This is a genomic window from Roseofilum sp. SBFL (assembly GCF_017746885.1).
Taxonomy (GTDB): Bacteria; Cyanobacteriota; Cyanobacteriia; order Cyanobacteriales; family Desertifilaceae; genus Roseofilum.
Genome location: NZ_JAGHZH010000143.1, coordinates 1 through 49,168 on the forward strand (window position 1 = coordinate 1; position 49,168 = coordinate 49,168).

At 44.1% G+C, this 49,168-nt stretch carries 39 protein-coding genes, 1 tRNA gene and 3 pseudogenes; 24 read left to right on the forward strand and 19 right to left on the reverse strand.

Annotation, left to right across the window (positions count from 1 at the left end; translation table 11 throughout):
• Positions 1 to 406: 406 nt before the first annotated feature.
• From J7545_RS14905 to J7545_RS14930, 6 genes are all read right to left on the reverse strand, one after another.
• Positions 407 to 480, reverse strand: a tRNA-Pro gene (locus J7545_RS14905).
• Between the two features lie 36 nt (positions 481 to 516).
• Positions 517 to 873 carry a DUF1818 family protein gene (locus J7545_RS14910; protein ID WP_318701159.1) on the reverse strand — a complete coding sequence of 119 codons (357 nt, stop codon included), beginning with the start codon at positions 871 to 873 and terminating at the stop codon, positions 517 to 519.
• Positions 866 to 1,345: a hypothetical protein gene (locus J7545_RS14915; protein ID WP_318701160.1), complete on the reverse strand. Its 480-nt coding sequence runs from the start codon at positions 1,343 to 1,345 to the stop codon at positions 866 to 868. Before J7545_RS14915 ends, J7545_RS14910 begins: the two co-directional genes overlap by 8 nt.
• Positions 1,342 to 1,569 (reverse strand): DNA-directed RNA polymerase subunit omega, encoded by a 228-nt coding sequence (locus J7545_RS14920; RefSeq protein ID WP_271944325.1) that lies wholly within the window; start codon positions 1,567 to 1,569, stop codon positions 1,342 to 1,344. Before J7545_RS14920 ends, J7545_RS14915 begins: the two co-directional genes overlap by 4 nt.
• Positions 1,570 to 1,620: 51 nt before the next feature.
• A complete protein-coding gene (locus J7545_RS14925; protein WP_318701162.1) occupies positions 1,621 to 3,120 on the reverse strand; it encodes a diguanylate cyclase domain-containing protein in 1,500 nt (499 codons plus the stop codon).
• Between the two features lie 299 nt (positions 3,121 to 3,419).
• Entirely contained in the window at positions 3,420 to 4,934 is a 1,515-nt protein-coding gene (locus J7545_RS14930; RefSeq protein WP_318701163.1) for a TolC family protein, read from the reverse strand.
• Between the two features lie 771 nt (positions 4,935 to 5,705).
• Between J7545_RS14930 and J7545_RS14935 the strand changes: the two genes are divergently transcribed.
• From J7545_RS14935 to J7545_RS14945, 3 genes are all read left to right on the forward strand, one after another.
• The gene (locus J7545_RS14935) at positions 5,706 to 7,577 is read left to right on the forward strand and encodes an EAL domain-containing protein (RefSeq protein WP_318701164.1); all 1,872 of its coding nucleotides are present in this window, start codon (positions 5,706 to 5,708) and stop codon (positions 7,575 to 7,577) included.
• A gap of 3 nt (positions 7,578 to 7,580) precedes the next feature.
• Complete coding sequence (locus tag J7545_RS14940) at positions 7,581 to 8,885, forward strand: response regulator (protein WP_318701165.1); 1,305 nt, start codon at positions 7,581 to 7,583, stop codon at positions 8,883 to 8,885.
• Between the two features lie 224 nt (positions 8,886 to 9,109).
• The gene (locus J7545_RS14945) at positions 9,110 to 10,300 is read left to right on the forward strand and encodes a lipid-A-disaccharide synthase-related protein (RefSeq protein WP_318701166.1); all 1,191 of its coding nucleotides are present in this window, start codon (positions 9,110 to 9,112) and stop codon (positions 10,298 to 10,300) included.
• 47 nt (positions 10,301 to 10,347) lie between these two features.
• On the opposite strand, the gene J7545_RS14950 is transcribed toward J7545_RS14945, so the two are convergent.
• Together J7545_RS14950 and J7545_RS14955 are read right to left on the reverse strand one after the other, a co-directional pair.
• On the reverse strand, positions 10,348 to 10,554 hold the full coding sequence (locus J7545_RS14950) for a hypothetical protein (protein WP_318701167.1): 207 nt from the start codon (positions 10,552 to 10,554) through the stop codon (positions 10,348 to 10,350).
• Positions 10,555 to 10,602: 48 nt separating this feature from the next.
• Positions 10,603 to 12,600 carry a WD40 repeat domain-containing protein gene (locus J7545_RS14955; protein ID WP_318701168.1) on the reverse strand — a complete coding sequence of 666 codons (1,998 nt, stop codon included), beginning with the start codon at positions 12,598 to 12,600 and terminating at the stop codon, positions 10,603 to 10,605.
• A 107-nt stretch (positions 12,601 to 12,707) separates the two neighbouring features.
• Between J7545_RS14955 and J7545_RS14960 the strand changes: the two genes are divergently transcribed.
• From J7545_RS14960 to J7545_RS15005, 11 genes and pseudogenes are all read left to right on the forward strand, one after another.
• Positions 12,708 to 13,382 (forward strand): hypothetical protein, encoded by a 675-nt coding sequence (locus tag J7545_RS14960; RefSeq protein ID WP_318701170.1) that lies wholly within the window; start codon positions 12,708 to 12,710, stop codon positions 13,380 to 13,382.
• 27 nt (positions 13,383 to 13,409) lie between these two features.
• On the forward strand, positions 13,410 to 14,159 hold the full coding sequence (locus J7545_RS14965; RefSeq protein ID WP_318701171.1) for a hypothetical protein: 750 nt from the start codon (positions 13,410 to 13,412) through the stop codon (positions 14,157 to 14,159).
• Positions 14,160 to 14,209: 50 nt separating this feature from the next.
• Complete coding sequence (locus J7545_RS14970; RefSeq protein WP_318701172.1) at positions 14,210 to 14,401, forward strand: hypothetical protein; 192 nt, start codon at positions 14,210 to 14,212, stop codon at positions 14,399 to 14,401.
• A gap of 5 nt (positions 14,402 to 14,406) precedes the next feature.
• The gene (locus J7545_RS14975; protein WP_318701173.1) at positions 14,407 to 15,387 is read left to right on the forward strand and encodes a hypothetical protein; all 981 of its coding nucleotides are present in this window, start codon (positions 14,407 to 14,409) and stop codon (positions 15,385 to 15,387) included.
• Positions 15,388 to 15,507: 120 nt separating this feature from the next.
• Positions 15,508 to 16,680, forward strand: a complete 1,173-nt coding sequence (locus J7545_RS14980) for a M20 family metallopeptidase (protein ID WP_318701174.1) — start codon at positions 15,508 to 15,510, stop codon at positions 16,678 to 16,680.
• Positions 16,681 to 17,407: 727 nt separating this feature from the next.
• Positions 17,408 to 18,718: pseudogene (locus J7545_RS24110) on the forward strand (cache domain-containing protein); the annotation flags it as partial.
• A 42-nt stretch (positions 18,719 to 18,760) separates the two neighbouring features.
• Positions 18,761 to 19,810, forward strand: coding sequence for an adenylate/guanylate cyclase domain-containing protein (locus tag J7545_RS24115; RefSeq protein WP_413038549.1), 1,050 nt, complete (start codon positions 18,761 to 18,763; stop codon positions 19,808 to 19,810).
• 114 nt (positions 19,811 to 19,924) lie between these two features.
• Positions 19,925 to 21,313: a cache domain-containing protein gene (locus J7545_RS14990; protein WP_318719768.1), complete on the forward strand. Its 1,389-nt coding sequence runs from the start codon at positions 19,925 to 19,927 to the stop codon at positions 21,311 to 21,313.
• Positions 21,314 to 21,521: 208 nt separating this feature from the next.
• Positions 21,522 to 24,854: a PAS domain S-box protein gene (locus tag J7545_RS14995; RefSeq protein ID WP_318701178.1), complete on the forward strand. Its 3,333-nt coding sequence runs from the start codon at positions 21,522 to 21,524 to the stop codon at positions 24,852 to 24,854.
• The gene (locus tag J7545_RS15000) at positions 24,847 to 26,724 is read left to right on the forward strand and encodes an EAL domain-containing protein (RefSeq protein WP_318701179.1); all 1,878 of its coding nucleotides are present in this window, start codon (positions 24,847 to 24,849) and stop codon (positions 26,722 to 26,724) included. Before J7545_RS14995 ends, J7545_RS15000 begins: the two co-directional genes overlap by 8 nt.
• A gap of 86 nt (positions 26,725 to 26,810) precedes the next feature.
• Positions 26,811 to 27,443 carry a transaldolase family protein gene (locus J7545_RS15005; protein WP_318701180.1) on the forward strand — a complete coding sequence of 211 codons (633 nt, stop codon included), beginning with the start codon at positions 26,811 to 26,813 and terminating at the stop codon, positions 27,441 to 27,443.
• 78 nt (positions 27,444 to 27,521) lie between these two features.
• Here J7545_RS15005 and J7545_RS15010 read toward each other — a convergent pair whose 3' ends face one another.
• Entirely contained in the window at positions 27,522 to 28,700 is a 1,179-nt protein-coding gene (locus J7545_RS15010) for a SpoIID/LytB domain-containing protein (protein WP_318701181.1), read from the reverse strand.
• Between the two features lie 190 nt (positions 28,701 to 28,890).
• Between J7545_RS15010 and J7545_RS15015 the strand changes: the two genes are divergently transcribed.
• The 4 genes and pseudogenes from J7545_RS15015 (at position 28,891) to J7545_RS15035 (ending at position 33,335) form a co-directional block, all read left to right on the forward strand.
• The gene (locus J7545_RS15015; protein ID WP_318701182.1) at positions 28,891 to 29,295 is read left to right on the forward strand and encodes a hypothetical protein; all 405 of its coding nucleotides are present in this window, start codon (positions 28,891 to 28,893) and stop codon (positions 29,293 to 29,295) included.
• A 132-nt stretch (positions 29,296 to 29,427) separates the two neighbouring features.
• Positions 29,428 to 30,078: an efflux RND transporter periplasmic adaptor subunit gene (locus J7545_RS15020; protein ID WP_318701183.1), complete on the forward strand. Its 651-nt coding sequence runs from the start codon at positions 29,428 to 29,430 to the stop codon at positions 30,076 to 30,078.
• Between the two features lie 199 nt (positions 30,079 to 30,277).
• Positions 30,278 to 32,912 (forward strand): annotated as a pseudogene (locus J7545_RS15030) (efflux RND transporter permease subunit).
• A gap of 222 nt (positions 32,913 to 33,134) precedes the next feature.
• Positions 33,135 to 33,335, forward strand: a complete 201-nt coding sequence (locus tag J7545_RS15035; protein ID WP_271936349.1) for a DUF2949 domain-containing protein — start codon at positions 33,135 to 33,137, stop codon at positions 33,333 to 33,335.
• 40 nt (positions 33,336 to 33,375) lie between these two features.
• Here the strand turns inward: J7545_RS15035 and pstB are convergent, their stop codons facing one another.
• The 7 genes and pseudogenes from pstB to J7545_RS24120 form a co-directional block, all read right to left on the reverse strand.
• Positions 33,376 to 34,203 (reverse strand): phosphate ABC transporter ATP-binding protein PstB, encoded by an 828-nt coding sequence (gene pstB / locus J7545_RS15040; RefSeq protein WP_318701188.1) that lies wholly within the window; start codon positions 34,201 to 34,203, stop codon positions 33,376 to 33,378.
• Positions 34,197 to 35,135: a phosphate ABC transporter permease PstA gene (gene pstA / locus J7545_RS15045; RefSeq protein WP_318701189.1), complete on the reverse strand. Its 939-nt coding sequence runs from the start codon at positions 35,133 to 35,135 to the stop codon at positions 34,197 to 34,199. Before pstA ends, pstB begins: the two co-directional genes overlap by 7 nt.
• A gap of 23 nt (positions 35,136 to 35,158) precedes the next feature.
• Positions 35,159 to 36,091: a phosphate ABC transporter permease subunit PstC gene (pstC, locus tag J7545_RS15050; protein ID WP_413038550.1), complete on the reverse strand. Its 933-nt coding sequence runs from the start codon at positions 36,089 to 36,091 to the stop codon at positions 35,159 to 35,161.
• Between the two features lie 115 nt (positions 36,092 to 36,206).
• Complete coding sequence (locus tag J7545_RS15055; RefSeq protein WP_318701191.1) at positions 36,207 to 37,109, reverse strand: PstS family phosphate ABC transporter substrate-binding protein; 903 nt, start codon at positions 37,107 to 37,109, stop codon at positions 36,207 to 36,209.
• Between the two features lie 506 nt (positions 37,110 to 37,615).
• Positions 37,616 to 38,629: a M23 family metallopeptidase gene (locus tag J7545_RS15060; protein ID WP_318701192.1), complete on the reverse strand. Its 1,014-nt coding sequence runs from the start codon at positions 38,627 to 38,629 to the stop codon at positions 37,616 to 37,618.
• A 148-nt stretch (positions 38,630 to 38,777) separates the two neighbouring features.
• A complete protein-coding gene (locus J7545_RS15065) occupies positions 38,778 to 40,202 on the reverse strand; it encodes a glycosyltransferase family 2 protein (protein ID WP_318701193.1) in 1,425 nt (474 codons plus the stop codon).
• 123 nt (positions 40,203 to 40,325) lie between these two features.
• Positions 40,326 to 41,315 (reverse strand): annotated as a pseudogene (locus tag J7545_RS24120) (RNA-guided endonuclease InsQ/TnpB family protein); the annotation flags it as partial.
• Between the two features lie 172 nt (positions 41,316 to 41,487).
• Between J7545_RS24120 and ebsA the strand changes: the two are divergent.
• From ebsA to J7545_RS15095, 5 genes are all read left to right on the forward strand, one after another.
• The gene (ebsA, locus tag J7545_RS15075; RefSeq protein WP_271936364.1) at positions 41,488 to 41,871 is read left to right on the forward strand and encodes a type IV pilus biogenesis protein EbsA; all 384 of its coding nucleotides are present in this window, start codon (positions 41,488 to 41,490) and stop codon (positions 41,869 to 41,871) included.
• 35 nt (positions 41,872 to 41,906) lie between these two features.
• Positions 41,907 to 42,974 (forward strand): phosphotransacetylase family protein, encoded by a 1,068-nt coding sequence (locus tag J7545_RS15080; protein ID WP_318719770.1) that lies wholly within the window; start codon positions 41,907 to 41,909, stop codon positions 42,972 to 42,974.
• A gap of 175 nt (positions 42,975 to 43,149) precedes the next feature.
• Complete coding sequence (locus tag J7545_RS15085) at positions 43,150 to 43,653, forward strand: DNA-processing protein DprA (protein ID WP_318701196.1); 504 nt, start codon at positions 43,150 to 43,152, stop codon at positions 43,651 to 43,653.
• Positions 43,654 to 43,672: 19 nt separating this feature from the next.
• The gene (locus J7545_RS15090) at positions 43,673 to 44,086 is read left to right on the forward strand and encodes an MAPEG family protein (RefSeq protein WP_413038551.1); all 414 of its coding nucleotides are present in this window, start codon (positions 43,673 to 43,675) and stop codon (positions 44,084 to 44,086) included.
• A 62-nt stretch (positions 44,087 to 44,148) separates the two neighbouring features.
• Entirely contained in the window at positions 44,149 to 44,643 is a 495-nt protein-coding gene (locus J7545_RS15095) for a YajQ family cyclic di-GMP-binding protein (protein WP_318701199.1), read from the forward strand.
• Positions 44,644 to 44,689: 46 nt separating this feature from the next.
• On the opposite strand, the gene J7545_RS15100 is transcribed toward J7545_RS15095, so the two are convergent.
• The gene (locus tag J7545_RS15100) at positions 44,690 to 45,481 is read right to left on the reverse strand and encodes an OmpA family protein (RefSeq protein WP_318701200.1); all 792 of its coding nucleotides are present in this window, start codon (positions 45,479 to 45,481) and stop codon (positions 44,690 to 44,692) included.
• A gap of 33 nt (positions 45,482 to 45,514) precedes the next feature.
• A complete protein-coding gene (locus tag J7545_RS15105; protein ID WP_318719771.1) occupies positions 45,515 to 45,874 on the reverse strand; it encodes a hypothetical protein in 360 nt (119 codons plus the stop codon).
• Here J7545_RS15105 and J7545_RS15110 point away from each other — a divergent pair.
• Positions 45,873 to 46,568, forward strand: a complete 696-nt coding sequence (locus J7545_RS15110) for a hypothetical protein (RefSeq protein WP_318719772.1) — start codon at positions 45,873 to 45,875, stop codon at positions 46,566 to 46,568. The genes J7545_RS15105 and J7545_RS15110 overlap by 2 nt on opposite strands.
• A 505-nt stretch (positions 46,569 to 47,073) precedes the next feature.
• On the opposite strand, the gene J7545_RS15115 is transcribed toward J7545_RS15110, so the two are convergent.
• Positions 47,074 to 49,011, reverse strand: coding sequence for an adenylate/guanylate cyclase domain-containing protein (locus tag J7545_RS15115; protein WP_318701202.1), 1,938 nt, complete (start codon positions 49,009 to 49,011; stop codon positions 47,074 to 47,076).
• Positions 49,012 to 49,168 lie beyond the last annotated feature (157 nt).

The window sequence follows — 49,168 nt, forward strand, 5'->3', positions numbered from 1 at the left end:
AATATTACTTTTTCCTCATCACTTAGTCCAGTGATTGGGGATATTTTCTGTCGGATCATGCCAGCCCATGGAGTGCCGATGGATATATATCTTCTTTGGCTACCCTAGTTGGGTCTCCAGTTTGGATATATATCTATTTTAGCACACCTTATAGTTCTCTACTTATCCATAGACAATGCTTATGTGATGGCCATGTGATGCTTATGTGATGGTCATGTGATTGGCTTATAGATGAAATTCTATGGCAATGGACTTCTTAATAAGTATTGATTATATAGCTAACCTATTTTTTGCCACTCCATTATGGGGGTGTTATGGTGGTTTTAGGTAGATTTTAGGTAGAGCGCCACTTTTGGGATGAGGAGGTTGTGGGTGAAAAGCCTGCCCATTATTCGTTTCAATACAATCGGAGCGGCGGGATTTGAACCCACGACCCCCACTACCCCAAAGTGGTGCGCTACCAAGCTGCGCTACGCCCCGGTCACAGATCTTTATCGTAACACAGGATTTTGAAAATTAAAACCCCTCTAGCGTATTTAAAGCTTGAATGACTTCTGGAGTCACCGCAGCCGGCCAGGTTCCTTCGGCTCGACGACCCGTATTGAGGATAAAATGGAGGCTAAAGCTGTGGGAATATCCTTCAACTTCCACCCATAAAAAGCTCCCTTCGGCCTCACAGGTGATTTTTTCTTCTTCCATGAGTTCGGGGGCGATTTGCTCTAGGCTATGGATCAATTGTTGTAGGAGACGCTGGAATTCTTGCAGTTCTGTAGCCCTTAGTTCGATCGCCCAATCTGCACCACCAAGCAAAGCGGGATACTCGATCTCTTCCGGTTTCCAGCCGACTCGCCATTGAGAGCCTTGTTTAATCACGGTTGTTTTGGGGATTATAAATGCCAACTAGGACATCAATTAAAGCGTTTCGTTGCGATCTCGTCAAATTTTGGATGGCTTGGCGATCTCCCTCTAATGGATTATCTCTGAGTAAATCTGCACTGGGATAAAGTCCTTCGTACATCACCTCATTAGTGCCCAAATAATCAGCTAGGGTTAATTTCCAATCTAGGCGATATTGGGGCGTGCGACCTTTGACATAGAGATGATAACGAATCAATCTCTCAACTAAGGTATTATCGGGCTTGACTTCTCCATTAAGTTGGCTAACGTAATTATTTTCTAGAGGAAAGTCTGGGAGTTGTTCATACACTAAACGCCACAGATCCCTGGGTCGAATGCGGGACTGGGCAAGAGCCACGGGTGGAGAAACTGACTTTAAGGGCATGAAGGATAAAGCCATCAGCCCTAGTGAACCTAAACCAATGAGAAAAAAACGTCTTTGTTTCATTCACCAATGATTTCGGGTTGGGTTAACTCGTCAGACATTTCAATCACCGCTCGAATGACGGGTTTCATTTTTGGATCGTCAAGGCTATCAAATTCTTCGTAGCGGCGACGTTGGGCGCGATGGGCTACTTGTACGGTAATGCGATAGCGGTTGGATGCGGCATTAATGAGTTCCTCAGCACGACAAATTAATTCTTGGCTGTCTACGGAAGAGCGCTTGAGCATAGGGGGATTTTGAGAAGTTAAGTCAATCTTTTTCTAGTTTACCTGTTCTGGTTAAAAGTCGAGCAGGACGGAGGAATTGGCGACCACAATTTGGTTATGACCGTTGCGTTTGGCTTGGTCAAGAACATAACGAGTGAGTTCGAGTAGAAATTGGGGTTGGGTATCAACATGGGGAACTAAAGCGGCAACTCCGATACTAAGGGTAACGGTGGAAGCAACGGGAGAGGTTTTGTGTTCTAGGTCTAGGTTGATGACGTTGTTTTGAATCATATGGGCGACATGAAAACTTCCTGATAGGTCTGTATGGGGGAGAAGGATAGCAAATTCTTCCGGTCCATACCGAGCGACCAAGTCAGCGGGGCGTTTGAGAGCTTGGCGCACAGCATCGGCCAGAAGTTGCAAACAAAAGTCACCACTGAGGTAACCGTAGGCTTCATTGTAGAGTCTGAAGTAGTCAATATCACAAAAAATTAGTCCGAGTGGCGATCGCTCCCTGGCGAGTCTTCGCCATTCTTTTTGTAGTACTTGGTCGAAACGGCGACGGTTGAAGAGTTGGGTGAGGCTATCGGAAGCAGCCAGTTGTTTGAGTTCTTGATTGGCTTCTTTGAGTTGTTCGTAGAGCTGGGACTGTTGAATGGCGATGCTCAGTTGGCTGCTCAAAGACATGAGCAGTTGGGTTTCCCAGGGTTGCCAGTTTCGAGGCTGATGGCATTGATGGACGATCAGGAGTCCCCAGAGATAGGTATCGCACAGGTTATAGTGATGGGAGGTGATGGGTAAACTGGACTGATCGGATTGAAAGGGGGTATTTTGGATCGGAATAGTTAAGGGGATTCCCAGTTGAATGGGAAAGACTAATTGCGATCGCACCTGAAGTTGACTGAGGTATTTGCGGTCTTTATCTCGGAGTTCAGCCGTTTCTAGATTGTCAATTTGGCTGAATTTTCCTTGTTGATAGAAGGTGACTTGATCTTTAGTATAACACTGTTCAATGGGCTGATCCAGGATAGAATGACAGCTAGAATGGAGTGCTTCAACAACGACTGTACCGCTCCAATCTGGATTAAAATAGTAGATGAAGGCTCGGTCTATGGCCAATAGGGTTTGCACTCGATCGACCGTCGATTGCAGAATTTCTTCTAAGCCGACAGATTGGCGAATAATCTCCATCATCCCTCGCAAGAGGCGATCTCCTTCGGCTTGTTTCTGCTGTTCCTCCTGCTCCTTGTAGAATTGAGTCCTATCTTCAATCAACACTAAGTATTGAGACTTTGGGCGTTCTTCTTCCCAATTAGCCCTCAGTGTCACCTTTAGGTCAACTCCTTCTAAATTACCTTCTCTCTCTACCGATTCATTCTCGATCAATTCTTCTAAATGAACAGAGCTTAAAAACGGGAAAATATCTCTCACATCGACACCGAGCGCTAGGGTCATTTGAGGAAGAATATCACCAATATTGTCATCAGCACCCGTTATTAAGAAGCGATCGTTAACGATCAAATAACTGGCTTTAAATTTCAGGCTTATAATCTGATTGAATAGACGATTCATCGCTGGTTCTCCCTCTCCCATCTCTCCATTCTGAAATCCCTCTTTTCCTAAATTAGGCTTACACTTCAGAACTTTTCGACGGAATCTGATGATTAATTTTTATTAACTAACACTTCAGTGGACATGACGGGTGGAACTAGACAGTTCCATAATTGAGAATAGGGTAAAGTCTAGATTTTTGTCTGTGTGTTTATCCTATCATTTCTCCTGGGGATTGACAATCGCACAGACCTAGATTGAAACGTTAGCACTCCTATTCAGGGAGAGGGGAAAGATTTGCCCTAAGATCCTATGAGAGATTACTCAATTTCCAGGTTTAAATTCCACTGCTTTAGGGTGATTCCCAGACTCCGATCTAACTGAGTTAAGGCATTGAGGTACTCGATTAAAACCCCCAATTCATTTTGTTGGGCTTGGGCTAATTGATTTTGAAAATTAATAATATCAGTTAGCGAGGTATTGTCAAGACCCAGACTGAGCTTCTCTTCTTCTGCTGCTAATTGCTCTGCCACCAATTGAGTCCTAGATCGAGATTGCTGCACCTCTTTCCAGGTCAGTTGAATCTCACGGATCAGATTATTCAAGTCAATATTCAAGCTTGAATAGATTTGACTGAGGGTATTTTCAGCTTTGGTTACATTCACTTGGCTTTGTTGAAAGCGCTGTTCGGGCTGCAAATCTCCCCAGGTTTTACTCAAGGTTAACCCTAGAGTTAGATCAGATCGAGTCTCAACCAAATTACTGGGTTGAAAATTATAATCTGCTTCTAAATCCAAATCCCAACGACGATCATCGGCGGCTTCAATCAAAGTATAGTTGGCAATTTTCTGAGTCAATTTAGCCTGTAAGTAAGTTGGATTATTTTCTATTGCTATGGACACCAACTGTTCAGCTTCTAATATAGGTTGATCTTGGAGTGTGGGGGCTTGAGCAGCGATCGCTAAATCTTGATCGAGTTCTAATAAATTTAACAAGTCTAATCGAGCTTCATCTAGGGCATTTTTAGCATTTAAAACACTCAATTCTTGATTCGCTACATCTGCCGCTCCTTGAATCCGTTCTACTGGAGGGAGTTTTCCTGCTTCAATTAAAGCTTCTGTCACTTCCAGACGACGACGAGAGTTCGCTAGGGTTAATTCGGCAATTTCCAGTTGTTGTTGACGTTGAAAGAGTGTACGGTAACGCAAAATAGAATCAGTAACTCGATCGATCAATGTGGATTTGACTTGTAAAATCTGCACTCGATTGGTTAAGCGTGCCCGCTCAACTGAAGCTTGATTAACTTCGACTCCTGAACGTCGTAATAAGGGTTGTCTCAATTGTAGTTCAACCTGATGATTTAATGCCCTTTGATCTAACGGAGTAGTGGAACCCAATTGTCGCTCTAAACGGCGCACAGTTCTCCAGTCAAGGGTGATTTCAGTACCGATGGGAAACTGAGTGTTCAGGGAGGCACCGATATCTAACCCTTCACTTTGAGTAATAATGGGGCCAGTCGATCCTCGACGAGCATTGAGTAAAATACGAGGGGTAAGATTGGGTTTAAATTTATCTTCAGCAACGGCCAGATCTTGACGTTGAGCAATGCGATCGAGATAGGCATTTTTGACTTCTGTGTTATTTTCAACTACCAGTTGTACAACATCGGCGATCTCCAAGGACAAAGGGACGGGTTCTCTTATCTGTTCAAACTGAACAGTTTGAGCCTCTAAGGGAGTCGCTTGTGCCGGCAAAAAAATGCTCAAACCTATGCTATAAAAGGCTAATAGCCCTCCAGAGATAAGGGATAGACTGACGGATTGGTAATAGCTCATGGCTGGTTTTTAGATCAAAGTTTAACGTTAATTTAATATAAATTTCATTGGGTCCCACAAACGCTGTTAAGAGTCTAGCCAACTAGAGAACTTTCGAGTCAACGACAAACAATAGTGCTACAATCAAGGCGAGTTACTTCTTTCTAGGTTTTCAGTTATGGGAAAAATATAGATTTGTCAGGGAAATTGGGTTTAGAGCAACTTCCTTCCAGAGCGGCTTTTATGTTACAATTATAAACATAAAAAGGGGAATCAACCACCTAAAAAAATAGTAGCTCAAAGGCAACGCACCTTGAAAACCGAAGTTATGCAGTTCTTCTCAGGAAGGCTTGAGAAGAAAAAACTTCAACTATCAAGTACGAGAGGAACTAAGGATTTTAGGTGTTAACTTTACCGAAGGGCATTGGGGAACAGGCTTCTGAAATAGAGGAAACGTCTGAGGAGAGAGAGTCTCTGGTTTAAATACCGCAAGGCATTTAATTTAAGCGAACTCGTTGAATCAGAAATCCAGTCGCAGTAATGTTTGGAGAATCTACTCGGCTTTAGTCAAGTGGAGTATATCAATTAAAGAGTCTTTTCCTTCAACCTCAAAAGCGCTATGCTAATTTACATCTGTTCGTCAGTTGCTGGATCAGTGTATGGGTCAATCTAGGGGGTCTTAATCATCTAGACTTGAGAGGCGATCTCAATCCCTTCAGTTTACAAAGAAGATGTACAGATTGATGGAGCAACCAGTCAGGTATACAAGCGATTGGATCACAATACACAGATATGGTCAACCTAATCAAGACAACCCAATCTGGACTGATTCTCATTGTTGATGATAATACCAACAATCTTAGGGTGCTATTCAACTTACTGAAAAAATCAGGGTTTAGGGTATTAGTGGCGACAGATGGCAAAAATGCCTTAGACAAAGTGAATCAAACCTATCCCGATTTAATCTTACTGGATGTGATGATGCCAGAATTAAGTGGGTTTGAGGTGTGTCGTCAGCTTCAATCGAATCCCAACACCCAGGAGATACCAGTGATTTTTATGACTGCTTTATCCGAAAATGAAGATAAAGTGAAGGGATTAAAACTTGGTGCTGTGGACTACATTACCAAACCTTTCTATCAAGAAGAAGTCTTAAGCCGAATTCAATTACATCTTAAGTTACGCTCTTTAACTCAAAACTTACGAGAAAAAAATAAGCAACTTCATAAAGAAGTCCAAGCCAGACTGTTAGCTGAAACTCAATTAAAACATCTGAATGAAGATTTAGAAACCCGTGTATTAGAGCGCACTGAGCAGCTCTCATCAGCCTTAGAGAAATTACAAGCGAGGGAAGAGCAACTCAGTTATGAAGCTTCTCACGATCATCTAACAGGATTATATAACCGGTTATGGGTTACTCAATATTTATCGACATTGTTAGATGATGTTTCTAGTCATTCTCAGATCAACTATGGAATTTTTTTCCTAGATTTAGGTCATTTTAAGCGAGTCAACGATCATTTGGGACATCGCATTGGAGATCAAGTGTTGAAAGAGGTGGCAGAGCGATTGCTCGGATGTTGGCGAGGACAAGGACAGGTGGCACGTTTAGGTGGGGACAAGTTCTTATTGGTACTGCAAATATGCGAGAATACGGATGTGGAGGCGATCGCTAACCGGATCTTAGAGCATTTGCAATTGCCCATTACCATCGGTCACTATCCCATTTCCCTCCATGCTCGTATCGGAATTATTCCATCCATCCTTGGCTATCGACAAATGACCGACATTCTGCGCGATGCAGATATTGTCATGTCAGAAGCCAAACGAGCTGGGAAAAACGGTTATTCCATCCTTAATCCCCATCTCCAATCTCGTGCCTTAGAACGCATTAAACTCGAAGCTGAATTACCACTTGCCATCCAAAACCATCAATTTGAGTTACATTATCAACCGATTATTGCGCTCGACACTCATCAACTCGTCGGTTTTGAAGCCTTAATTCGCTGGCAACATCCTCAACGGGGACTCATTTCCCCCGGATACTTTATTGACTTAGCTGAAGAAACAGGATGTATTGAAGAATTAGGATTTATTGCACTTACCTTAGCCTGTCAACAACTCCAACAGTGGCACCAACAATTTCCACAGACCCAACATTTGGTCATTAATGTCAATCTCTCTCCTTTGCAATTGCAAAACTTCCATCTTCTCACCACCATTATTACCATCTGTCGTCAACATGAGATTTTACCCCATCAACTCAAACTAGAAGTCACCGAAAGCGCCTTTTTAGAAAATGAAGGAATGCCCACAAAGATTTTACAAGAAATTCATCATCAAGGCATTAAAATTTGTATTGATGATTTCGGCATAGGATACTCCTCCTTAAGTCGTCTCCATTCTTTTCCTGTAAACACGCTAAAAATTGATCGATGCTTTATTTCTCGTCTGGATAGTGCAGAAGGTTTGGCAATTATTCAAACCATCATTTCTTTAGCTCACCATCTTGGTATGGATCTGGTTGCCGAAGGCATCGAAACCGAAGAACAACTCAAAATCGTCAAAGACATAGGGTGCGAATGTGGCCAAGGATTTTTGTTTGCAAAACCTCTAAACCCTGAATCAGCCACTCACTTTATCGAAAATTATAGGATTAATTGACCTATGAACACTTCTTCTAGCGATCAAAAAACCCTGCTGGTTGTTGATGACAATCCCACTAATATCAAAGTTTTATTCAACTTTCTTAAAGAAGAAGGATTTAAGGTATTGGTCGCCAAAGATGGCTTAAATGCCTTAGAAAAACTTGCTTCTATCCAGCCTGATTTAATTTTACTTGATATTATGATGCCTGGAATCGATGGCTTTGAAACTTGCCATCGCATCAAAAAAGACCCCAATCTTAATACCATTCCAATTATTTTTATGACCGCTCTAGCGGATGCGAATAATAAGGTCAAAGGACTCAGTTCTGGAGCCGTTGATTACATCACAAAGCCGTTTCAACAAGAGGAGGTTTTAGCGAGAATTAATCTCCATTTACAGTTACAATCTCTGACTCAAGAACTGGCCAGTGTAAATGCATCATTAGAACAAAAAGTGGAAGAGCGAACCGCAGAACTCAAAACAGCTCAATCTCAATTAGTCTTGACAGAAAAAATGTCGTTGTTAGGTCAACTGGTAGCTGGTATTGTCCATGAAATAAATAATCCGGTCGGGTTTATTGCGGGCAATATTGCGGAAGCAAAAAGCTATGCCCAAGACTTAATTCAAATCATTCAACTGTATCAAGAAAAATATCCTGAACCTGGGGATGAAATTCTTGATGAATTAGACGCAATTGAATTTGACTATTTACAGGAAGATTTTCCCAAATTGCTCAAATCGATGGAAGAAGGAACCAATCGCATTACTTCTATTAGTCAGTCCATGCGTACCTTTTCCCGTGCCGATAGCGATCGGAAAGTTTCTTTTAACTGTCATGATGGAATTGATAGTACCCTTATGATTCTTAGGCATCGCCTGAAAGCGAAAGATTACCGACCAGAAATTAAAATTACTAAAAACTACGGAGAGTTACCCCCTATTGCCTGCTATCCCGGCCAATTGAATCAAGTGTTTATGAATCTGTTAGCGAATGCGATTGATGCCCTAGAAGATTCTAATCAAGGGAAAACTTATGAGGAAATTCAAAATCAGCCGAATGAAATTCTGATTACTACAAGTTGTGATGCCAATAACCATCAAGTCAAAATTGACATCCAAGATAATGGGGCCGGCATGAAACCCGAAATTCAACAGAAAGTCTTTGATTATTTATTTACGACTAAAGGGATTAATAAAGGTACAGGATTAGGATTGGCAATTTCCCGGCAAATTATTGAAGATAAACATCAAGGAACCCTGAAGTTTACGTCTCAACTCGGAGAAGGAACTACTTTTACGCTAGCGCTGCCCGTGAAGAATTGATATAGATTGGCATTTCCTAGGCAAATGATTATTAACACTCAACGCTCTTCAGACAGATTTTTGTCCCAGTTGGGAACTTGCTTTCTAAGTCACTCGTCATGACTGTATGGTTTCTCCTTGGTGACCAGGTGGCGGGAAGGCTTTAGGCAATACCCGCCCTTTTTATGATTTCAAAACAGGCTTCAGAATTTGATACGCTACCAATACTGTCTGAAGCGAATTCTATGCATCACTCATCCCTATTGTTCCTCAGCAATGGCCATGGAGAAGACCTCAATGGCAGTTTAATAGTCAAGGCTTTGCAAGAGTCTTATCCCCAGATAAAGGTTGGGGCTATGCCTTTGGTGGGTGCAGGGGGAGCCTATCGCGGTTTAGGTGTGCCCATTATTGGCCCGACGCGCACCCTTCCCTCTGGCGGAATATGGTATATGAACCCGCTTTATCTGATTAAAGACCTATTTTCAGGTTTGATGGGGTTAACCTGGCGGCAAATTCGCGTGGTTCAGCGCTATAGTCGGCAGTGTGACCTGTTAGTGGCGGTTGGGGATATTGTACCCATTGGTTTAGCCCAGTTAACGGGTCGTCCTTATCTAGCGTTTATTGTCTCAACTTCCAGTTACTATGAGGGTAAGGTTAAGTTACCCTGGTTGACGGCGCAGTGTTTGCGATCGCCGCAATGCCAAAAAATTTATACCCGCGATGCCTATACCGCCACAGATTTGCGGCAACAAGGATTCCCTAACACTACATTTTTGGGTTGTCCCTTTATGGATACCCTCACGCCAACCGGAAAACCCTTAAATCTGCACCCCAATCAACCCATGATTGCCCTCTTACCCGGTAGTCGACTCCCCGAAGCGTTAGAGAACTTGACCCTACAATTGCGCCTGTGTGAAATGCTCTCATCCCAGCAACCCCTACAATTTCAAGCGGCCTTAGTTCCCAATATTCAACAGACGCAATTACAAGCGCTAGCAACTCAAGAAGGCTGGCACTATATCCCCGGAACACTGACCAAAAAACAGACCACAATTCACTATCATTTCGATGCTTTCCCCGACATTCTCCATCAGTGTAATTTGGTGATTGGGATGGCAGGAACTGCTGTAGAACAAGCGGTCGGATTAGGTAAACCCATTGTCCAAATTGCCGGTAAAGGCCCCCAATTTACCTATCGATTTGCTGAAGCCCAAATGCGGCTTTTAGGGCCATCAATTACTACAGTAGGGACGGGGCCAGCGACTCCTGCTATTTTAGCAGAAGCAGCTACAAAAATTCTGCACATTCTTACGGATGAGTCTTATTTAAAAACTTGTATTGAAAACGGTCAAAACCGAATCGGCCCTACAGGAGCCTCCCAGAGATTTTCAGAGGAAATCATGAGGATCATTAGGGTTAAGAATGGTCATTCATAATTGAGCTTTGATTCTCTCTTTGAGCAGGATCGGGGTTTAGGGAAACGCTAAAAGACTCGATCTTCGATCCCTTTCCACCACTCGCCAAGTTTCATTAAATCTTGGTGAATTTCGGTCAATTGTTGCATGTATTCTTCGGGCGCAAGTTCATGGCGACGCTCTTGCAACTTTTTTAACCGCAACTGGAGCAGTAACCAGGGTTTTGAGATGCCATCGGTGGCTTCAATATAGTGGGCTAAAGATTGACTGTTCACGATCGCACACTCCTCAGTAAAAATAAACCTAACCTCTATTATGATCCCCTAGCGCCAAACTTGCTGGGATTTACCCGCGATTAAGTCCCATAGGCGAATGGTTCGATCGCTGCTGCCCGTTGCTACAGTGCGATTATCCGGGTGAATAGAGAGTGCTGAAACTCCTCCAGTATGACCCCTTAAGGTATGCAGTAACTCACCGTTCGCCAGGTTCCAAACCTTGACTTCTCCGGTACTTGACCCGGTAACCAGATATCGGGCATCTTGAGTAATAGCGAGCGATCGCACCTGAGAGCCATTTTTCTGTAGACGACGACTGGTGGGAATCTCCCGCTTTTCCTGCTCAACCAGTCGCAAATCCCACACCCGCACCTGGCCATCCTCTCCTCCTGATGCTAATAATTTACCATCTCTCGTCAGTGCCAACCCGTACACCGCACCCCGATGAGCTGGAAAACTGGAGACTAATTCTAAGCGACTCAAATCCCACAGGTGAATCATGCCATCGGCACTACCAGAGGCTAACCAACGGCGATCGCCACTTAACGTTACCGTATAAATCGTTTTTCTGGGGCCGCCTAGGGTTTTCAACAATGCTCCTGTTTGCAGATCCCATAACTTGACAGTGCGATCGTCTCCTCCACTAACCAAGAGTTGACTATCGGCACTAATGGCCATCCCATACACTCCTCCCCGATGGGCTGTGAGGGTCTCAATTAACCGTCCCGTAACTAAATTCCACAGCTTGATTTTGCCATCAAAACTACCACTGGCAATCACCGGTTGAATAGGACTGATCGCTAAAGACCAAACCGAAGTTTCATGACTGGAAACGGTATGTAGAGGAGATGAATTATCCCGTTCAGTAACGGGCCAAATCTTCACACTTTGATCTAAACTACCACTAATTAATAAATCTCCTGTCCCCGTAAATCCGAGGGCAGAGATCGTATCGCCATGGGGGGTAAAATTGTCGGGAAATAGGCGAGTATCAAGATTCCAGAGATTAACTAAGCTATCGTCTCCCCCACTAATTAAGGAGCGACGATCTGGGGTAAAGGCGATCGCGCTTACTCCCGTTTTATGACCCGAAAAGGTCTGCATTTGAGATCCGGTATCCATATTCCACAACTTCACCGTGCCATCATCGCTACCACTGGCTAAAATATTCCCTGTGGGACTAAACTTGAGGGACAAAACCCCCATACGATGACCGGTTAATAGGGTTTCCACTACTCCCCTAGGCACATTCCAAACGGCGATCGCCTCTTCAAAACCACTACTAGCCAAAACTCGTCCATCTTCACTCAGAGCTAACGCTAAAACCCCACCCGTTGGAGACTCCAAAACCTGTTTTTCCTCACCCGTGTACAGATTCCAAAACCGAATGGTTGCATCTGCACTGCCACTAATTAACGTATGGCCATCAGGAGTAAATGTTAACGCTTGTACCCAATCTTCATGACCCTCTAAAATTCCGATCGCCTTTCCCGTTTCCAGATTCCATAAATGAATGGTCCGATCTAAGCCACCACTGGCTAAAATTCGTCCATCGGGACTCACCGCTAGGGCTAAAATACCATTGCGATGTCCCCTAAACGTGGTAATCTCTTGCCTAGTTTGGGTATTCCACACTTTAATGGTGCGGTCTAAACCCGCACTAACCATTAACTTACCCCGTGGACTCATGGCCAACGCTAACACCGCTTCCGTATGACCTCTGAGCAGTCCACTAGACCGGTTTTCCCACAAATCCCACAGATAAATTTGATTCTCTTCCCCAGCACTGGCGATGAGGCGACCATTGGCACTGACTGCAACGGCTTTCACCGCTCTGGTATGTTCTGATAATTGTTGAGTCGGTGGAATTCCTGGGGGAACACTATGCAGAGGCTGTACGGGTTGGGCAATAAGGCGACCCATCGCTTCGATGTCCGCTAGCTCAAACGCGATCGCCCCATCTGTACCTAATATTCTTCCTGAACCTTGCTCTAGCCCACAGATACTAACTATCCCTAAGATCTTAAATAAGATTAAATATTTCATAACTTGAATATGAATCCCCAAAATTCAGCTTAAAATGGGAAACGGGAACTTAAGGATTACTTTTGAAGTCATTCTATTATAATATATCACTTCAGGAGTCAATAGTCATGAATTATTTTTCCATCGTCATGCAGATGCTACGGGAGCGAAACTCATTCATGGAGGAAATTTACCAAGGCATTAAAATCAAATCTAAAATTACTGGCTTATTCATTTCTAGCTCCATATTTTTTGCTTTTTATGGATTGATCATGGGAGCTTATGGTCATTGGTATCAGTCCTTAGTTTCAGCCATCAAACTGCCTGCTCTATATCTACTCACCTTAATTATTTGTTTCCCTACTCTCTATCTGTTTAATGTCTTATTTGGATCTAAATGCAATCCCGAACAGTACCTCTGTTTACTCATGAGTGCCATGGGATTGATTAGTATTTTGCTCTGTGGTTTTGCTCCCATCACTGTTTTCTTCCTGTTAAGTATCCCCGATTATCACTTTTATCTCCTTCTCAACGTCCTCATTTTAGGAATCACTGGTTTTTTCGGTATCCAGTTCTTTTACGAAGGCATGAAACAATTGATGAAAGCCGACGATATTGGCTATGAAATTCGCCACAAAATCCTTTTAGGCTGGTTATTCTTATATGGTATTATTGGTAGCCAACTGGGTTGGACACTGCGACCGTTCATGGGAACTCCAGGGAAAGCCTTTGAACTCTTCCGTCCCTTAGAAAGTAATTTCTATAGTGCAGTTTTTAGATCTTTTCTTGCCTTGTTTAACTGATTTTATGTATTTTGCGTCAGAATATTTATGAATTCAGACTTAGAAGACCTACGGATATCCGATGAAACCCTGCAAAACATTAGTGGAATTTCCATCCATGATAGTTTCCTTGGAGAATACTATCGAGTTTGGGCGAAAGTCAGTCATCAGGAATCCAATGATGAAAAACGAAATGCCGCTCTCCTGAGATTTTCGGGACTCGAGTTAGGCTTGTTTTTCCTAACTTTAGTGATTGCTTCCGGTACTACTTTACTGACCATCAAAAACTCCTGGAATAGCACTAATCCCAATTACTGGATACCCATCGTCTCCAGCTTGGGGTTATCTGCTTTTTTATTTCTGATTATCAATCTCTACGTTTATTTGAATTCCAAACCTTTAATCTACTTACTTACTCTTTTAAATGAATTAGACAACTACGAACGCATAGTCACCATATTTTACCGTATAGATCAATTGATTACAGATGGCTACATGGATCAAGATAGCGGGAATCGTCATCAAATGGTTGAAGCGCTAAGAATTACTAAAGATAGCTTTATCCATGCCCTAAAAGCAGAACGATTAGTGCGCGAGTATCACCAAGTCAAATTACCCGATGATTTGTTCGATCAATTGGATCGTAATTTGTCTGATTTAATTGATTTTGATATCCAAGGTCAAGAAAGTCATTATGGGCGATTAATTAATGAAACCTTAGAAATTGGCATTAGTGTCCATCGGGAACTCAGAAAACTACAACAGGTCAGTGAAAGCTCTTATAGCGCTTCGCGTTAGGGAATAGGTTCTGGTACATGGGTGAATGAGACCAAGAACACCCTCGGTTAGTGTTTTCTAGAGACCAATTGCCTCAATTACGTCAAAAAGCGAAAACTCCCTATGGTGAAGCTATCCTTACCCAACTCGATCGGGTGCTTCAAGGAACAATTTACTATGATGGTTATGGCCCTAATAGTGGATACCATGGGGCAGGTCATTGTTTCTTATCCATATGGAATGGATTTTACCTCATTATCTAATGCGGATGGTTAATCAGGATAATGGGGTTAAAGTTCCCACATATGGCCGACACCGATTAGGGCCAGATGGGTCATTATTTGCTTTGGGTTTTCCGGTGACTTCCGATCGCTTCCTTCCGGCGCTGGTCTGGTTTTTTGATCGTCATTGGGGATTGGAGGGCGATCGCACTTTTGGCATTCATGAGCATACTCCCCATGATGCGATTTATGCCTTAGTGGGATATCCAGATGATGTCGTAGAGCAGAACCCTGTAGAGATTTTCGACCGAGTGTTGGTGGATGAGCAAAAGCAGTTTTATGTCTTTCGGAATCAATGGCAAGATAAAAATGATGTTATTACCAGTATTTACTTAAAAGGTGAATCGAGAAACACTGGATTTTGGTCATTTCCAGATGCCGGGAGTTTTCGGATTTGGGGATTAGGAGAACAATGGGCGATCGCCGGCCCTAGTGAAGGACGAAGAGAAGATGAAAATGTGGTGATTGTGCCGAATGTCAAGGGAAATCATGGCTCGAAACTCCTCTTTTTTGAGTCTGATCGCAGTGGATCGGGGATCGTGAGTTTGGGCTATAAAAACTGGCTTAGGTCTTTTGCGGTTGATTATACGGGGCGATCGGGTGTCCCCGGATTATTTGCGGTGGTAGACCGATTTGAACAGAGTTTAGTCCCGACGCTCTGGGTCATGCATACCGCAGGAAAGGTAACCCTAGAAAGCCAGGGATTTACGATTACATCCGATTCGGGAGCCACTCTAAACGGTCGGTTTATTCTGCCAGAAGCGGTGAAGTTAACCTATGAAACCACGGAAACGGGGGGTAAAATTCAAGCGTCAGGGTATAACCAGTTTTTTGTCGTGATGACGGTGCAGAAGGAGAATGCACCACCGATTAAAGTTGAGGGACGTGGCTTAAGTGCAGTCGTGCGAGTGGGTGAGCAAAGGCTTCAATTTCAGGGCGATCGCCTCCAACTGCACTCCAATCCCTAAGAAGGTATTTATAAAGTAAACCTTAAGTCAGGAAATCCTGTTATGTAGAAACGTCATCAGGACACTCTAATCTCTTGTTATAGTTTAAGCAAATTGTCTAACGCCCGTTTGTCTTTGACCATGCTCTCTGAAATCCAAGACCTCACTGCTCGCATCGCCCCCCGACTGATTGAAATTCGTCGCCATATCCATGCTCATCCTGAACTAAGCGGCCAAGAACGGCAAACGGCTGCCTACGTTGCTGGGGTACTCTCTTCGGCTGGATTGCATGTTAAAGAAGATGTGGGCAACACGGGGGTGATTGGTGAATTGCCAGGAGCAAAAGCGGGGGCTGGATGTTTGGCCATTCGTACTGACATGGATGCGCTGCCGATTAATGAATGTACGAATTTAGAGTTTGCCTCTCGCCAAACTGGGGTTATGCACGCCTGTGGCCATGATGTGCATACCACGTTAGGGTTAGGCACAGCCATGGTCTTATCTGAGTTGGGCTTATCCTTACCCGGTACGGTACGGTTTATTTTTCAACCAGCGGAGGAAGTTGCCCAAGGAGCGGGCTGGATGGTTGAGGAAGGGGCGATGGAAGATGTAGAAGCTATTTTAGGGGTTCATGTCTATCCAACGATTCCTGCTGGCTCGGTTGGCGTGCGCTATGGGGCATTGACGGCGGCGGCTGATGAGCTAGAATTGGTGATTATGGGGGAATCGGGCCATGGGGCTAGGCCCCATGAGGCTAAAGATGCGATTTGGATTGCGGCTCAGATTATTACTAGCTTGCAACAGGCTATTAGTCGCACTCAAAATCCTTTGCGTCCGGTGGTGTTGTCGTTTGGCCAAATTAGTGGGGGTCGGGCCCATAATGTGATTGCCGATCGGGTGCAGTTAACGGGAACCGTGCGATCGCTCCATCCAGAAACCAGCGCCCAGTTACCCCAGTGGATTGAAGGGATTGTTAAGAGTGTTTGCGAGTGTTATGGTGCGACCTATGAGTTTCGCTATCGTCGCCTGGTTCCTTCGGTACAAAATGATGGAAACGTGACCCAATTAATCGAAACGGCTGCGAAAGAAGCGTTGGGGGGCGATCGCGTCATTAATCTGCTTGAACCGTCTCTCGGTGCTGAAGATTTCTCCCTCTATTTAGATCATGCTCCTGGTAGTATGTTCCGTTTGGGAGTTGGCCATGCTCATAAGACCAATTATCCCCTTCATCATCCTAAATTTGAAGTCGATGAAAGCGCTATTGCTGTTGGTGTGGTTACCTTAGCTTATGCCGCAGCCCTGTATTGGAAATAGGGAATAGGGAATGGGGAATGGGGAATGGGGAATGGGGAATCATTGAGGAAAATCCGTAAAGCGCTTTGCTACAACTTTGATATCGAACAAGCAATCAACTTTTTAGAAGCTCTCTATATAGGCTAGGGCAATTTAAGGACTTATATTGTAAACCTTCCCTGAAGATTGTTCGATACACTGGGAATAGAGTTCTGTAGAATTACTGAATTAGCGAGAAGCTGATTACGGGATTTTACGGAAGCTCGAAATTGAACCGTCTTAGACCCTTTTTGAGCCAGTGATAGAAGTCAGTGGAGTCTCCCAAAAGGATGAGTATGATGATCAATAGTCCTTGGGCCGATCAATAATGTCCACCAAACAACCGATTTCTCTTTCCTTAAAAGGTAATTCAACCTTGTCATTGCGCTTCCTGTTGGTGGTTCCCTTTGTACTGGAATTATGTTTAGTGGTGGGATTGATTGGCTATCTGTCATTTCACAATGGTCAGCAATCGGTGAATCAATTGGCGACTCGTTTGAGTTGGGAAGTCACCCATCGTATTCAAGAACATCTGAAACGGTTTGCCGATACACCCCATTTATTTCTGAAGATGAATGAAGCGGCGATCGCCACTGAACACTTTGACCCCGAAAACTTCGATCTGGCTCTACCCTACTTTTGGCAACAAGTGCAAATCCATCCCTGGGTGCGATCGCTCTACTATAGCAACACCCAAGGCGACTTTATCATGGTCAACCGCGACCCCACCCCCCGCGTTTATCGTCGCGATCGCAATAGCGCCCCATTCCGCAACATCTATCACTTAGACGAGCAAGGAAATCCCACCGATAACCTCATTCGCAGCACCCCATACGATCCCCGTACCCGTCCCTGGTATCAAGCCGCAGTCAAAGCGAAAACTGCCACGTGGTCGCCCATTTATCTCTTTTCCGCTTCCGAGGATTTAGGAATTACCCCCGTTTTACCCCTCTACGACGACCAAGGAACCCTCCAAGGAGTCCTGGGCGTAGATTATACGCTCACCCAGATTAGTGACTTTTTAGCCAGTTTAGACATTAGCGCCACTGGAGAAGCCTTTATTATGGAACGCTCAGGTACACTGGTGGCTAGTTCTGCCCCGGAATTACCCTTTATTGACACCCCAGAAGGTCGTCAACGGATTAAAGCCTCTCAAAGTCAAAATCCCTTAATTCAGAACGCTGCCAGCCAGATCGCCGCCTTAGCATCCCTCCAAGATCATCAAGACCTGATGATGACTTGGCAAGGAGAGCGCTATTTTCTAGATGTGACTACCGTCGGCCATAATATGGAATCTTCAGAAGAGTATTTAAGGGGACTTGATTGGGTGGTTGTGGTGATTATTCCTGAAGGCGATTTTATGTCTCAGATTAACACCAATACCCGTACAACGATCGTCCTCTGTGCAATAGCCTTAATCAGTGCTTTAGGATTGGGTTTACTCATTTGTCGCTGGCTTTCTCGCCCCATTTCCCAACTCAGCCACGGGGTAAAGGCGATTGCCAAAGGAGAAATTGCCCCCAAAATCTACGGGGGACGGATTGAGGAATTAAACCGGCTTGCCCAAGGCTTTAATCAAATGGTCTATCAGCTTAATATCTCCTTCCAAGCTTGGGAAGAAATGAATCAAAACTTAGAAACTCAAGTTCAGGAACGTACCCAAGCCTTGAAAGAAGCCCAAGAGCATTTTCAAACTGCCTTTCGCTTAAGTCCCCATCCGCTCTTTATTAGTGCGATCGCCGATGGCTGCTTATTAGAAGTTAATGATAGCTTTTGTGAAATCTTGGGATACTCCCCAGAAACCCTGATTCACCATCAAGAAACCGAACTTCAATTCTGGGTTAATCCTCAAGAACACCAACGCTTAGTCGAAGCTGTAGAAAACGAAGGAACCTTACGCCATGAGCAAGTCGAACTGCAAAGCGCCTCTGGAGAGATCAAAACCCTCTTATTATCTGCTGAAAAAATTCAATGGAATCGGCATCCTTGTCTTCTCTATGCTGCCTATGATATTAGCGATCGCCGAAAAGCCCTGTTAGCCCTACAGCGTAGTGAAGCTGCCCTGCGCGAACAACAACACTATTTACGCCTGATTTTAGATAATATTCCCCAACAAGTCTTTTGGAAAGATACCGATTGCGTCTTTTTAGGTTGTAATTCTAATTGGTCAGAAGCCGCCGGATTAGAGAGTCCAGAAATCGTCATCGGCAAAACCGATTATGATTTATTACCACGTCATTTGGCTGATGAATTTCGAGCTAAAGACCAGGAAATCATGGCAACCGATACCTCTCAACTGCACATGATTGCCAAAAAAGTCAAACCGGGAAAAGATGGTGAACCCATTTGGCTCGACATTAGCAAGATTCCCATTCATGATGCCAATCAGAAAGTAATTGGCTTATTAGGTGTAATTGATGATATAACCTTACGCAAAAATGCAGAAGATGCTCTACGACTTGAACAAGCTAAATCAGAGAAACTACTCTTAAATATTTTACCCCAACCGATTGCCGACCAACTTAAACAGAATGACCTGAACGAACGCCAAGTCGGGGTCGTCATTGCCGAACAATTTCAATCCGTCACTATCTTATTTGCCGATCTCGTCGGATTTACGCCCCTATCGAGCAATCTACAGGCCCATGAATTGGTTGAATTACTCAATCACATCTTTTCCCAATTTGACCACCTTTGCGAAAAATATAATTTAGAGAAAATTAAAACCATTGGTGATGCCTATATGGTTGCGGGAGGACTCCCCCTACCTCGTCGGGATCATGCCGAAGCGATCGCCAATATGGCCCTAGAGATGCAAAATATTATCCGTCAGTTTCACACCCCCTTTAATCAACCCTTCCAAATTCGTATTGGTATTAATACTGGCCCCGTTGTTGCTGGAGTAATTGGCACGCGCAAATTCATTTACGATCTCTGGGGAGATGCAGTTAATGTCGCTTCTCGAATGGAGTCCCAAGGGGAACCTGGCCAGATTCAGGTTACCCATCAAACTTATGAATTGTTAAGAAATAACTATCATTTTCACGAACGGGGTAAAATAGACGTTAAGGGTAAAGGAGAAATGTTTACCTATTGGCTCTTAGGTCAATAAACTCAGATCTCAATCCCTTTCCCCTCAATCTCAATCGATCTCTTGTGGATGTCCCCAAAATATTTTTTAAGAAAACTTAAAAAAACTCTATTTTTAAATGATTAATTGACCTTTATGGCTGTTTTAAATCATCAAAATAGCTGGAATCTGAGTGCCAAGATCCCCTTGAAGTTATGGCTGATTATCCCGTTTGTTCTCCAGAACGTGATGGCAGTCGGTTTAAGCGGATGGTTTTCTGTCCGCTATGGAAAAAAAGCAGTCAATGAAGTGGCGATGCAATTGCGCTATGAAGTCAGTCAACGGATCGATCAAAAACTCTCGGAATACCTGAGTATTCGCCATCAAGTTAATCAGGTCACTCTAGATACTTTGGAATTAGGATATTTGCAAATAGAAGATTTTCCCAAATTGCAAAACTATTTTATTAAACAACTACAACGCTTCGATCGCATTGACTCCGTATTCTTTGGCAGTGAGAAAAATGAGTTTATTGGTATTGCCCATGGACTCGACGATCGACTGCAACTGATGAGAGCGGGTAAAGCAACGGGAGGTAGTATTCAATTTCATTGGCTCAATGAGCAAAATCGTCCTATTGAACTGATGAGCAAAACCCCCAATTTTCCGATCCGCGATCGCCCCTGGTACAAAGTTGCTGTCGAAAGCGAACAAGAAGTTTGGGGACCCATCTTTACCTACCATGCCTATCCTCGTATGGCCATCCCTGCCAGTGTTGCCATTCGTGACGAAGCTGGGAACTTGATTGGAGTCTTAGGCAATAACTTTTTTCTTACCCAAATTAGTGAATTTCTGGCTACCCTCAAAATTGGGAAATCGGGGCAAACCTTTATTTTAGAGCGCTCCGGAAACCTAGTTGCCAGTTCCAGCTTACCCCAACCCTTTGTTATTGAAAACGGAGTCGCCCAACGCATTCATGCCAGCGAAAGTCAAGATCCAAAGGCTATTGAAGTGTGGGAAGACTGGCACCCCCACTTAATTTGGATGGATATGCGAATGCCAGTCATGGATGGTTATGCTGCTACTGAGTACATTAAACAACATCTTCACGACCAATCCACGGTCATTATTGCCTTGACTGCGAGCGTATTTGAGGAAGAAAAAGTCTTAGTTCTCTCTTCTGGATGTGATGATTTTGTGCGTAAACCTTTCCAAGAGTCAGTGATTTTGGGGAAAATGAAGTACTATCTTGGGATTGATTATGTCTATGAGATTCTTGAAGATGTAACCCATAGTTCTGGAGATCTGGGAGAAATTTATCCTTTCCAGTTAGCCATAATGCCCCGTGAATGGCTTGAACAATTAGAGTATTTTGCCACAGGAGCCGATGGTGAGCAAATTGTACAGCTTCTTGAGCATCCGTCAGAAGAACAGAGCCAGTTACGTCAGACGATCGCCACTTGGGTCAATCGGTTTCAGTTTGAACACCTTGTAGCAGTCTCCGAAGAAGCGTTGAGGCTCAATAATCAAGGATCAAGAACGTAGGTAGGGGATGATGGAGTGGGGAAGAGAGCGCTTTGCGCTAGGCAAAAGGCAAAAGACAAAAGGCAAAAGACAAGAGGCTATAGGCAAGAGGCTATCTCCGTGTCTCCGCGTCCCCGCGTCCCCGCATCCCCGCGTCCCCGCATCCCCGCATCCCCTTGTCAATCATCTGTGGCAAACATCTAAGGATTTCATCTTACTTGGACTACTGTTGATATTAGCAATTGGAGTTCCAGTACCAGGGTTAGCGGTTAAACCATCTGCTCTAGATTCGAGAGATCGGGTTAGATCTGCCCCCTCAACTAGGGGCGAAACATTTTTTGCTCTGACTTGGATAGCTGGAATTGGGGCGATCGGTGCCAATGTCCTGATTGGGTATAGCTATGTACGACGGCAACAGCAGAAGTTAAAGGTACAAGAGGAGCTATTAAAGTTATCCGTATTGCATTCTCCAGGGGCGATCGCCATTTTTGATCGTCAGATGCGCTATCTGCATGTTTCCGAGCAATGGCTGAACATGTATAACTTACAAGAAACGAAGATCATCGGCAAGTCCCACTATGAAGTCTTTCCAGAGACTGCCCAAAACTGGAAAGATATTCATCAACAGTGTTTAAACGGCGACATCAAACAGGGTAAAGAAGACCCTTTTTATCAGATCGATGGTTCGGTTGATTGGGTCAATTGGCAAATTTACCCTTGGTATACTGATGCCCGAAAAGTCGGTGGCATTATTATGTTTTCCCAAGTGCTGACTCCCGACAAAAAGACCACGGAGCAACTGCGGAAAGTTGAAGCTCAATGGCAAACACTGGTCAACAGTACCTCTGATGGGATAATGATTATAGACCAGCAAGGAACAGTCTTATTTGCGAACCCAGCAGCCAAGAATATTCTCCATAAACCCCTCTCTGAATTAATCGATTATCCTTTGGGATTGCCCATGGTCGTTGGACAAACCGCAGAGATTGAAATTACTCATGAGGGAGAAGTATTAGGAGTGAGCGAAATTAGTGTAGCTCCAGTGCAATGGGATAGGGAAGAAGCCTTAGTGGTCTGTTTGCGTGATATTAGTGAACGGCGACAGGCTCAGTTAAGTTTATGGGAGCGAGAAGAACGATTACAGGCCATTTTCGATCAGGCAGCCGTAGGGATTGCCTTGACTCTTCCTTCGGGACAATTGGTGCAGGTCAATCAACGATTTTGTCAATTGTTGGGATATAGCCAGGCCGAATTACTTAACAAGACATTTCGTCAATTGACCCATCCAGAGGATCTCAATGTTGAAGAACCCTATGTTCAAGACCTCTTAAGTGGTATTAGTCAGACCTATAGCCTAGAAAAGCGCTATCTCCGCAAAGATGGAAAGGTGCAATGGGTGTATCTAGCCGTGTCAATTGTACGAGATTGGATGGGAGAACCCACTCAGTTAATTGGGGTGGTTTCGGATATTCATGAACGGAAGCAGATGGAAGTGGCACTCCAACAGGCAACCCAAGAGAGGGAAAAGGAAATTCAACGGCAGTTGCAGCAGCAAGCGGAGACTGAGCGGGCCGTAGATATGGTAGTAGATAAAACCCGGGCATTTTTAGATGTAGAGACGATTTTTACCACGGTAACCTACGAGGCCAGACAGTTGTTGAAGTGCGATCGCACTCTCGTGTATCGTTTTAATGCGGATTGGACAGGTCAATTTGTGGCAGAATCTCTAGGCCCAAATCAGCGATCTTTAGTTAAGCAACCCCATACTTATCAAGAGTTAACGGAACAACTAAGTCATTGTTTTTTTCAGACCCAGGTTTCTCAAGGTAAGGTGTCAGAAAGTTATGTAGCCAATGACATTTTTACTCGCGGATTCCCTGCTTGCTATTTAAGATTTTTCCAGCAACAACAGATTCGAGCGTATTTAATTGCTCCTATCTTAAAAGGAGAGCAATTTTGGGGATTATTAGCTGCTTGTCAGACCGCAAATCATCGCTCTTGGAAACCTTGGGAAATTAAGGCAATGGTCCGCTTCGGAAAACAACTGGGTATTGCTATAAAGCAAGCTGAATCGGTTGAAGAAATTGAGAAGAAATCTCAACAGATTATTCAAGCATTAAAAGCTAAATCTCAGATGAAACAAGCGAAAGAAGCAGCCGATGCAGCGAATCAGGCCAAAAGTGAATTTTTAGCAAACATGAGCCATGAATTGCGTACGCCCCTCAATGCTATTTTAGGCTTTACTCAGTTGCTGTCCAGATCTGTTGTATTGACCGAGCAGAAAGATTTTTTAAAGATCATTAACAATTCAGCTTATCATCTATTGTCATTGATTAATGATATTCTGGATTTGTCAAAAATAGAATCGGGTAAGTTGTCTCTCAATATTTCTGGATTCGATCTCCATCAAATGCTGGTTAAGACTCAAGATATGTTTATCCTTAAAGCCTATAAAAAAAGCTTGCATTTCCAGATAAAATGGGAAGACAACGTCCCTCAATGGGTGAAAGGAGATGAAAGTAAATTACGTCAGATTTTAATTAATCTATTAAGTAATGCCATTAAGTTTACATCCCAGGGTGAAGTGATCTTGAACGTCAGTAAACCCTCAAACCCCGATCGATTACAGTTTGAAGTTCAAGATACTGGCCCGGGGATTCCCATGCTAGAACAAGACAGGATTTTTGAACCCTTTGTACAGACGAGTGTAGGTCGTCGGTCAGGAGAAGGAACAGGCTTGGGATTATCCATTACTCAGAGATTTGTGCAATTGATGGGGGGAGAAATTCACTTTACTTGTCCGGCTGCTGGCGGTACTTGCTTTTGGTTTGATATACCCTTTGAGCAGGCCGATCCGACGAAAGTCTCCTTCTCCCATAAGCCGTTACGCGTCATTAGCCTAGCTCCTGGTCAACCGACTTATCGTATTTTGGTCGCTGAGGATGTGTGGGAAATTCGGCAATTATTGGTGAAGTTACTCCGTGCTGTTGGCTTTGAGGTGCGCGAGGCGAGTAACGGTCAAGAGACCATCGAAGTGTGGGGATCTTGGCAACCTCATTTAATTTGGATGGATATGCAAATGCCAGTGATGAATGGATATGCAGCCACTCAAACAATTCGTAAGTCCTTGCAGGGCCAGGCCACTATAATTATTGGCTTAACTGACCATCCCCTAAGTGAGCCAATTTGCGATCGCTGTTGCGAATGTGATGATTGTATGATCAAGCCATTCCAAGAGAGCGCAATTTTTGAGACAATAGCTAAGTATCTCGGAGTTCGTTATCTTTATGGGCCAATGGACAGTTTAACCACAGTTCTTTATGGTACCTCAACTGTACTGGATGATTGGTTGGAGGCCAGCGATCTTGAGGGAATTGCTGAAGATTGGGTCATCGAACTGTATCATTGTGCTGCGGGAGCTGATGCAGATGGGATTTATAAACTCTTAGAGCAATTGTCAGAAGACTATGGAAATACGAAGAAGGCGATCGCTAGTTTAGTTGATCAATTTTGTTTTGATCGAATTATGAAAATAGCTCAGTGTGATTTGAATCATGAATAACCCGGGTCAAATGCCCTCTAAGGGAAATTTATTAATTGTTGATGATACCTTGAATAATTTACGGCTGTTATCCAATAGCTTGATAGAAGAAGGCTATAAAGTACGAGGGGTGACCAATGGTCCAATGGCAATCACTGCAGCTAAGACCATTCCTCCAGATTTAATTTTGTTAGATATTAAAATGCCAGATATGGATGGTTATGAAGTCTGTAAGCACCTCAAGTTGGATACTCAGACTAAAGATATTCCTGTTATTTTCTTGAGTGCTTTAGATGATGTCATTGATAAGGTTAAAGCTTTTCAAGTGGGTGGAATAGATTATATTACTAAACCCTTTCATCTGGAAGAAGTAATTGCCCGCATAGAAAATCAGCTAGCACTCACTCAAGCTAAGGCAGAGATCACCAAACTTAATAGCGAGTTAGAACACCGAGTGCAGGTGCGAACACAGCAACTGCAAAACATAAATCAAAAGCTCATTAGTACCAATAAAAGGCTGGAATGTGAGATTTTAGAGCGCCAAAAAATCCAGAAAAAGTTGTTGCATATGGCTTCCCATGATGCTCTAACAGGTTTGCCTAATCGAGTGTGGTTTATGGATTGCTTAATTCAAGCCTTAGAGCGCTTTAAATCTGATAGTTACTATAAATTTGCCGTACTGTTTATGGATTGCGATCGCTTTAAAATGGTCAATGATTCTTTAGGACATTTGGTTGGCGATCATGTGCTGATTTCTGTAGCCCGTCGCTTACAATCTTGCTTGCGATCGAGTGAAGTTTTAGCCCGGTTTGGAGGCGATGAATTTGCAATTCTCATCGATCGAATGGATGATGTTAGTATTGCCATTAATCTAGCTCAAAAAATCAAAAATTCTTTAACTTGGCCCTTCCATTGGGATCGACAAGAAATTTTCTTAAATGCTAGTATTGGTATTGTTTTTAGTACACCTGACTATCAAGAACCAGAGCAACTGCTCCGGGATGCAGATATTGCTATGTATCGGGCAAAAGGGAGCCATAAAAGCTATCAAATTTTTGATGCTTTTATGCGTCAAAACACGCAAAAAAGATTTCAGATTGAAACGGATTTACGATTGGCGGTTGAAAATAAAGAATTTGTGCTTTATTATCAGCCCATCATTTCCCTAGAAACTGGCTATATTTCTGGTTTTGAAGCTTTGATCCGTTGGCAACATCCCCAACAGGGATTTATTTCACCAGGTGCATTTATTCCCATTGCTGAAGAAACGGGATTAATTGTCCCTATTGGTTTATGGGTACTGCAAGAAGCTTGTACTCAATTTCAGTATTGGTGTAAACAAGGCTGGATTAATCATCAGGTTAAAATGAGTGTTAATTTGTCAGTTAAGCAATTTAACCAATCTACTCTAATCGATCAAATTGATCGCATATTATTGAAGACGAATTGTGATAGTAAAAATATAAAATTAGAGATTACTGAAAGTGCCATTATGGATAATCCAGAATTGGCAACGAATGCTCTGGAGAGGCTGAAGCAACGGGAGATTCAACTCAGTATCGATGATTTTGGCACCGGCTATTCTTCTTTGAGTTATTTGCATCGTTTTCCGATTGATACATTGAAAATCGATCGCTCATTTATTAGTCGCATTAGAGAGGAGGGTGAAAATGCTGAAATCATAGAAGCAATTATTACCTTGGCACACCATTTAAATATTTCGGTAACGGCTGAAGGGGTGGAAACGGATTTTCAATTAGCCCAGTTGTCTAAAATGGGATGCGAAGAAGTACAAGGATATTTTATTTCTAAACCTTTAGATGGGGTCACTATGGGATCTTTATTAGCGACTGTTCCCTGTTGGAAAATTTCGGAAGATTTCGAGGCTTGAAAAGGGAGAAATGATGATTGGATTATTAGGCGATCGCCTTTACATGCTATATGGATTAATATGGAGCCAAAAAGAAAAGAGTACCCATGGCAATTTATCTCGATTCTGCATTAATTTCTGAAGCACAAACTGCTATTGAATGGGGATGGGTGAAAGGAATTACGACTAATCCCACCCTGTTGGCTAAAAGCGATCAATCTCCAGAAGAAACGTTGAGGCAACTGGCGGCGATCGCTCCCTACGAATTGTTCTATCAACTCACAGCCTCTACCTATGAGGGCATGATTGCGGAAGCAGAACGGGCTTATGAGATCATTGGTGAGAAAACCGTTTTAAAAATACCAGCTACGGCGATCGGATTTCAAGCTACTGCTCACTTATCGCGCCTGATGGACTGTTCGGTTACGGCGATCTACAGTGCAGCGCAGGCAGCGATCGCCCAAGAAGCCGGAGCCAAATATGCGATCGCCTACGTCAACCGCGCCACCCGACTCCTTGGAGATGGCCTCGCCCTCGTCGAATCCATGGCTAAAATCTTACAAGGCACGAACACTCAAATCCTTGCCGCCAGCCTCAAATCCCCCGACGAAGCTGCATCTGTTCTACAAGCAGGCGCAGACGTAATCACCGTACCCCTCAACCTTCTGCAACAAATGACAACCCATCTCCTCTCTGAGCAAACTGTCGTTGAATTCAACCAAAATGGGCGAGGCATTTAGTGCTACCCGCTAGGAAATGGGGAAATGGGGTTTTTCCTATTCCCTATTCCCTATTCCCTATTCCCTATTCCCTATTCCCTATTCCGCCACCCGTACCCTCGCCAAATAAGCATCCGTATAATAATGGCGGAGAATATCCTGATAGGTTGACCCTTGAGAAGCCATAGCATAGGCTCCATACTGGCTCATTCCCAAACCATGGCCAAATCCCCGGCCTTGCACTTGGAAACTGGTTGCCCCTGTCGCCTTATCTCCTGCGGTTAGAGGTTCAATGCTAAACAGGGTACTTCTCAAACTTAAGGCTTTTCTCAACTGCCTCCCTGTAATCATCTTTTCTCCCTGATCGCCGGTAATTTGTAGCGTCCGCACCCGGCCTTGGGGTGTTTTTTCTTGAGGCACAATGGACAAAACATTGCCCACTCCTTCGGTTAAATCGCTGATATCGGCCAGGGTAAAAACTTCTGTCCATTGATAAACTGGAGCTTGCTGATCGTAATCAGGTACAGCTCGCAGATAGGGACGCGGCTCTGACCAAATATCTTCTACATTCTCCGTATGACCGCCAGAAGAGGAATGAAAAACTGCTTCAATAATCGAACCGTCATAGGCCAAAATTTGTCCTTCAGTTGCATCTACCGCTTGCTGAGTGCTGACGTATTCATCTTGCACCCCACCATAGACTTGCCAAAAGGTATCATTGCCCACATCATAAATTTTATCGGCTGTCTTTTCCCGATGATAGAGGGCATAACTGCGGGCAGAGACCGCTTGAGCCTTTAGCGCTTCGAGGGGCCAAGAAGGAATCATTTCGCCGCCGACTACACTGTAGAGATAATGTTCAATATCGACATAATTAATTGCGGTAATCCCTTCATCGGTGGGCATAATTAACAGTCTACCTCGATACCAGCGATCGCCAATCCACACCAACCCATCATTTTCCGGCTCTATCCACAACTGTCCCGCTCGCCATTGGGACAGAGAAACCCCATAATAATCTGACTGAGCTGTAAACCCATCCATTGGGTTTAACTCCCCAATCACCTGACCATTAGCATCCTTAACAATAGCGGCTGTAGAACTACCAATTTTCACTTCATCCGTATCTTCCTGAATGGCTACCCGCAACTCCACCTCTGCGGCACTTGCCAACGAAGCCATCACCATCCACAACAGAGTCGTCAGCCACCAATGGGGTTTCAGGGGTTTCCATAGGGACTTAAAGGGAATAAAGAAAATACTGAATACAGAAGCCATAGAAAATTAATCCTTAGTGGGAGTCGTTAAAGAATTTGGACGTTATCGAAAATCTTAATAGACCTTAACAGATCGTCAGCTCTTGTGACTCAATTTCCGGGAAATTTCCACAGAAATTTTGGCTACTGACCCAACCCTGAATTAGGATACACGAATTAACTCGTAATACTGATACTTTAAGTTCACTCCCTTGGCCTACGACAACGCTTGCAAATACCTCGCCGAAAAATTCCCAGAGTCCTTCATCCAATGGTTGCTTCCCCAAGCGCAACCCACCCCCGTTGAAGTCCTGAAGACCGAACTGATACAAGAACCCATCCGCGCAGATTCTCTGACGTTCTTAAAAGCGGGTCATCAAATTCTGCACATCGAGTTTGAAACCCGTCCCTACTCCGAACCTCCCCTACCCTTCCGGATGCTTGACTACTATGTGAGACTTAAACGGCAATATAGTTGCTCGGTTCATCAAGTGGCGATCTTCTTGCGAGAAACGGCTTCAGAGCAAGTTTTGGTCTCGAAGTATGAGGATACGAATACCCAACACCAATACCCAGAAGTGTTGAATGTTAGCTTAATGCCGAAAAAAAGAGGATAAAATATGGTATTGTATCCTCAAAGATAGAACAATAATCCTCAATGCCGCAAGCAATTTCACCTAGATTTCACTTCTCCTATGCCAGACTGCGAACAGTTTCCAATCAGTCCTGCTTCAATGTGAGGAGTTACCATGAAATCTTGGTCATTAATTAGTCTTCTGAGTCTTACCTTAACCCTGAGTACCCCTAACGTTGTGCTTTCCCATGTTGGTCATGGAGATGAGTTTCAGGCAACTGGGGGAATTGAACGAGTGCAAATCAACCCTGAAACCGACTCCTTGTTAGGAATTGTGGTTACCTCGATCGCCGCAGCATCAGATGGGAGTTCTGCCGTGATGATTCCTATGACAGCCTTAGTCAGAGCAGATGGCAAACAACTGGTATTTGTCAAATACGGAAATTTTTATGAGCCTGTAGAAGTCGCAACAGGGGTAACCGAAGGTGAATTCATCGAAATTACTGAAGGATTATCCATTGGAGAGCAATTAGTGATTCAGGGCAGTTTATCCCTGTATGCTGAGTCTCGCAAAACCAAAACGGCTGAACCAGAGACAACCGCTCCAACCCACGCTCAAGCGGATGCTCAAGGCATTCCCCATAGTCACGATCGCACCGGGAATATGATTCAAGAGTCAGGACAAACCACAGAGAATCAATCGGGTGGCTTGTCCTGGAAGGCGATCGCAACAATTGTGGGTGGAAGCCTTGTATTAGTCAGTGGGACATTTGTGGCGATCGGTAATAGTAACAAAAAGAAGGAAATTTTTTCTAATAAAAATTGAGAGATATAGCCCTTCGCGCTAGGCAATAGGCTGGCTTTGCAATAGCTTGTATTGCTTAAATGGCGGTTTTTTACTCCCTCTACTGCCCTACTCCCCCACGAAGAGCGCAAAGTGCTGTATCTATGAGCGAAGCATTTGGGGTTGGAGATCGCTATTGTCCCCCTCATCTGGAAGATGAATACTGAAACTCAATTAGAAAATGCTGAATTCCCTTCTCAATACAATTCTCAAAAATTCCATTGCCCAACGCTGGCTCATTGTCGTCAGTGCCATTTTGATCGCCATCTGGGGCATTTTTAGCATTAGCCAAATGCCTTTAGATGTCTTTCCCGCTTTTGCTCCTCCTCAAGTCGATATTCAAACCGAAGCCCCAGGACTTGCTCCCGAAGAAATCGAATCTCAAATTACCGTCGATTGAAGATTTACAGCAGTCAGTGGTCAAAGTTGCAAACGGCCAACCCATCTTACTTCAAGATGTGGCAACGGTTCAAACGGGTTCAGCTCTTAAGCGAGGGGATGCTAGTTTTAATGGGCAACCGGCTGTGGTAATGATGATTAATAAACAGCCGGATGTAGATACCCCCACGGTGACTCAAGGGGTAGAAAAGATAATTGCCTCTTTACAGTCAAGTTTTCCTGCTGATGTCGAAATTACCCGAACCTTTCGTCAAGCTAACTTTATTGATTCTGCCATTCAAAATGTTAGTGGTTCTCTACTGCAAGGAATTATTATCGTTTCGGTAATTATGCTGCTGTTTTTGATGAATTGGCGTACAGCAATGATTACTCTCAGTGCCATTCCTCTATCCTTATTGATTGGTTTACTTTTCATGAAAGCCTTTGGTCTCGGCATCAATACCATGACCTTGGGCGGCTTAGTGGTTGCCATTGGCTCTGTGGTGGATGATGCGATCGTGGATATGGAAAACTGTTATCGCGGACTGCGCCGTAACCAAGCACAAGAGAATCCTAAACATCCCTTTGAAGTGGTCTATCAAACTTCTGTTGAAGTTAGATTAGCGGTCATTTTTTCCACTGTAATTATTATTGTGGTCTTTGCGCCCATTTTTAGTTTGACTGGGGTAGAAGGACGTATTTTTGCCCCCATGGGATTAGCCTATTTATTCTCTATTGCTGCCTCTACTCTGGTGGCAATGACCCTTTCTCCTGCTCTCTGTGCGATTTTGTTAGCCCACCAAAGTGTACCCCAAGAGGGTACATTTATTTCTCGTTTGGCCATCCGTCTCTATCGTCCGTTTTTAAATCTATCCTTGAGATTGCCTAAAGTAATTCTGGGTTTGGCTTTAGCGGCTTTAGTCGCCACGATCGCCATTGTTCCCAGTTTGGGACGAGTATTTTTACCTGAGTTTCAGGAAAAGTCTATGGTCAATTCGATGGTGTTGTTCCCTGGCGTATCTTTGGAGATGACCAACCGAGCAGGCATGGCTCTGTATAATTCTCTTCAGGATAATCCCCTGTATGAATGGGTACAGGTACGGGCGGGACGTGCCCCAGGAGATGCGGATGGAGCCGGAGTGAGTATGGCTCATGTGGATATTGAACTGAGCGATCTAGCTCTGAATAACAGAGAAGCGAGCGTACAAGCGTTACGGGAAGAGTTCTTAAAGTTACCTGGGGTCGCTCCCAATATTGGAGGTTTTATTTCGCACCGTATGGATGAAGTATTATCGGGAGTCAGAAGTGCGATCGCCATTAAAATCTTTGGCCCGGATTTGATTGAACTGCGTCAGATTGGCGAACAGGTGCGAGATGCGATCGCCCCCATTGAGGGAGTAGTAGATTTACAACTCGAACCTCAGTTACCCATCCGACAAGTCCAAATCCATTATGACCGCACAGCAGCGGCTGATTATGGATTGCAGATGGCAGATATTTCTGAGGTTGTCGAAACAGCACTCAATGGTCGAGTTGTTGCACAAGTGCCGGAAAATCAGCAATTCATTAATATTACCGTTGGTTTAGCTGAATCAGACCGCAATAATCTAGATGCCATTCGTGCCATTGCAATTTCTACCCCCACAGGAGAAACTATCGCCCTAGGCGATGTCGCTCAAATCGATTATGGCATGGGAGTTAATGTCGTCAATCGAGAAGATGTGTCGCGCTTAATCGTTGTTTCTGCGAATGTCGCAGAACGGGACTTAGGCAGTGTGGTTGGTGATATTCAAGCCACGATTCGGAAAACTATACCATTACCTAAAGGCTACTTTATTCAATATGGCGGTCAGTTTGAAGCCGAACAAAATGCAAGTAATAATCTTTTGATCTACAGCATCTTAGCTACAATTATTATTTCCATTTTGATGTTTTTCTCGGTTAAATCTTTTCCTGCAACCCTCGGGATTATGATTAATTTACCCTTGGCTTTGGTGGGTGGAATTATTGCCATTATTTTGAGTGGTGGTGTAATGTCTATCGCCTCTCTGATTGGCTTTATTACCTTATTCGGGGTCTCTGTCCGCAATGGCTTATTGTTGGTAGATAACTACAATCAGAAAGCCTCTCAAGGCATGGGTTTGAAAGAGGTGATTGTTAAGGGGTCTTTAGACCGAGTCAACGCGATTTTAATGACAGCACTGACTTCAGCTTTGGGGATGTTGCCCTTGGCGATCGCCTCTGGTGCGGGAAATGAAATCCTCCAACCTTTGGCAATTGTCGTTCTAGGAGGATTGTTTACCTCTACAGCCTTAACGTTGTTGGTGATTCCAGCCCTCTATGCCCAATTTGGTAAATGGTTGATGCCTAAATATTCCTCATCTACCCTCAAGAGTTGGGTGAGCGAGCATGAAAAATCACTTTTAGAACGGTTGTAATATAGTAGGGGAAGAAAGAGTTAGAACACTTTCTATTGCCGATTCCCTTTTGCTGCCCGAAGCCCTGTAAGCTCCGATCTCGATCGCCTGCAATGGCTATCGAGATCACATCTGGGTTATCTCTAATCTCACAAAACAGATGTCGATCTTGTCACGGTCAAATGCTGGGAGATCGGGGAAGATAGAAGCATCGATAAATAAAGTCTTTTGCCCTATACGATCATGTTTACTCCCACCACGACTCTCCAACCCCTTATCCAATTCTTGCAACGCGATCTAGAACTGCCAGCAACCTCAATTCGCTTGGCGTTGCGCCATCATGATAGTAGCCCCAGCTTATTGCCAATGACCCTATGGCAATATGGATTGATTACCTTAGAGCAACTCGATAAAATCTATGATTGGCTCTTTTCACAAGCCTAAGGGAGAGCGATCGCCTTAAATTTGCCGTAAAATTAGCTAATCAGCCAATTCGACCACTAATATAGTCTGCTGTCTGCTTATTCTTGGGTTGAGAAAAAATTTCTTCAGTTTTGCCAAACTCCATCATTTCTCCCAAATACATGAACGCCGTATAATCTGAAAACCGTGCCGCTTGCTGCATACTGTGAGTCACAATCAAAATCGTTACTTGAGTTTTCAATTGGCTCATCAGTGCTTCTACACTATCTGTGGCGATCGGATCTAACGCCGAAGTCGGTTCATCAAACAAAATAATCTCCGGATTAGTGACCAACGCACGAGCAATACACAATCGTTGTTGTTGTCCTCCCGAAAGATTATAAGCAGAATCATGAAGACGATCTTTAACTTCATCTAAAAGAGCTGCTCCTTGCAGAGCCTCCTCAACCTTTTCATCCAAAGTACTCCGCTTACGAATACCGCGCACTCGCAGCCCATACGCCACATTCTCATAAACAGACTTCGGAAATGGATTCGGTTTTTGAAACACCATACCCACCCGCATTCTGACTTCAATGGGATCGATATTGCGTCCTAAAATATTCACGCTATCTAGCTTAATCACTCCCTCATAACGATTCCCTGGATACAAATCATGCATTCGATTGAAACAACGCAACAAGGTTGTTTTCCCACATCCAGAGGGGCCGATAATTGCGGTAACTCTCTTTTCAGGAACGTGTAAACTAATCCCTTTAAGAGCATGGACAGAGCCATAATAAAAATTGAGGTTTTCTACTTCTGCTTTGAAGCTCACCTGATTCGCTTCTGGCTCTCCAGAAGCAGAGGAGTTAGATTTACGAAACTTTTCTGGTGTGTAATCTACCATTTGATTCCTCTACGAAAACGATACCGCAAATAAATTGCCAGACTATTCATGGCTAAAGTCATCAATGTCAGAACGGTTCCTGCGGCGGCTGCATTCACTTGAAATTCAGGATTAGGACGCGATACCCAGTTAAACATTTGAATGGGCATCACGGTAAACGGTGCTTGTAACCAAGCCAATGAAATAAATGGGAATTCACTCTTAACAGGAGAATCGGGTAAAAACGCAATAAACGTTAAAGCACCAATGGTAATCAATGGAGCGGTTTGTCCAATCGCTCGCGATAGCCCAATAATAATTCCTGTGAGAATACTACCAAAGGAATAGGGTAAAATGTGATCCCAAATAACTTGCCATTTACTTGCCCCGAGTCCATAGGCTGCTTCTCTTAAACTATTGGGGATAGCGCGGATGGATTCGCGAGTGGTGACAATAACTACTGGTAAAATTAACAAAGAAAGGGTTAATCCGCCAGTGAGAACTGTTTGCCCCAATTGCAGTTGATAAACAAATAATCCTAGGGCCAATAATCCATAGATAATAGAAGGGACTCCAGCTAGATTGGTGACATTAATTTCAATAATGTCGGAAATCCAATTTTTGGCAGCATATTCTTCTAGATAAATTCCAGAAGCGACTCCTAGAGGAACAGCCGCACAGGCAGTTACCAACATTACTAAGCTCGTTCCGACCCAAGCAGATAAAATCCCAGCTTGTTCGGGTTTTCGACTGGGAAATGAGATAAAGAATTCTGGGGTGATCCGGGCAGCGCCATCCATGGCCATGGCAATGGTCAAGGAGAAGAGAACGATTACGGCAATAAAAATTACCAGTAATCCGAGAACACCAAAGAGGCTATTAATCAGTTGACGCTGCTGAATATTAGCCCTAATACTTTGTACGTTTTCGCTTTGTAGAGTTTCCTGAGCCATACTATTTTACTAAGTTACTAAGTTTAATAGATTTCTCGATAATATTTGGACAAAAAGTGTCCAATAATATTCAAGGTTAAAGTCATGAGAACTAGGGTTAATCCAGCGGCAAAAATAGTTTGATATTCTAGGGTTCCGTGGGGTAGATCTCCCATGCTGACACTAGCAATGTAGGCGGTGATGGTTGCACCTTCTTCTAAGGGGTTTAGAGTTAAGGTGGGTTGAATTCCAGCGGCGATCGCCACAATCATGGTTTCGCCGACTGCCCGCGATACTCCAAGGATATAGGAGGAGCTAATGCCAGAAATTGCCGCCGGAAAGACAACTCTCAGAGCGGTTTGCAGGCGGGTTGTTCCCATGGCATAAGACCCTTCTCGTAAACCGATGGGAACGGCACGCATGGCATCTTCACTAATGGAGCTAATAAAGGGGGTAATCATGATTCCCATGACTAAGCCCGCACTGAGCATATTAAAGATGGGAAGCGTGGGGATGATTTTTTGCAGTAGTGGGGTAACAAACAGGAGCGCAAAATATCCGTAGACCACAGTGGGAATGGCGGCTAAAAGCTCTAAGCACGGTTTAACGATTTCTCTCAGACGAGGGTGGGCAAATTCACTGAGGTAAATCGCAGCAACGGTTCCTAATGGAATGGCAACCATCATGGCAATGCCTGCGGTGACTAAGGTTCCTGATAGGAGCGACAAAATACCATAACGGGCTTGTTCTCCAAACAAAGGAGTCCATTCAGGTGCAGTGAGGAATTCAACAAGGGAAACTTCTTCAAAAAAGGATAAGGATTCTTTGGTCAGGAGAAAGAGAATAGAGATAGTGGTCGCAACCGTCGAGCAAGCTGCCAGAAATAGGATAAACTCAATGGCTTTCTCTCGGAAGATACGAGTTCTTCGGGTAGAGTATGGGATGCTGTTAGATAGGGAAATGGGGCGATCGCTCATTATTTGATAGTGCTTCGCGCTGGTAATGGGTAATAGCGAATGGGCCGTTGCGAATAAACACACAACGGTAGGAGTAATAATAAAATTACTCCTACCCATCATAAATCAAGCAGAATTATAATCCAGCTCTTAAGGGAACTCGACCCGTTTGACGACTGGTAAAACGATTTTGTGCACTGCTGTAATCACTATTGGGCAGGGCAACATAGCCGACTTCAGCAGAAAACTTAGAGGCAGTTTGTAGATAGTATTCTACAAAAGCTTTGACTTCAGGTTTATCAGCAGCAGCCTTATTCACATAGATGTAAATGGGACGAGAGAGTGGACTATAACTCCCATTATTCACCGTAGTTGTGGTAGGAGCTACTCCATTAATTTTCAGGGACTTGAGTTTGTCGGTGTTTTCTTTATAGTAGGCTAAACCAAAATAGCCGATCGCATTGGGATTATTTTGAATCCCACGGACTAAAACATTATCATCTTCACTACCCGAGAAGTCCGAACGAATGTCCTGGTCATCTAAAATCGCTTCTTTGAAATAGTCATATGTCCCGGAATCTAACCCAGGGCCATAGAGCTTAAAGTCGCTGTTAGGCCAGCTCGAACGAATTTGATTCCACTTGTTGATTCCCTGTCGTTGGGATTGGGAGAGCCACATTTTTTGCAGTTCATCAACTTTAATATCACTGACAGCGGTGTTCTGTTTAGACACAACTATAGTAATGGCATCGTAAGCAACGGGTAATTCGATATACTCAACTCCTGCTTGTTTACAGGCTTGTTGTTCCGATGGCTTAATCGGACGAGACGCATTAGAAATATGAGTCTGTACTGAGGGGTTTGTGGAGCAAAACTTTTTGAAACCGCCACCCGTTCCAGACACACCGACAGTAACTCTAGCATTATTGGGATTACTGGAATTATTTGACTTTTGGAATTCTTCTGCCACAGCTTCAGTAATCGGGAATACCGTACTGGAGCCATCAATTTTGATGGTTGGCCGGCTTTGAGATTGCACGACTGATCCACTTAGGCTGATTGTGACTGCTATAAGTGAAAAAATACTGAACAATGAAATGGGACTGCGTAGTAATTTCATAGAACTCCGAGACTCAATAGAGTGAGTGGTTATCGCTTTTTGCAATCTACTGGAATTTTGAAACTTTCATGTAAATTAATCAATAACATTAATTTAAGAAAAAGTTAATCCTATCGAAGTTATAGGTAGAGATATGGATGACCGAGTGGGTGGGAACGCCTAAAATACAAGGGAATAATTTGTCATTCGTGAAGTTATACAGATGTTAATCTTGCTTAAAATCTTAAGGTTTGTATAAGGTTTGTTGTTCTCGCTAGAGTAACAGAAGAGAGATTATGTACCACAGGACTATTCACTACTCCCTAGCGTGAAAGACTGTATTAACGCCAGTTTTAGATAAGCTCAAACCCTTATTCTCTCATTGACGAATCCCTACTCTTTCGTCACATCAGCCGCAAAACGCCCTTAACCAACGCTGACGTTTATTAGCGTTGACGCAATTGATTTCGAGAATGAGAAGCTACATTACTACAATTTAAATACTCCGCACTGCAAGGATCGATCGGCTGCCCATACACCCCAGGGGGATAGACTTCAAAATGCAAATGGGGGCCGGTTGATTGTCCAGTATTTCCCACTAAACCAATGGTGTCGCCCTGACGCACTTGCATTCCTTCACGGACTAAAATTTTTGATAGATGGGCGTAAAGAGTGCGTGTACCATCGGCATGTAATAGGGCAATGGTTAACCCTCCGTTTCCAGCCGATTCTTTGGCAAAGGTTACTTTACCATCTGCGGTTGCCCTGACTGGAGTACCGATGGGAGCCACAAAATCAACACCTACATGGAGTTCTCTGCCCCATCTGCCGGTGGTACGCCATCCATAACCGGAGGACATTCGAGCATTTTCTAGGGGATAAAGCCAGGTTGTTTGGCTAGGAGCTTGATTTTGAGGTTCTTCCAGGGAGGAGGGAGGAGAAACCCAAGCCCGATCGCCATTTTCTGTTGGATTTTCGGTTCGATTTTCCCATGGATTCCGGGGTTCTAGAGAGGGTTGTGGAAATCGACCCTCTGGCACTCGAGTGGTCGATAAGCCTCCTGTGGTGGGAATTACACCATCAGCACCAATGGCAAAATGGGAAAAGACTTGATACCCTCGATCTCTTAAGGGAAGAACAATAGAAGCCATACTTTGCCCATCAGTTAGGGCTTGTAAACCCTCGACTGCTTCTTGTTGGCTTCCTGATTGTTGAAATAAATGACACGCTTGCATCTGATGCTTGGGAATTCCTGTGAGGCGGCTAATTTCAGGAATATCTCGATCTTGGGTATTTTGAATAAAGATAAATCGGTTATTTAAGGTACAGGTGTTTGTGGTAGATGACGACAAACCCCAGCTTTGGGCCATCGATTTTTGTTGAGGAATGAATACACGGGTTAAGGGTAAGAGGGCGATCGCCAATCCTAATATAGCCAAGTGCATACTTATTTTCATCATTATTCCTCCCAAGACCCAAAGATCCAAACGATTGCGTTAATCTTAGATTGAAGACTTATCTTATCGGCTCTTTCTATGCCAAGGGTGAGTATTCCGGATATTTTAAATAACTAACCATTAATAATTAACAATTATTAATGGTTAAGGGTTAACTATCAACAACCACAGTACCTTTATGAGTCGTTTTGACCCATTTTAAGGTTTTGGGACGTACCGCAATCCGGGCAGATGTACTAGCCACAATTAAGAGCCAATGGAGCATATAGATAGTTCCTCTCAAGGTTTGCCAGAGCAGCGTGGGCAAACTCGATACCGCGCCCTTGACTCGATTAACCCGACGAATCCCTTGAACCATAGCAATTACAGACATGCCGACCATCAGAGTTGTCATGGGACTATAAACCGGCAGCCGATTTTTGGCGATCGCCATCAAACAATCCGGAATTGCCGCATTGGGGATAAAATATTGCATAATCCAAAATATCAACATATCCCAGATCTTCATCCAGGGCATCCGCTTACTAAAAATCAACCGCCAATAATCCATATACCGTTGATATCCCCCCTCTGCCCAGCGATTGCGCTGATGCCATAGGGCTAAAGCGCTGGTAACCCCTTCTTCCTGGACGGGAGGATCGAGGATAAAGTCTACATCCCACTGTTCCAAATGCAGGCGTAGGGTTAAATCCAAATCATCGGTAATGGTCTCTTCATTCCATCCCCCACATTGTTCGAGTGCCGTGCGTCGGACAAATTGACCATTTCCTCGTAACTCTCCAATCCCTCCTAAGGCAATTCGTTGTTGCTGGAAATAGGAATCGAGGGCCATTTCCGAGGCTTGGCTGTGAGTCCAAACATTCACCGGAGCATTAGCGATCGCCTTTTGCAGTTGAATTGCTCCCACCTCCTGGCGATCGAACCCAGGTAAAACGCGTCGTAATAAATCTGGCGCAACTTGGGCATCTGCATCAAAAACCGCCAGTACCTCACCTCGAGTTAAGGGTAATACCTGATTGAGCGCTCCAGATTTACCCCCAGTTGCTTCAGCCGAGCGTCGCATCACCCGCAGATGGGGATACTCTTGGCAAAGACTTTCCAACACTTGGGGGGTGCGATCGCTACTATTGTCATCAATCACCCAAACTTCATAGTGGTCTAAGGGATAGTCCTGAGTACAGAGCATCTTGACCAAAGGTGCAATCACCCGTTCCTCATTTTTGGCCGCTACTAACAAAGACACTAAAGGCACATCAGAGGGAGAGTCCAGATCCAGGGGTTCTAAAGGGCTTCTGGGTTTAGCCGTTAAAACTCGAATGGCATGAATTCCCATGAGGGCAACCATTCCCCAAATCAGCCACAAACCCCAAGAGAGCAAATGTAGGGCGATCGTCCCACTCCAAATCACAATTAATAACACCGCTGCTTTCCGCCTGCGGCCTTCATAGACAATCTGATCGAAACAGGACGGGCTTATGTCCTGCTGCACGAAATCTCTGGAGGTGGTTTGAACGACTTGAGGATCGCTATCAGGGATGTTCTGGCGATCGCCGATAGAATTGGACTTCTCCGACATAAGGTTATGGAGGCTTTTATCCTGACTGAATATTTGTATTGATCCCCTCTGAGACCAGAGAGGATGTGCTTTATTTTGACATACTCCCCAGCCTCCGCTTCGCTAAAGGCTGGAGATTCTCATTTATTCCAGGTTTCTGACGAGATCACTTACTTGATTGGGTTTCCCCTCACAAGCCGAGGTGAGACTCTCCCCTGGCGTTCCTTCTGAATCAGAAGCGGTTTCTGCTTGCCCAACAGTACCGTATTGAGTCCAATTTTCACCCAATTTCTTCATACCTTTGTGCAAAATGTTCATCGCCGCCGCTGTATCTCGGCACACTTCCAATTTGCAAGTTGGGCACGAAGAGTTCTCGTGCTTAACGATTTTTTGACTCTCTGTCCACACTGGGGACAATCTTGACTGGTGAATTTGGGATCTACTGCGATTACCGCTTTATCCCAAATCTTGCCATAGTATTCGAGCCATTGGGTGAACTGATACCACCCGGCATCAGAAATCGACTTAGCTAAGTGGTGATTTTTACCATATTGGCTATTTTCAAATCCTCATAGACAATCACATCGTGATTCGTGAACTACGCACCGAGCCGTCTTTATTGCCCAGTCTTTACGCTGTCTTTGGATTTTCAAATGAAGCTTACCTAGTCGTTTCCTGGCATCATGGTAATTATTGGATTGAGGCTTTTGCCCTTTCACCAACTTTCTTGACAGCCGCCGTTGCCGTTTCTTTCGCCGTCTTTCTAATTTCCTTAGATATTGCGGATAAATCACACAATTGTCATTTTGATCTTTGAAGAAATATTTCAATCCAAGGTCTAGTCCAATCACTTCTCCGGTATAATTTCCCGTCTCTTTGCGAGTGGCATCAAAGAGAAATTGTGCATAATATCCATCTGAATCTACAAACGACTCGAACTCGGTTTATCTTGAGAGTAAACAGATCCTTGCGAGTCTCTTTGTTACAGAAGAGAGAAAATTTGCCGGCTTTGAATCCATCAGTGAACGTGATTGATTTGCGATCTTCAGATAGGAACCAACCGCTCGTCTTATATTCAACGGATCTCGTGTGTTTTTTGAATTTATAAAAGCTTGATATTGAGCTTTGGAACCTAATAAAAGTTTTGTTTCTCTAACTATCATTCTTTGATTTTACCACAGGTTTTCGTGGATAAACCAAGATTTCTAAAAGCCGTCCTGGAAGGACGGAGCTTTAAACCCAATTCTTTGGTAGGATAAACTGGAGAATCCTTATTGTTAAGACCGGGCGTGTAAGTACAACTTTTATGACTACTGATCTCAGTGCCATTGAACCTGCCCAAGGCGGAGTTATCGGCGTTTATCAGCCTTACTACCAAGGTGGTAAGCGGGCGGCCTTACCCTATGCCATAGGTTTGTATGAAAAAACTTCGTTGGAAGGGGAACGCCGGATTGAAAGAGGAGAGAGTATTCCTTTTCTAGCCACTTGGTTTATTGTCTCGAAACTCCCCGCAGATGAGACGGTCTGTCGGATGCAGTTTGATGGTCAGTCAGAGCTGACGTATGAGGTGAAGCTGCCCAATCATGAATTTATTGAGTTTTTGATTGAGTTGTATGTGACTTGGCGAAGAACGAAAACGGTTGATTTTTCGCAAACGTTCTACCGAAAACTATTACGATTAGATGACTAAGGATTAATGATGCTTAAACAGTTGGGAGTGCGTGCGTGACCGGTATTAGTCAATATCTGCTGATAGGTTCCCTAGAATCTTACAGTGGTAAGTCAGCAAGTTTATTAGGCATTGGGGCACAACTGAAAAAGCGAGGCTGGGATATCGCCTATGGTAAGCCCTTATCTACTGGACATAGAAAGCTGATGGGTAAAGGGATGGATGAAGATGGCTCTTTTATTGCTCAGATTCTAGAGTTACCGAGCGATCGCCTCTATCCAACGTTAATCTCAATGGATTGCCAGACCATTGAAGAGCGATTAACTCAGACTAATCCAGATAATCCCCAGGTCAGTTTGGCACAACATTATCCGACTGCACCTGATCGGTTGGTGCTGTTGGAAGGACCAGGAACTCTCGATGAGGGGAGATTATTCGGTTTGTCTTTAGCACAGATGGCCGATCAACTCTCAGCCGGAATTCTGTTAGTGATTTCCTTTGAGGCACAACAGATTATCGATCAGGCCCTTTCAGCGAAAGAGCGTTTGGGCGATCGCCTCCTCGGTATTGTTGTCAACGATATTACGGAAGACTTTATCGAGCGATTTCCCCAAGACTATGTGCCCTATTTAGAATCTCAGGGTATTCCCATCCTTGGCCAACTGCCTCGGAGTAATTTATTGCGAAGTATTAGCGTGCGGGAATTGGTCGATCGTCTAGAGGCAACCGTGCTATGTCGAAGCGATCGCCTAGATTTGATGGTCGAAAGCTTACGCATTGGAGCGATGAATGTCAATTCAGCTCTGAAATATTTCCGTAAAGGACAAAATATGGCAGTGGTCACGGGGGGAGATCGCACGGATATTCAATTGGCTGCCCTAGAAACCTCAACCCAATGTTTAATCCTCACAGGTCATCTCTCTCCCTCAGAATTAATTATTAGTCGAGCTGACGAGTTGGAAATTCCCATCCTTACGGTAGACCTCGACACTTTGACCACTGTGGAAATCATTGATAATGCCTTCGGCACAGTTCCCCTTCACGAGCCAGTCAAAGTCAAGTGTATTTGTGAGTTAATCGCTGCCCACTTTGACTTAGACCGACTTTTAGGTTACCTCGCCTAGATAGGAGATGGGGAAGAGGGGGAGCATGGGGAGGATGGGGGGACAGGAAGATATGGAGACACTCCAAACACGGAGATAAGGTCCGATTGCTAAAGCGCATATTGCCCCCAAATTCACCTCAAATTCAAATTATCTGCTAGAATAACTCCGTTGTAGCGCCTAGTTGTTATTGGCATTGAGTCAATCCTTAGAAATTCCTAAACTTGATACCCTAGAGCAAGAACTGGCAACAATCCAGCAAACCGGATCGAAGCGGCTGGCCATACTCGGTTCTCGCCATGTTCCCATAACTCATCAACATCTGATTGAAACGATGAGTTACTCCTTGGTTCTATCGGGAAACAATATCATTACCTCGGGAGCAACAGGGACGAATTTTGCTTCAGTCCGAGGAGCAATGCGAGCCGATCCTAACTTGCTGACTGTGATTTTACCCCAAAGCTTAGACCGTCAACCCAGAGAATCTCGGCAACTCCTCGAACAAGTCATTCACTTGGTAGAAAAACCGGAGAACAATGAATTATCTCTGGCTGAAGCGAGTTCTCTGTGTAATGCAGAAATTATTACCCGATGTCAGCAACTGATTTGTTTTGCCTTCCATGATAGTACGACCTTACTGCAAACTTGCCGTGATGCGGAAGAGCAACGTAAAGTGGTAACCTTGTTTTATTTTGATTGATGATCGTGAGGTGATGGGTTTGTCCGTTTCTGTCTCTGCTCTGTTACTCTATGCGATCGCTGGAGCAGCTTTTTTAATCTATTTTCCCTTTTTTTGGGTCGCCTATGCTCGGTTTCAAGGGGGGATGCAGTATTTAGAAACCCCGAGAGCGCTGGCCGATCAATTGCCCGATTATGCGAAACGTGCCAATTGGGCCCACCAGAATTCCATTGAAGCGTTTATGATTTTTGCCGCTGCTGCGGGTATGACCTATGCGACTGGGGTAGACTCCATGGTGGCAGCTTATGCGGCTGGAGTATTCTTGATCGTTCGTGGATTGTATAGTATCTTTTATATTCTCAATATTCCCTTGGGGCGATCGCTTATGTTTGGAATTGGATCTTTATGTAGTCTGACTCTGTTTGCCTTAAGCTTGCTTCAAGTGAGTATCTAAATTTTGGTTTTCCCCGGAATGGGGGATAGGCTAAGTGTGTTCGCTAGTGTTTGATTATTCCTATGGCTTCTTCCTATTCTTTTGATGTAGTTAGTGACTTTGATGAACAAGAGCTAGTTAATGCTCTAGACCAAACGCAACGGGAAATTAAATCGCGTTATGACTTAAAAGACTCAAAGACGATGGTAGAATTGGTGGACAAAACTACAATTACCATCAATACAGATAGTAATTTAACGCTAGAGTCAGTCTCTACCATTTTGCGGACTAAAGCTGCCAAGCGTAACCTATCCTTGAAAATTTTCCAATTTGGGGATATCGAGGCCGCTGGAGGCAACCGAGTTCGTCAGGAAATTAAGCTTCAGCGTGGTATCGATCAGGATTTAGGCAAAAAGATTAATAAGCGCATTCGGGATCAATTTAAGAAGGTACAAGCATCGATTCAAGGGGATTCTTTGCGAGTTTCATCGAAATCTAAGGATGAATTGCAACAGGTGATGCAAATGTTGAAACAGGAAGATTTACCCGTAGCTGTGCAGTTTACCAATTATCGTTAGTTTGGGTAATGGGTAATATCCGTGTCTCCCAATTCCCCCATTTCCCCTATTCAATGATAATTTCCACACGACGATTGCGTTGTCGTGTAGAGTCAGAGTCATTGGGGGCTAAAAACTGAGTTTCTCCATAACCAACTCGGAGAAAATGGTAGCCATCTCCTAATCCAATATAGAGATATTCATAGACTGATTCGGCTTGTTGTAAGGAGAGTTCTAGGTTTTCTTGGGCATCCCCTAAATTATCGGTATAGGCGTTAATTTGAATGGTGGAATTGGGGAAATTGCGTAATTCAGCGATAATGCTATTGAGTAAGTCTGATTGTTTGGAATTTAGGGTAGTGCGATCGCCTTCAAAGAGCAAGTCACTCGGTAGCGTTACCATGAAACTCTTGCGGGAAGCGTAACCCGATGGACTGGATAATTGCTGCTCTAGTAAGCTCAGACGGGTCTGAATCGGTTTTTGGACTAAGGGTTGATTGAGTTGAAGTTCCAACTCGGTGAGACGCTCCTCCAAGGTGGTTAAGTCTTCTTGCAGTTGGTTTAAATCTTCTAGAGCTTGCTGACGCTGCTCTGCACTAACCGAAGGTAAGGTCGCTGAGGAACGAAATTGCCACCATTGAGCATTGAGGGGATTAAACGGTTGCTCAAACACCCGTTCAATCAAGGGCATTTGTGGATAGGGATCGGGGTAAAAGAAGGCAATGATAATACCCACTAGAAAGGCAATAGAGCTACTCACCCCTAGCAACAACAGACGAAATATCGTCACTAAGAGAAACGTAACAACCGTTCTCTGGGGAGTAGGAGTAGGATTGGGAGAATCAGATGCTTCAGTCACAGATAGGTTATCCACAATCAACCGAATGTGTTATTAGGGACTCAGATCGAAAGACCACAAAAATCGTACCGTAAGGAAGGCGATCGCGGCCAGAACACAAAGAAATTTTAAATCTCTTGAAGATCCCTTCCTTTTAAAGCCTAATCCCTTGTACCCTAGTAGAGACAGGAAGGACTTATACTCCTCACTGGGGCTTTGCTTCTCACACATCCCCCATTCGCGAGCTTGAAGTTCAATGCCTAAATTCCCATGGAGCCTAAAATCGCTCTTACCCAAACCCTCCGTGCTGCTGTTAGCACTTTTACTGCTGCTGCTGCCTAAATTTGCAATGGCTGAGACCATTTCAGATTCGGCCTCTGGTAATTCTACCCCTGAAGCTGCTGCAAACCCCATGAATCCAAGTTCAGAATATAGCGATCCCCTCGATAGTCCCTATCCCATCCCCTGGAGTTGGGTCATGAATACCCACGCAGAAGTTTCTTCAACCCAAGGTTCAGGACTTCGCTATTATCGGACTCCTTCCTTGGTCTCTCCAGATGGTCAATATGCAGCCTATAGTCGGATTCAGTTTCAGATCCGATCGCAACTGCATTCAAGTCGAGTCACGAGTGTGATGTTTTTGGAGAATTTGCAAACCGGTAATCTAGAGGTCGTGACGGCTAGTTCTCCTTTGGCCAATAATCCGTTTGATGGGAACCCAGAAGTGCAATTGCCCGGGGTGATTACCATGTTAGTACCCGTGTCTTGGTCGGAATTGGGCGATCGCCTCTTGGCGCGGCAGTTTGAAGGAGTGTTTAGTTCGTCTACAGTATCGGATTATGCCGTAATTTGGAACCGTCATCTCAATGAGACGAAAACGGTAGCCCCAGCCCAAGTGAATTATAGCCATGCTGTATTGCTCGGTTGGTCGGCCAATAATGCCAATCATGTGCTATTTAGAGCCGGTATTCTCGGAGATGAGAATTGGCCCATGTGGGCAGTCAATCCAGAAGGGAAAACGCTACTGGCAACCGGCGATCGGCCTCAGACCTTTGGTCGTTCGGTCGCTGAAGCTTGGGCTGGCCCGCAAGCGCACTATCATCGTTAGCTGGCTCAGGGAATTCCCTAATACCTTAAGAGCTATTAGAGAGTGATTTGGATTCCTCCTCTGTCATTTTCCGAGATTCCCACGAATTTGCCTTAAAGTGCAAATCGTTGTTATAGAGTGCAGTGTAATCGTTTCGTGCATCAATAAATAACTGAACTTGCGTTCTTGCCCAGAACAAAAGGCTTTAATTTACCTCATAAGAGCGAAGAGTGTTGTATTGCAGCCAGCGATCGCTCATGAAAGAATCAGGATTGGACTCTCATTTTTCGGAGACTGACAGAAGAAGGATCATACTATAGTCGTTTTAATTAAGATTGGGACAATCATGATGGGTTTACAACTCGAACGACTGTAGGAGTAAACGCCATTTGCTCTTACCGTTGTGTCCCATCCTTAATTAAAATAACTATATTTCCCCTAAATAGTCTCTTACAGCGCTTTGCTTGCGTTATGAGAGACAGTGTTGAATCCTCAAAGCTTGTACCAAAAGCCTATTCCCTATTCCCTAGCGAGAAGCGCTATAACTCTCAACTAGCCAATAGGTCTTCATTTCTCCTTTCCCCTTTACCGAAATGATGCCCCGTTCTTCAAACTGAAAACGGTCTTTTAACACCTCATAAACCTGATGGCTGACATGAATTCTACCGGCAGTTCCTGAAGATTCCATGCGCGAGGCAGTATTCACGGTATCGCCCCATAAATCATAACTAAACTTGCGGACTCCAATGACTCCAGCAACCACTGGTCCGGTGTGGATACCAATGCGAATTTGTAGAGCTTCCCCATTTTCTAGGGTAAAGTCTTGCATCACTTTCTGCATGTCTAACGCCATGGCTGCCATAGCTGCGGCATGATCGCTTTGGGGAATGGGTAGTCCGCCAACCATCATATAGGCATCCCCAATGGTTTTGATCTTTTCTAATCCATGTTTTTCGGCTAAATGGTCAAAATTGGAAAACATTTCATTCAGGCAATTAACCAAATCAATGGGAGCTAGACGAGCGGATAAGGTGGTAAAGCCGACGATATCGGAAAATAAGATAGTGACGGATTCAAAGTATTCGGCGATCGCCTGAGTCTCTTGCTTGAGTTTCTCTGCGATCGCCTCTGGTAGAATATTCAGCAATAATTCTTCTGATTTCTCCCGCTCTCGACGCAAATCTGCGGTTCTCTTTTCTACCCGTAACTCTAATTCCTGATTACTTCTTTCCAGGGCACCAAAAGACTCTTGAAGTTGGGAAGCCATTTGATTAAAAGAGTGGGCTAAGATTTTCACCTCTTGCACCCCTCTGACTTCCACATTCTGGGCTAAAGTATCATTATTACAACGACTTAATGCAGCTTTCGCTAACTTCTGAGAGCCGTCAATAAGCTGCATAATGGGTTCGCTAATCCAATGGGCACTCATCCAGCCAAACCCAGTCGCAACCAGGAGAGCCAGGACACATAGTTGAATCGTGCGGCGGGTATTAGCGTGAATTTGACCCATAAAATCAGACTCTGGAACCACCACTACAATTAACCAATCTAAGCCCAACTTATCTTGATAGGGCGAAACTTGCACAAAGGAGCGATCGCTAGACTGGCCAAAATTCAGTTGTTTTACCTCTTCGATGCTCTCTAACTGTCTCTCCTGCATCAAAAACTCGGCCGTTTCTCGAATTAAGCGATCGGAACTTTCACGAGCCATTAATCGTTGTGGATTTTTGCCTCCTGCACCTAAGAGAAAAGGTGGAACAGTGCTTGAACTCGCTACTAGAAGACCGGATCGCTCAATGATAAAAATTTTGCCAGAGGGACTGACTTTAATGGTGGATAAAAACTTACTCATGCCACTGAGAACCAAATCCACCGCCATCACACCACCCATACTGCCATCAGCATTCAAAAATAACTCAGAGGCGGTAATTCCCAGAGCGCCATAACGAAACAAATAAATATCACTCCACGTCCCGGCTCTGGATTCGAGTGCTGCTTGATACCAGGGTCTTTGGCGAGGATCGTAGGGATCTGTTTCGCGAATGAGATTCTGGCGATCGCCGTTTTCTGAGAGTGCATAGAAGCGCCCAATCCGATCGCCTTCTCCCAGCACTTCCTTAACAATTAAGCTTTGATCCGCCTCTCGACTAATGGCAAAATAACCGCCATTGGGTTTACCGAGATAGAGTTCTCGCAACCTCGGGAAAAGCTGAATTTGTTGCCAAAAATGGTTTTGTAGTTGCTGAATATTATCCTCATTCAGTTTACCCGCTTCTATTGCCTGACGATTAACCTGATTAATCCGAGGCGGTTCTTGTAGATAATCGGTGAGATGTTGTTGCGTTCGTTTTGTAACTTCATCCCGTAACTGACCGGCTAGTTCATTCACCGCTTGTTGTCCATTACGCCAAGATAGATACCCAGTAATTCCCACAGCGGCGGAAATTTGCACAATAAAAGGCACAATTAAAACGGCACGCAGGGAAAGCTGATTAGATACCCCTCTTCTGTCACTCTCCGGTTTCTTCTATTATTAATAATTTCCAGAGCTAAGGTATACTCAGTGATACAGGGTGTGGCGATCTCATTTTTGCCCATATGCATACTCTTGGGAATTGATA

Bases quoted from the DNA above. Each gene is read 5' to 3' on its own strand.
- J7545_RS14915 (WP_318701160.1), bottom strand. From the start codon at position 1,345: ATGAAACAAAGACGTTTTTTTCTCATTGGTTTAGGTTCACTAGGGCTG.
- J7545_RS14920 (WP_271944325.1), bottom strand. From the start codon at position 1,569: ATGCTCAAGCGCTCTTCCGTAGACAGCCAAGAATTAATTTGTCGTGCT.
- J7545_RS14925 (WP_318701162.1), bottom strand. From the start codon at position 3,120: ATGAATCGTCTATTCAATCAGATTATAAGCCTGAAATTTAAAGCCAGT.
- J7545_RS14930 (WP_318701163.1), bottom strand. From the start codon at position 4,934: ATGAGCTATTACCAATCCGTCAGTCTATCCCTTATCTCTGGAGGGCTA.
- J7545_RS14935 (WP_318701164.1), top strand. From the start codon at position 5,706: ATGGTCAACCTAATCAAGACAACCCAATCTGGACTGATTCTCATTGTT.
- J7545_RS14940 (WP_318701165.1), top strand. From the start codon at position 7,581: ATGAACACTTCTTCTAGCGATCAAAAAACCCTGCTGGTTGTTGATGAC.
- J7545_RS14945 (WP_318701166.1), top strand. From the start codon at position 9,110: ATGCATCACTCATCCCTATTGTTCCTCAGCAATGGCCATGGAGAAGAC.
- J7545_RS14955 (WP_318701168.1), bottom strand. From the start codon at position 12,600: ATGAAATATTTAATCTTATTTAAGATCTTAGGGATAGTTAGTATCTGT.
- J7545_RS14960 (WP_318701170.1), top strand. From the start codon at position 12,708: ATGAATTATTTTTCCATCGTCATGCAGATGCTACGGGAGCGAAACTCA.
- J7545_RS14965 (WP_318701171.1), top strand. From the start codon at position 13,410: ATGAATTCAGACTTAGAAGACCTACGGATATCCGATGAAACCCTGCAA.
- J7545_RS14975 (WP_318701173.1), top strand. From the start codon at position 14,407: ATGGTTAATCAGGATAATGGGGTTAAAGTTCCCACATATGGCCGACAC.
- J7545_RS14980 (WP_318701174.1), top strand. From the start codon at position 15,508: ATGCTCTCTGAAATCCAAGACCTCACTGCTCGCATCGCCCCCCGACTG.
- J7545_RS14990 (WP_318719768.1), top strand. From the start codon at position 19,925: ATGGCTGTTTTAAATCATCAAAATAGCTGGAATCTGAGTGCCAAGATC.
- J7545_RS15000 (WP_318701179.1), top strand. From the start codon at position 24,847: ATGAATAACCCGGGTCAAATGCCCTCTAAGGGAAATTTATTAATTGTT.
- J7545_RS15005 (WP_318701180.1), top strand. From the start codon at position 26,811: ATGGCAATTTATCTCGATTCTGCATTAATTTCTGAAGCACAAACTGCT.
- J7545_RS15010 (WP_318701181.1), bottom strand. From the start codon at position 28,700: ATGGCTTCTGTATTCAGTATTTTCTTTATTCCCTTTAAGTCCCTATGG.
- J7545_RS15020 (WP_318701183.1), top strand. From the start codon at position 29,428: ATGAAATCTTGGTCATTAATTAGTCTTCTGAGTCTTACCTTAACCCTG.
- J7545_RS15035 (WP_271936349.1), top strand. From the start codon at position 33,135: ATGTTTACTCCCACCACGACTCTCCAACCCCTTATCCAATTCTTGCAA.
- pstB (WP_318701188.1), bottom strand. From the start codon at position 34,203: ATGGTAGATTACACACCAGAAAAGTTTCGTAAATCTAACTCCTCTGCT.
- pstA (WP_318701189.1), bottom strand. From the start codon at position 35,135: ATGGCTCAGGAAACTCTACAAAGCGAAAACGTACAAAGTATTAGGGCT.
- pstC (WP_413038550.1), bottom strand. From the start codon at position 36,091: ATGAGCGATCGCCCCATTTCCCTATCTAACAGCATCCCATACTCTACC.
- J7545_RS15060 (WP_318701192.1), bottom strand. From the start codon at position 38,629: ATGATGAAAATAAGTATGCACTTGGCTATATTAGGATTGGCGATCGCC.
- J7545_RS15065 (WP_318701193.1), bottom strand. From the start codon at position 40,202: ATGTCGGAGAAGTCCAATTCTATCGGCGATCGCCAGAACATCCCTGAT.
- ebsA (WP_271936364.1), top strand. From the start codon at position 41,488: ATGACTACTGATCTCAGTGCCATTGAACCTGCCCAAGGCGGAGTTATC.
- J7545_RS15095 (WP_318701199.1), top strand. From the start codon at position 44,149: ATGGCTTCTTCCTATTCTTTTGATGTAGTTAGTGACTTTGATGAACAA.
- J7545_RS15110 (WP_318719772.1), top strand. From the start codon at position 45,873: ATGAATCCAAGTTCAGAATATAGCGATCCCCTCGATAGTCCCTATCCC.
- J7545_RS15105 (WP_318719771.1), bottom strand. From the start codon at position 45,874: ATGGGGTTTGCAGCAGCTTCAGGGGTAGAATTACCAGAGGCCGAATCT.